We start from the raw sequence: 54377 nt of genomic DNA, 5'->3' as shown, positions 1-54377 counted from the left end.
CGTCGTTCCAAGCGCGATGACCATTTCTGTACTGCGGAAGTGGCGGCATTGTGTCTGGAACTGGCAGGAGATGAACACGTCAGCCAGGCACTGGATGCCTATCTCGACGTATTCAGCACCCACTACCTGTCGGCGAAGTTCCAGCGGGCGATCGATCCGGATGACGAGATCCACGCCCGGCTCAAGCCTTTTGTGTAGCGCCGGCCAGGGGTTTGTGTGGCCACAGCTGGGCCACCAGCATGCCGCTGAGCATCAGGGCGCAACCGAAGTAGCCGCGGGTCTGCAACGACTCATCCAGCAACCAGGCTCCGGCAATGGCTGCAAACACCGCCTCCAGTGACAGGATGATGGCCGCGTGGGATGCGATGGCATCCTTCTGGGCGATCACTTGCAGGGTGTAGCCGATACCGACGGCAATCACGCCGCCGTAGAGAATGGCCGGGCCGGCGGCGAGGATGGCAGGCCAGTGGACCGGTTCCAGGCACAGGGCGAGAACCAGGCTCACCACCGAGCAGGTGGCAAATTGCAGGAAGGCCAGGCGGATCGGGTCATGCCTGCTGGCGAACAGGCCGACCAGGATCACGTGCCCACCCCAGACGAAGGCGCCGATCAATTGCAACCAGTCGCCTGCGGCGACCTGGAAATTGTCGCCGACGCTCAGGAGGAACATGCCCACTACAGCGAGCCCTGCGCCAAGCCAGGTGCCCAGCCCGGTCTTGTGGCCGATCAGCAAACCCACCAGTGGCACTACAATTACATACAGGCCGGTAATGAATCCGGCGTTGGTGACGCTGGTGAACATCAGCCCGACCTGTTGCAGGTTGATTCCCAGTGCCAGGGCCAGGCCCATGAGCATGCCGCCCTGCAGCAGGCCACGAGTGAGCAAGGGTTCATGCGGGCAGCGTGAGGTCGAACGGCGCAGTACCAGTGGCAGCAGGCACAGCGATCCCATGGCGAAACGCAGACCTGAATAGAGAAAGGGGCCGATATGGCTCATGCCAGAGGTTTGTGCGACAAAGGCCGAGCCCCAGATCACTGCGGTGATCAGCATCAGGACATCGGCACGCAAGGCTTGGCTTCGCATGATGGCCCTCTTGTCAGTTAGCTGGCCAAGATGCCGTAATGCTCCGAACTTGACCACCCCGGCTTCGCTGGGCATGCTTGGCGCCGGTTAGGGCGCCAGCGCTGTTTGAACCGCCGTTTAACTCAGGTTTTTCGCGGCGTTCGTGCTCGTTGGGTAACGCATTCTGGCGATTACCCGAATAGCTTTGATGAGGACTGAATGCATCAGTCCTGCCATGAAAACAGGATCATCTGAAAAATGGCCACATACGAAATCCTGATTGCCGATGACCACCCGCTTTTTCGCAGTGCACTGCACCAGGCCGTTACGCTGGGCCTGGGTTCGAATGTGCGCCTGGTGGAAGTGGCGAGCATCGCCGAACTGGAAACCCGCCTGACCGAGAAAGCCGATTGGGACCTGGTCCTGCTGGACCTGAACATGCCCGGTGCCTACGGTTTTTCCGGGCTGGTGCTGTTGCGCGGCCAATATCCGCAGATTCCGGTGGTGATGGTCTCGGCTCAGGAAGAAGCGTCCGTCATGGTGCGTTCCCGCGAGTTCGGCGCCAGCGGCTTCATCCCCAAGTCCAGCTCCCTGGAAGTCATCCAGCAGGCCGTGCGCAGTGTGCTCGACGGCGATGTCTGGTGGCCCCCGCAGGCCTTCGAACAGGTCAGCGTCTCGGAGGAAGCCAAAGCGGCCAGCGAAGGTCTGGCGAGCCTGACGCCTCAGCAGTTCCGGGTGTTGACCATGGTGTGCGAAGGGTTGCTGAACAAGCAGATCGCCTATGAACTGAGCGTGTCCGAGGCGACGATCAAGGCCCACGTGACCGCGATCTTCCGCAAGCTGGGGGTCCGGACCCGAACCCAGGCGGCGTTGCTCTTGCAACAACTTGAGTCAATTTCCAGCCACTGACCGGCTGTCCGTTCACGCTTTTTTGACTTTGGTTGAACTAGCTTCCCCACACCTTCTTCTGCAGTTGCCCAGCTTATGTCGCCTTTCAAAGGTCAAACCGGTCTCAAACGTATCCTTAACGCCGCCGGCTATTCGTTCGATGGTTTGCGCGCGGCGTTCACTGGCGAGGCGGCATTCCGTCAGTTGGTGCTGCTCAATGTGATCCTGATTCCCCTGAGCTTCCTGCTCAATGTCAGCAGGGTCGAGCGCGCGCTGTTGATCGCCGTGTGCCTGCTGGCACTGATCGTCGAGCTGCTCAACTCGGCGGTGGAGGCCGCCATCGACCGGATTTCCCTGGATCGTCACCCATTGTCGAAAAACGCCAAGGATATGGGCAGTGCGGCGCAGTTTGTCGCCCTGAGCATGATCACCATCGTCTGGGCAGTGATCCTGATCTGATTCAAGGGATGCTCGGCAGGACGATTTCGTCGCTGCGTTGTACCCCGGCGGTAAACGAACGGCACAGTTCGAGGAATTCGCGCATGGCCGAAGTCTGGTACTTCTGCTTGTGCCAGATGAAATAGAACTGCCGGGCCAGATCCAGGCCCGGTGTTTCCACCGGCACCAGGCTGCCGCGGCGAAACGCATCACGCAGTGCCAACCTTGAGATGCAGCCAATTCCCAGTCCGGATTCCACTGCGCGCTTGATGGCTTCGGTGTGCTCCAGCTCCAGGCGAATGTTCAAGGTGCTACGGTGGTGACGCATGGCCTGGTCGAAGGTCAGTCGCGTTCCAGACCCCTGTTCACGCAGAATCCAGGCTTCATGGGTGAGCTCTTCCATGGTGGCGTGACCGCGCTTGGCCAATGGGTGCTGCGGCGCGCAGAACACCACCAGCTCATCCTCGACCCAACTTTGCACTTCGATGTCCGGGTGGTTGCAGTCGCCCTCGATTAGACCCAGATCAATTTCGTAGTGGGCCACTTGTTGCACGATATGCGCAGTGTTCTGCACATGGAGCTTGACCTGGCTCTCCGGGTGCACCTGCATGAAACTGCCGATCAGCAGGGTTGCCAGGTAATTGCCGATGGTCAGGGTCGCACCGACCGCGAGTGAGCCGAAGCCCGACTTGCCGTTGAGCAGGTCTTCGATCTCCTTGGCCTGGTCGAGCAGCGCCACTGCCTGGGGCAGGAGCTGTTTGCCCAGGGCATTGAGACTCAGGCGCTTGCCGGCCCGATCGAAAAGCTGGCAGCTGGATTGGCGCTCAAGTTCGGTGATGGAGGTACTGGCCGCAGATTGCGACAGGGCCAGCAGACCCGCAGCCCGAGAAACGCTCTCTTGCTGGGCGACGGCAACGAAGACTTGCAGTTGACGGAGAGTAAATCGCATATCGATATAACCGATAACCCTTATCTTAATAATCCAGTTAACAGATATTGTCGCCGCCATTAGAATGCTGTGCAATTGCGCTCATGGTCAGCGCAGGCAATTTCTAGGAGCCCCCGTACATGAGCAACATGAACCACGAGCGTGTCCTCAGTGTTCATCACTGGAACGACACCCTGTTCAGCTTCAAGTGCACCCGCGACCCGGGTCTGCGCTTCGAGAACGGTCAGTTCGTGATGATCGGCCTGCAACAGCCCAATGGCCGACCGCTTATGCGTGCTTACTCCATTGCCAGTCCGAACTGGGAAGAGCATCTCGAGTTCTTCAGCATCAAGGTTCCTGATGGCCCGCTGACTTCCCAGTTGCAGCACCTGAAGGAAGGCGACGAGATCATCATCAGCAAGAAACCAACCGGTACCCTGGTGCTCGATGACCTGAAGCCTGGCAAGCACCTCTACCTGCTCAGCACCGGCACTGGCCTGGCGCCGTTCATGAGCGTGATCCAGGATCCGGAAACCTACGAGCGTTTCGAGAAAGTGATCCTGTGCCACGGCGTACGCTACGTCAATGAAGTCGCTTACCGCGAGTTCATCACCGAGCACCTGCCGCAGAACGAGTTTTTCGGCGAAGCCCTGCGCGAGAAGCTGATCTACTACCCCACCGTGACTCGCGAGCCGTTCGAGAACGAAGGCCGTCTGACCGACCTGATGCGCAGCGGCAAGCTGTTCCGCGACATCGGCCTGCCGCCGATCAACCCGCAGGACGACCGCGCAATGCTGTGCGGCAGCCCGAGCATGCTGGATGAAACCAGTGAAGTGCTCAACAGCTTCGGCCTGAGCGTCTCGCCACGCATGCGCGAGCCGGGCGACTACCTGATCGAGCGTGCCTTCGTCGAGAAGTAAGCGCCCGTCATCAAGCAAAAAGCCCGCGTTGCCTGTGAAGGCAACGCGGGCTTTTTTGTTTGCGCAGGATTACTCGGCTGGTACGACTTCCATGACCCGAATCAACCCGGGTTCGGGGTAGTGCCAGCGTACGTCCAGGTCCCAGAACTGGGCGCCGTACTCCCGTTCAGGGCCTGGTACCTGGTAGGCCGGGCGCGGGTCCTGGGCCAGGCACTGTTCGATCAGCTCCACCAGCGGCTCCTGGAGGCGCTGGGCGTGCGTCCGTGCCTGCTCCAGGGCCAGAGCCTGCCAATGCACCGGAACCAGTAGCGGAGCGGCGCTGGCGATCTCGTTGGTGGCTTCGGCCACACTATCGGCATAGGGCACATAGGGCTTGATATCCAGGATCGGCGTGCCGTCCAGCAGATCGATCCCGGAGAGCCACAGGCGATCCGCCTCGACCCTGTCCAGCCTGACCACCGACTGGCCGATGCCGTTGGGCCGGTGGGTGGCCCGCGTGGCGAAGACCCCCATGGACTTGTTGCCACCCAGGCGCGGCGGACGCACCTTGAGCCGCGGCTTGTCCTCCAGGGCCTGGTGGAACAGGAACAACAGCCAGACATGGCTGACCTGCTCCAGCCCCTGGACCGCATCGCCCTGGTTGAACGGGGCCACCAGCTCCAGCACGCCGCGAGCGGCCGGTGCCAGTTGCGGCTGGCGCGGGATGGCGAACTTCTCCTTGAAGCAGGAGCGCACGAAACCGATGGGGGAAACGCTGTAGGTCATGGTCAGGATCGAGGTCCGGGTGCCTCAGCCGCGTACGCGCTGGGTCAGGCCCTTGAGGAAGTTGCGCAGCAACTGGTCGCCGCAGGGGCGATAGTTGTTGTGGCCGAACTTGCGGAACAGGGCGCTCAGCTCGGGTTTGGACACCGGGAAATCGGCGGCCTTGAGCACAGCGTGCATGTCGTCTTCCTTCAGTTCGAAGGCCACCCGTAGTTTTTTCAGGATGATGTTGTTGGTCACCGGCAGTTCGATCGGCAGCGCGGGACGGCTATCGTCCTTGCCCCGCTTGAAGATCACCAGGCCATCGAGGAAATGCGCCATGGTCTTGTCGGGGCAGCGTACGAAACCCTCTTCCTCGTCTTTCTTCAGGTAGCTGACGATATCTTCCAGGTTGGCGCTGAAACCGGTGAGCTGGATGATGTCGACGACCTTCTGGTCGCTGATGTCGAGCATGTAGCGCACGCTGCGCAGTACATCGTTGTGGATCATGTTGAGGTCCTGGTCTATGCGCCTGGCACAAGGGCACGGGCTGGGGGATGTCAGAATTTCTCTTTGGCCGACAGGTAGCGCCATTGGCCCTGTGGCACCTTGCCGATCGATACACCGCCGACGCGGATGCGGCGAATGGCGATGACCTTCAGGCCGACGGCCTGGCAAAACAGGGCGATCACCCCGGGCTGGGGGTTCTTCAAGGCGAAGCGCAGGCGGTTTTCGTTCTGCCAGCTGGCCTTCACGGCTGGCAGTTCGCGGCCCTTGTAGGTCACGCCGTGGCTCAGGCGATTGAGGCCGTGGTCGATCATCTCGCCTTCAACCTCGACCACGTATTCCTGCTCGATCTTGGCTGCATCGGCAGTCAGCTTGCGCTGCACCCGCCAATCCTGGGTGAACACCAGCAGGCCGCTGGCATTGGGCTGCAGGTCATCGCAGGCGGTCAGGCGCAGGAAGTGCCCGCGCAACGGGCGTTTGCCGTAGCGGTGCTCCTCGGACAGGCTGTCGGCGCCGATGGACTGCATGGCGCTGTCCAGGTCCTGGCCAGCGGGCACGTTGAGCAGAATGGTCACAGGCTCCGGAGCGGTGGCCTTGGCCTCGGGGTCGAGAGCGACCTTTTGTGTGCCTACCTTGAACTGAGGTTCGTCGATGACCTCGCCATCCACGGTGACCCAACCGCCTTCGATGAACAGCTCGGCCTCCCGGCGGGAGCAGCCGACCAGTTCGATGAGGCGTTTGGAAAGTCGAATCGGGTCAGTCATGACAGGGGCCGTAACAAAAGAGGGCAGCTATTGTACCTGCCTGGCGCTGGTTATTCGCGGGTCCATTTGGCGGTTGTGGCTATTAGCCGCGTCGGGCCTGCAGTTCCGGTTGTTTCAGGCGCATGTGCAGCAAAGGGTAGGGTTGGCCCAGGCCGTCCTGTTCCGAGCGTCCGACGATTTCGAAACCCTGCTTGAAGTAGAACCCCAGGGCCTGGGGATTCTGCTCGTTGACATCCAGTTGCTGGGCATTCAGATGTTCCACGGCGTACTGCAGCAGTTGCCGGCCCAGGCCGTGGCCGCGATGGGCCGGATGGATGAACAGCATCTCGACCTTGCCCGCCGCGACACCGGCGAACCCGCTGATGCGTTGCCGCTGATCACGGGTGCAGATCAACATCACCGCATCCAGATAGCGGGTCAGCACCAGGTTCTTCAGTCGTTCGATGTAGTTGTCCGGGAGAAAGTCATGGGTGGCGCGCACCGAGGCTTCCCAAACGCGGGCCAGTTCCGGGTAGTCGCTGAGTTTCGGGGTATGGATGACTGAGTGTTGGCGCATGCCGCCTGCTCCTTGGGCCGAGGTTGAAGCACCGTCCAGAGCAAACGATAGACCTAAAAAAGCCCCGCATCTCGTCGCGAGAGCGGGGCTTGGCAGTTTTTTACGTCTTACAGGACTTCGGCCCAGAGGTCGTACTCATCGGCGTCGGTCACCCGGCACCAGACCTTGTCGCCCGGCTTGAGGTCGCCGGCACCGTCGATGAACACGTTGCCGTCGATTTCCGGAGCATCGAAGAAGCAGCGGCCCACCGCACCGTTCTCATCGACTTCGTCGATCAGCACTTCGATTTCCTTGCCGATGCGCTGTTGCAGGCGCGCCGAGCTGATGGCCTGCTGGTGCGCCATGAAGCGCTCCCAACGGTCCTGCTTGACGTCATCCGGCACCACCTCCAGGTCCAGGTCGTTGGCCGGTGCACCTTCCACGGGCGAGTACTGGAAGCAGCCGACGCGGTCCAGCTGGGCTTCGGTGAGCCAGTTGAGCAGGTACTGGAAGTCTTCCTCGGTTTCACCGGGGAAACCGACGATGAAGGTCGAGCGGATGATCAGCTCGGGGCAGATCTGGCGCCAGTTCTTGATCCGGGCCAGGGTCTTGTCTTCGAAGGCCGGGCGCTTCATGGCCTTGAGCACTTTCGGGCTGGCGTGCTGGAACGGGATATCCAGGTACGGCAGGATCTTGCCGGCGGCCATCAGCGGAATCAGCTCGTCCACGTGCGGGTATGGATAGACATAGTGCAGGCGGACCCAGACTCCGAGGGTGCTCAGGGCCTCGCAGAGCTCGGTCATGCGGGTCTTGACCGGTGCGCCGTTCCAGAAGCCGGTGCGGTACTTGACGTCGACGCCATAGGCGCTGGTGTCCTGGGAGATCACCAGCAGCTCCTTGACCCCGGACTTGACCAGGCGCTGGGCCTCGTCGAGCACATCACCCACCGGGCGGCTGACCAGCTTGCCGCGCATCGACGGGATGATGCAGAAGCTGCAGCTGTGGTTGCAGCCTTCGGAAATCTTCAGGTAGGCGTAGTGCCGCGGAGTCAGCTTGATGCCTTGTGGCGGTACCAGGTCGATCAGCGGGTTGTGGTCCAGCTTAGGAGGTACCACTTCGTGCACCGCGCTGACCACCTGTTCGTACTGCTGCGGGCCGGTGACTGCCAGCACGCTAGGGTGTACGTCACGGATATTGCCTTCTTCCACGCCCATGCAGCCGGTGACGATGACCTTGCCGTTTTCCTTGATCGCCTCGCCGATCACTTCCAGCGATTCGGCCTTGGCCGAATCGATGAAGCCGCAAGTATTGACCACCACGACGTCGGCGTCCTGGTAGGTGGACACCACGTCATAGCCTTCCATGCGCAGTTGGGTGAGGATGCGCTCGGAGTCGACCAGAGCCTTCGGGCAACCCAGGGAAACGAAGCCGACCTTGGGGTTGGCTGGCGCGGTAGGGGTGGACATGTCTAACCTCGGTGTAGGTGTCTGGCCGCTTGGCGATTTGGATGAAAGCGCTGGCGGTGAACGGGCGCTTTGTGCGCCTCTGATCAAAAAGTGCGCAATTCTAGCGATGAGCAGCGCACTTGACCAGCTTTATGCAGGGAAATACGACGAGTGCTGCGCTATGCTTCGCGCCGTTGCACATAGGCGAATTCTTGTAGTCAATCGAACGTGTGTAACAACAAGTAAAGCCGCACATGCTGCAATACCAAAGCATAGCGTTTCATTCTAAGAAGCCGGGTCTGGAATCAGGAGTATTGGATGGGTCAGGCAAGTAGTCAGGCGGCGGACACCGAGCATTCGGCCGCACGGCCGTTGAGCATGCTGGTCGCCGCGGTCGGGGTGGTTTATGGCGACATCGGCACCAGCCCGCTCTATACCCTCAAAGAGGTGTTTTCCGGAGGTTACGGCGTTCCTGTCAACCACGATGGCGTGCTGGGGATCCTGTCCCTGATCTTCTGGTCGTTGATCTGGGTGGTATCGATCAAATACATGATGTTCGTGCTGCGGGCCGACAACCAGGGCGAAGGCGGGATCATGGCGCTCACGGCCCTGGCTCGCCGAGCGGCGGCGGGACATGCGCGACTGCGTACGCTGCTGGTGGTCTGCGGATTGATCGGCGCGGCGCTGTTCTATGGCGACAGCATGATCACCCCGGCGATTTCCGTACTGTCGGCCATCGAAGGGCTGGGTCTGGCCTTCGAGGGTATCGATCATTGGGTCGTGCCGCTGTCGCTGCTGGTGCTGGTGGGGTTGTTCCTGATCCAGCGTCACGGTACGGCGCGGATCGGTATCCTCTTCGGGCCGATCATGGTGACCTGGTTCCTGGTGCTCGGCGCGCTGGGTGTCCATGGCATCAGCCAGCACCCGGAGGTCCTGCAAGCCATGAATCCGATGTGGGCAGTGCGCTTCTTCGTGGTTCATCCCGGCATGGGTGTGGCCATCCTGGGCGCGGTAGTGCTGGCCCTGACCGGTGCCGAAGCGTTGTACGCCGACATGGGGCACTTCGGTCGCAAGCCGATTGCCCGGGCCTGGTTCATCCTGGTCCTGCCGGCCCTGGTGCTCAATTACTTCGGTCAGGGTGCTCTGTTGCTCGAGAACCCCGAGGCCGCGCGCAACCCGTTCTACCTCTTGGCGCCAGGCTGGGCGCTGATTCCTTTGGTGGGCCTGTCGACGCTGGCCACGGTAATCGCTTCCCAGGCGGTGATTTCGGGGGCGTTCTCGCTGACCCGGCAGGCCATCCAGCTCGGCTACATCCCGCGCATGTATATCCAGCACACCTCCAGTGACGAACAAGGACAGATCTATATCGGCGCCGTGAACTGGTCGTTGATGATCGGCGTGGTGCTACTGGTCCTGGGCTTCGAGTCTTCCGGGGCACTGGCTTCTGCCTATGGCGTGGCAGTGACCGGGACGATGCTGATGACCACCATCCTGGTATCGGCGGTGATGCTGCTGTTGTGGAAATGGCCGCCGGTGCTTGCCGTGCCGGTGCTGCTGGGCTTTCTGCTGGTGGACGGCCTGTATTTTGCGGCCAACGTGCCGAAGATCATCCAGGGGGGCGCCTTTCCGGTGATTGCCGGTATTGCCTTGTTCGTCTTGATGACCACCTGGAAGCGCGGCAAGCAGTTGCTGGTGGACCGTCTGGATGAAAGCGCTCTGCCATTGCCGATCTTCATTGGCAGCATCCGCGTGCAGCCTCCGCATCGGGTGCAAGGGACCGCGGTGTTCCTCACCGCCCGTCCGGACGCCGTGCCCCACGCCTTGCTGCACAACCTGCTGCACAACCAGGTGCTGCATGAGCAAGTGGTGTTGTTGACGGTGGTCTACGAGGATATTCCACGGGTGCCGGCCCAGCGCCGGTTCGAGGTGGACTCCTATGGCGAAGGTTTCTTCCGGGTGATCCTGCATTTTGGCTTCACCGACGAGCCGGACGTACCCGAGGCCCTGAAGCTGTGCCACCTGGACGAGCTGGATTTCAGCCCGATGCGCACCACCTACTTCCTCAGTCGCGAGACGGTGATCGCCTCCAAGCTGGTGGGCATGGCCCGCTGGCGCGAAGTGCTGTTCGCCTTCATGTTGAAGAACGCCAACGGCAACCTGCGCTTCTTCAAGCTGCCGGTGAACCGGGTGATCGAGCTGGGGACCCAGGTCGAGATTTGAAGATAGGCGGCGACACAAATGCCTGCACTGGTCGGCTGATGTCGATCAGTTAAGGAAAGGGTAGGAGAGAGGGGTGTCCGCGATGGACTTCAGGGCGCTGCGTTTATCCAGTGAATGCGCGCTAGCGTTGACGACCATCGCGAGCAAGCTTCGCTCCTACTTAACTGAATGGCATTACCGTTGTGTGCCGCAGGCAGAAAGAAGCCCTCGCAGGGAGGGCTTCGATCTTCGACGGGCGCCAGCAGAATGATGGTGGCCCGTCACCGACGTTTCTTCAGTCGTTGGCGCTGTCCTTGGCTTGGCGCTTCTCGATGATGCCCACCAGGCGCTTGGCCAGGGCGGGATAGTTCTCGTCGAAGTGATGGCCGCCTGGCAACTTCATTGCTTCGCCCACCGCAGTCTTGTCGGTGCAGCCGCTCTCGTTGACTTCTTCTTCGCCGTAGATGCACACCACCTTGGAGGCTGGCAGCTTGGCCATTTCCGGGCCGGTGGCGGCTTCCTTGCCGGCGTTACCCAGCCAGCCCTCGACTTCGATCTCGAAGCTGCCGGTACGGGCGAAGGCCAGCAGGACAATGGCGTCGACCCGTTGCTGCTCGGCTTCGGGCAGGCGGTTGTAGATGGCCGGCAGGACATCGGCACCGAAGGAGTAGCCGGTCAGCACGAAGCGTTTGGTGCCCCATTTCTGCCGGTAGTGCTGCATCAGTTCGGTGAGGTCGGTGGCACTTTGTTCCGGGCTCTTGTGCTGCCAGTAGTAGCGCAGGGTGTCGATGCCCACCACCGGATAGCCAAGCTTGGCCATTTCCCCGGCCACATCGCGGTCCAGGTCGCGCCAGCCGCCATCCCCCGAGAGGAACAGGGTCACGGTGTCCTTGGCCTGGCCAGCCGGCACTTCCACCACGGGAATGTTCAGGCCGCCGTTGTCCGAGCCTACCAGCAGCTTGCGCAGCTCGTTGTTCAGTACCTGGGGCAGGTGGATGTCGTAGTCGCTGATGCTGGTGGTGGCGTTGGGGGTGTCGCGCACGAAACCGGCGCTTTCGTCATCCGGGTTGTCGTTCCAGGCCACCAGCCAGTGGCCATGACTCAGGGTCTTGGGCAGCGGATCGGTGCAACCCGGCGCCGGGTTGATGGTGAAACCCACCGATACTGCCTGGGCCTTGTCGTCGTTCTGCGTGGCGATCCAGCGCCAGGCCAGGGCCGCGCCCGGGCCGATGCCGCTGACCAGGGTAGCGGGACCGGCAAGCTGGGGCAGGGCGTTTTGCAGGGCCTGCTCCTGCAGCTTGCAATCGTCCTTGGGCAGGATCACCTGGACGATCTGCGCAGCACCACTGCGGCTCAGGGTCAGCAATTGCTTGTCGCTCAGGGGGGCGTCCGGCAGCACGGCGATCACTACGCGGGCCTTGGCCTTGGTGCCTGGGGTGACGCGAGTCAGGGTCGAACCATCGGCCTGGGGCAGTTGCTCCAGGGTGGGTTCAGGTGCGGGGCGATTCCACCACCAGTAGCCGCCACCTGCAATCAGTGCCAGAACCACCAGGGTGGCCAGCAGGTACCGCCAAGAACGTTGAATCATCAGCGTTTCACCAATCCAGTCAGGCCGCCCGCGATCAGGGCGGCGGTGTCGGCCAGTGCGACCAGCGGGTCCAGCCCTGCGGGCACGGCCATGTAACGGGGTTCCCAGTCAGGCTGGAACTTGTCTTTGAAGCGGCGCAGGCCCTGGAAGTTGTACAGCTGCTCTCCACGGCGGAACACCATCGAGCCCAGACGCTGGGTCAGCGGTGCTCCACGGCGCGGTTGCAGGCCGGAAAGGGGCACCATCCCCAGGCTGAAGCGGGCATATCCATGATTTTTATAATGCTGGATCAGGCCGACCATCATGAATTCCATGGTCAGCTTCGGAGCATCCGGGTGCGCGCGCATCAGGTCGAGGCTGGCCAGGTCGTGGCTGTAGGTCTCGAGCAGGTTGGCGAAGGCCACCGGGCGTCCTTCAAAGCGAATGATCGCGATGCGAAAGTACTTGAGGTAGTCGTTGCTGAAGCGACCCAGGGAGAAGCCTTTCTCCCGGACATTCTTGCCGGTCAGCCAGGCATCGGAGATTACCTTCAGCTCGTCCATCGGCGCTTGGCCGGGCTCGTGGATCTCCAGCGACAGGCCGTCGCGGGAGCCGCGGTTCCAGGTGTAGCGCAGGTCCTTCATCTCCTTGCCCTTGGCCTCGAGGTCAAAGCGCTTGAGATCGACCCGCGCTTCTTCGCCGAGCTTGATGGCGGTCAGGCCGATGTCCATGTAGTAGGGCAGGTTTTCCGCCCGTACCTGGTAGAACACCGGACGCGCGTGGTGCACGTCGCACAGGTCGCGGAACTGCCAGATCATCTCGGCGCGTTGCTGGGTCGGTCCGATGGGGTCGTAGAGTGCCACCAGGCTGCGACCACGACGGGCATACATCAGGAAGGCATCGTCGTTGGGGTGAAACAACAGGGCCTTGTCGCCCGTCAGCGCCAGGCCGCCATCGGGCTGGGACGAGGCCATGAGGATCCTAGCCGCCTTGTCCAGTTCTTCAGCGGCGGGCAGATGGATCACCGGGCGTGCGGTGCGCAGCAGCCAGGTCAGGGACACCACCAGCAGCAGGACCGCGGCCCCCAGCAATGAGCGCAGGCCGCGCGGGGCATCGGCATCCAGGGTGAACTGCCACCACAGCTGATGGCTGTAGGGAACATCCTGGTAGGCGAACAGCAGCAGCCAGGTGGAGGCCCCCAGTACGCAGACGCTGGCCACCAGGTACAGCGGCGAGAACGGCAGTTCGGTCAGGCGGCTGGGGCGATAGAACGAGCGCCGGAAGACCGCCAGCAGGCTGGCGGTCAGGGTCATCAGGCAGGCTTCCTCCCAGTCGAAACCCTTGAGCAGCGAGAGCACCGCTCCCACCAGCAGCAGGATGGTGGTGAGCATCCATGCCGCTGACAGGCGCCGGCGCAGGCCCTGGGCCAACAGCAGGCAGAGCACGCCGATCAGGCTGGCGCCGAAGTGCGAAGCGTCTACCAGGCGATGGGGAATCAGGAAACCGATGTGCTGCAGGCGGGTATCGATTTCCGGAGTGGCGCCGGAGAACAGCAGTACCACACCGGACAGGAACACCAGGACCGCCAGGACCGGAGCGGCCATGCCGGATGCGGCACGCAGCGATTGTTGAGTCTGGAACAGGCGCTGGGCTTCGTTGATCAGCAGCAGCACGCAGGCCACCAGCATCGGCAGCACGACATAGATCAGGCGATACAACAGCAATGCTGCAGCCAGTGGCGCGGCCCCAAGCTTGTCGGCGAAGGCGGCGAGCAGGATCGCCTCGAACACCCCGACACCGCCGGGCACGTGACTGAGTACCCCGGCGGCCAGGGCGAGCAGGTAGACCAGCAGGAACGCGCCGAAGGGCGGAGCCTCGGGCAGTAGCAGGTACAGCACGGTGGCAGCTGCTGCGACATCCAGGGCGGTGATGAGCAGTTGCAGGAAGGTCAGGCGGCGTCCGGGCAAGCGCAGGGTACGGCGGCCGATGCGTACCAGCAGGTTGTCGCGCAGGGGCTGTTCGGGCAGGCGCCGGCGATACAGTCCAGTGGCCAGCACTGCGCCGAGCAGCAGCACGGCAAGGGCGATGCCGGCCAGCAGGCCCTCTGGCGCGCGCAGGGCGGCGGAGGCGGCAGGCAGGTTGCTCAGGGTCGCCAAGGCAGCGAGTGGGGGCAGGGCGCAGCCCAGGGACAGGCTGGCGAACAGGGTCATGTGGGCAACGTCGGAAGCCCCCAGGCCGTGGCGTGCATACAATCGGTAACGTACCGAGCCGCCGGATAGCAGCGACAGGCCGATGGCGTTGCCAATGGCGAAGGCCGTGAAGCCGCCCAGGGCCAGGGTACGCCCTGTCAGGTTGACCCCGGCGTAACGGCTGGCGGACCACTCGTAGCCCAGCAGGATGATGAAGCCTGCGATGGTCGCTCCCAGTGCGCCGAGCAGGGCCGGCTTGGGCACTTCCATGATCGAGTCGCGCAGGGCATAGAAGTCCAGTTCGCTGAGCAGGTGGCGGCAAGCGATCAGGGCGATGGCGAATAGTAGAAGGGTCACGACCAGGCCGAGCGGCTGGCGATATTTGCTCAGCAGGTCCAGCCAGCGCAAACGAGTGGCTGTAATGGGTTGTGTAGCGGTATCGGTGTCTTGTGAATCAGACGTGTTGGCGCGCATCAATCACCTCGTGGATTGTGCGCGACAGGATGGAGGTATCCGGCCAAGTTACCAATCCCTGTGGAAAAATAATTTCAAATATTAACGTGTCTCGGCGTGGCCCGGCGACCTCGCACAGTGGGCGCAAGGTGGGTGCCCGAGACAGAGCATAGCTCGCATACTGAAGAGTCGAAGCATCGCCAAGGGTTCGCAATGCTTTTCCAGGTCATTGTTGCGAAAGGGCTTTTTCAACAGATACAAAAAAGGCCACTCTTTCGAGCAGCCTTTTTTGATATGTGGTTGCGGGAGCCGGATTTGAACCGACGACCTTCGGGTTATGAGCCCGACGAGCTACCAGACTGCTCCATCCCGCGTCTGTGGGGCGGCATTCTACAGGCGAATGGCCGGGTGTCAACTGTTAATGCTCATTAGGGTCAAATAAGTGTCGAACCCCAAGCTCGGCTCTTAACCCCCGGCCAGCTAAAGGATTTTTTGGGGATGGGAGAGAAGGGCTCCCCGGAAAAGGAAAAAATCAACGCAAAAAAAAGGCCACTTCAAAGAAGTGGCCTTTTCTGTATCTGGTTGCGGGAGCCGGATTTGAACCGACGACCTTCGGGTTATGAGCCCGACGAGCTACCAGACTGCTCCATCCCGCGTCTGATGTGCTGAATTCTACAGGGGGCTGCGATTGTGTCAATCATTAATTTTAAAAAAGTGCTTCCGGTTCAACTGGTTAGCGGTCTGCGTGAGGCTTTTTAGGCAGCTTGGGGCCCGCAGGGGCGGGGGTTTGAGCTCTATTGACGGCTCACGGTTCATTGAGCGGATAAATCTATCGCAGCGTCGCCGGGCTCCAGCAGGATGATGCAAGGCACTGGTGCTATATACAGGTGTCGTTAGATACTGGGCGCCTGTCCACTCCGGCGGTTTTCCATGATCCCTGCCTTTCTATGATGCAGCGCAAAATCATTCACATCGATTGCGACTGTTTCTACGCTGCCATCGAGATGCGCGACGACCCGCAATTGGCCCGCAAGCCCCTCGCGGTCGGCGGCTCTGCGGAGCGGCGGGGGGTGATCGCGACTTGCAATTACGAAGCGCGGGCCTATGGAGTGCGCTCGGCCATGTCGTCCCGGCATGCGCTGGCGCTGTGTCCGGATCTGGTGATCGTCAAGCCGCGCATGGAGGCCTACCGGGAGGCCTCCAGGGAGATCCACACGATCTTTCGTGACTACACCGACTTGATCGAGCCCCTGTCACTGGATGAAGCCTACCTGGATGTTTCCGACAGCCCGAGTTTCTCCGGCAGTGCCACGCGCATTGCCCAGGATATTCGCCGACGGGTATCCAACCAGTTGCACATCACGGTCTCGGCTGGCGTTGCGCCGAACAAGTTCCTGGCCAAGATTGCCAGTGACTGGAAGAAGCCCAATGGCTTGTTCGTGATCACGCCCGATCAGGTCGAGGCGTTCGTCTCCGAATTGCCGGTGAGCAAGCTGCATGGGGTAGGCAAGGTCACTGCCGACAAGCTGAGCCGGCAGGGCATCGCCAGCTGCCTGCAGTTGCGTGACTGGAGCAAGTTGGCGCTGGTGCGTGAATTCGGCAGTTTTGGCGAGCGTTTGTGGAGCCTGGCCCGGGGGATCGACGATCGGCCGGTACAGAATGACAGCCGTCGGCAATCCATCAGTGTGGAGAACACCTACGATACCGACCTGCCGGATCTCGATAGTTGCCTGCAGAAGTTGCCCGAGCTGATGGAGACCCTGGCCGGGCGCATTGCGCGCATCGACAGCAGTTACCGGCCAGGCAAGCCCTTCGTCAAGGTGAAGTTCCACGACTTCACCCAGACCACCCTTGAGCAAGCTGGGGCGGGACGCGACCTGGAGAGTTATCGGCAGTTGCTGAGCCAGGCCTTCAAGCGTGGTGGCAAGCCGGTACGGTTGCTGGGGATTGGGGTTCGGTTACACGACCTGCGTGGCGGTCATGAACAGCTGGAGCTGTTCAAGGAGCTGTAGGGCGGGAAGGGGGAGGGGCGAGCCGAGCGCCAGGGAATCCCCCTGGCGCCGGTCCATGTCAATTGCTGCCAGGATCCGCCACCAGGCGGCCGGCATTTTTGGTCAGTGCCTTGAGAAACTCTTTCTGCAGTTCCGGATCGTTGCGGGTCAGCTCGATCAGGCTCTGCTCCAGCTCGCTGGCTTCTTCCTCCAGCCCCAACTGCGACAGGCGCTTGACCCGGTGTACCCATTCGCTGACCTCGTCGTCCTCGAGGTCGTCGTAGATCAGCGCGTGAGCTTCCACCAACTTGCTGCGCAGGCCGTTGCTGATGCTCAGGGACGAGTCGGAGTGCACTTCATCCTGTGCATCCTCGACACTGATCTGCAGCTTGCCAATGTGCTTGAGGTCCTGCTCGGAAAACGGATCGTTCAGGAGGTTCAGGCTCAGCACGCCGTTGCGATCGGTACTCAGCTCGTAGCTCTGCTTGCCAGCCTTGACCTGTACCGGGCGCTCGCTCCACGGCAAGCTCGAATATTCCACTCGCTTGTCGCGCTGGACTTCGTCGATTGCCGCAAGGTTCTGCTGGGCACGGCCATGGGAGGGCATGTTCATGAACGGGTTGACCCCGGAGATGCCGTAGCTGAGCCAATCCTTGGTGACGCTGTCCGGCAGGTTGCCCAGGGCAAATACATTGACCACGTTGGCGCCGACACCCGCTACCAGGGCGACCGCTCCCAGCGGGATCTCGTAGATTTCCCGCCAGGGTTGGTAGGGCGTGTAGCGATCGTAGTGGCGCGTGACCTCGAACTCGGTGACTTCGAAGGACTTCTGCTCATGGATGCGTACCCGCCGTTGCGGCAGCTCAAGCACCTTAGGCTCACCGACATCGATCTGCAGGCTGTGGTCGAGCAGCTTGCGCTCGACTCGCTCCTCGTGCTCGCTGCGTTGCGACATCTGGTTGGCGCAGCCGCTGACCAGCAGGGCGCCGCACAAGGCGGCGCCACCGAGGCTTAAGGTGTTTCGCTTGAACATGACTTCTCTATCTGGTTTCAGCGACGGATACGGGCTTGGAGGAAGGACAGCACATCGGCCACTGGCAGCGCTTGCGCCTCGGCTTCGGTACGGCTCTTGTATTCCAGGTTGCCATCGGCCAGGCCGCGGTCGCTGACCACGATCCGGTGTGGAATGCCGATCAGTTCCATGTCTGCGAACTTGATACCGGGGCTGGTTTTCTTGTCGCGATCGTCCAGTAGCACTTCAAAACCGGCAGCGGTGAGCTGCTGGTAAAGCGTGTCGGTGGCTTCGCGAACCAGTTCGGTTTCATAACGCAGTGGTACCAGGGCGATCTGGAACGGAGCCAGGGTATCGCTCCAGATGATCCCGTTGGCATCGTAGTTCTGCTCGATGGCGGCGGCCACCACGCGGGAGACGCCGATGCCGTAGCAGCCCATTTCGAGGGTGACCGGCTTGCCGTTCTCGCCCAGCACTTCGCACTTCATCGCCTTGCTGTACTTGTTGCCCAGCTGGAAGATGTGCCCCACTTCGATGCCGCGCTTGATCTCCAGCACGCCCTTGCCATCCGGGCTAGGGTCGCCGGCCACTACGTTGCGCAGGTCGGCCACGGCCGGTACCGGCAGGTCGCGCTCCCAGTTCACGCCAAAGTAGTGCTTGTCGTCGATGTTGGCGCCCACGCCGAAATCGCTCATCAGCTCCACGGAGCGGTCGATGATGATGGGCAACGGCAGGTTGACGGGACCCAGGGAGCCGGCACCGGCACCGATGGCGGCGCGCAGCTCGGCCTCGGAGGCCATCACCAGCGGATCGGCGACGCCAGGTTGCTTGGCAGCCTTGATCTCGTTGAGCTCGTGATCGCCACGGATGATCAGGGCGATCAGTTTGCCTGGTTCCTCGGCATGCACCACCAGGGTCTTGACGGTCTTCTCGATCGGCAGGTTGTAGCCTTCCACCAGCTGGGCGATGGTCTTCGCGTCAGGGGTGTCCACCAGGCGCATGGCTTCGGTGGGGGCTGGGCGCGAGGTTTCACGGGGCAGGGCCTCGGCTTTCTCGATGTTCGCCGCGTAGTCGGAGCCGTTGCTGAAGATGATGTCGTCTTCGCCAGAGTCGGCCAGTACGTGGAACTCATGGGAGCCGGCACCGCCGATGGAGCCGTTGTCCGCTTCCACCGGACGGAACTTCAAGCCCAAGCGGGTGAAGATGTTGCAGTAGGCCTGGTGCATGCGGTCATAGGTGACCTGCAGCGACGCCTGGTCGGCGTGGAACGAATAGGCGTCCTTCATGATGAATTCGCGACCGCGCATCAGGCCGAAGCGTGGGCGGATCTCATCACGGAACTTGGTCTGGATCTGGTACAGGTTCAGCGGCAGCTGTTTGTAGCTGCTCAGCTCGTTGCGGACCAGGTCGGTAATCACTTCTTCGTGGGTCGGGCCCGCGCAGAAGTCGCGGTTATGGCGATCCTTCAGGCGCAGCAACTCCGGGCCGTACTCTTCCCAGCGGCCGGACTCCTGCCACAGCTCGGCCGGCTGGATGCCCGGCATCAACACTTCAAGCGCGCCAGCGGCGTTCATTTCTTCGCGAACGATAGCCTCGACCTTGCGCATCACCCGCAGGCCCATCGGCAGCCAGGTGTACAGGCCGGAGGCCAGTTTGCGGATCATGCCGGCGCGCAGCATCAGCTGGTGGCTGATCACGACCGCGTCGGAAGGCGTTTCTTTTTGTGTGGCGAGCAAATATTGACTGGTGCGCATGGTAGGCCGTTGTCGGTTGCTTAAGACTGGAAGTGACGGAGCATTGTACGGGCGAGTTCCGCTGGCGTACAGGATTGCGCTCGACAGGGGCGGGGGTGGCACTGAAACGCCCGCAACCCCCGGGATTTTCTAGGATTCTTCGCCGATTGCGGTGCTGTTGGAGGTCGCTTCCGGGTCGGGTTTTTGCCCAGCGCGGCGGCTCTCCTGGAACCAGTGAATGGCGATCAGGATCAGGGTCGGGACCCCGAGTATCGCGGTGATGAGAAAGAAGTCGTGATAACCGAACTTTTCCACCATGACCCCGGAATAGCCGCCAATCAGGCGCGGTAGCAGGAGCATGATGGAGCTGAGCAGCGCATATTGGGTGGCCGAGAACTTGAGGTTGGTCAGGCTTGACAGATAGGCGACGAAGGCCGAGGTGGCCATGCCCGAGCTGAAGTTGTCCAGGGAAATGGTGACGATGAGCATCTGCAGGTTCGGCCCCATGTCGGACAGCATGAGGAACAGCAGGTTGGTGCCGGCGGAGGCGGCACCGCCAATGAACAGGATTGGCAGGATGCCGAAGCGCACGATCAGCAGGCCGCCCATGCCGGCGCCGATGAGCGTCATGATCAGGCCGAAGATCTTGCTGACTCCGGCGATCTGGTCCTTGGTGAAGCCCTGGTCGATGTAGAACACGTTGGCCATCACCCCCATCACCGTGTCCGACATCCGGTAGGTAGCGATCAGCCCCAGAAGCAGGAAGGCTTGCCAGCGGTAGCGCAGGATGAAGTCGTTGACCGGTGTCAGCACTGGCGCCAGGCCTCGTCGGCCCATGGCGGACAGGCACAGGGCGGAGAGGGTGATATAGAGGATGGCGCGCAGGAAGGCCCGGTCTTCCAGCAGCAGGTCCAGCAGGCTCACGCCTTCGAAGATCACGCTGGCGAAGTCGGTGTTGTACAGCTGGGTGAACGTGGCGGGCACCGACACCAGCAGCACGATCAGCACGAATACCGAGATCAATTGGTGGGCGAAACTGTAGCGGCCTGCCGATAGCTGGGTACGCAGTGGCACCGCAGGCTCGCGCATCAGCAGCGTGGTGATCAGGGCGGGGATCATCAGGACCCCGAACAGCACATAGGTGCCGGTCCAGGCCGAGTGCTTGTAGCTGAAACCGGTGGAGCCGAAACCCTCGGCGAAGAACAGCGCGCCGGCCGTGGCGAGCAGCACCGCGACTCGATAACCGGACATGTAGCTGGCGGCCAGGGCAGCCTGGCGGCTGTCATCGGCGATCTCCAGACGGTAGGCGTCGATGGCGATGTCCTGGGTCGCGGAGGCGAAGGCCACGACCACGGCAATGGCGATCAGCCAGGACAGGTGCTTCTGTGGATCGCAGAAGCCCATGCCGATCAGGCCGAGGACCACCAGCGCTTGTGCCAGGACCAGCCAGGACCGACGCCTGCCCAGCTTGCCCAGCAAGGGCAGGCGCCACTGGTCGAGCAGCGGCGACCAGACCCATTTGAAGGCATAGGCCAGGCCGATCAGGCTGGCATAACCGATGGTTTCGCGAGCCACTCCAGCTTCGCGCAACCACACCGAAAGCGTCGAGAACACCAGCATGTAAGGCATGCCGGCAGCGAAACCAAGCAGCAACAGCACGAGCGTCGAGGGGCTGGCATAGGCGGCAAGTGCGGCGCGCCAGGTTTTACGGGGCATGGGCTGAAGTCTGCCTCAAGGATTACGGAAACAAAGCGCGCACTCTAACCGCTGTGCTCTACCGGACGCCAGCCATGGCGCTGAATATCCACCCGATTGTTCAGGACACTGACGCCTTCGTCGCGCAGCCTGGCACGCTGCTCATCTCCGGAGGGGCTGCCCGCGGGCAGGCTGATGCGACCACCGGCGCCCAGCACCCGGTGCCATGGCAGGCGGGTGTCGGCGGGGAGCTGGCTGAGGGTGCGCCCGACCCAGCGGGCGGCCCGTCCCAGGCCGGCCATGTCGGCCAGTTGGCCATAGCTGACCACCTTGCCCTCGGGCACTTGGGCCAGGGTCAGGTATAGCGCCGTGCGTCGGATTTGCGCGGGCGTTTGTGAGTCTTCGCTGTGTTCGGTCACATTCGCGGTTCCAGATAGGAGCGGTGGTAGGCGATGGCGCAGGTGGATGATTAAAGACCGATGAGAATTGAACTCGTTCGCCATCGCCGGGTCAGTCGTGTTTAGGGCGTGTTCACCTGGAATAATGCCGTTTTTTTCGCAAGATCGAGTTCTGTATTTAGCTATGTTGCCTAGAATTTTCCTGAGTTTTGCAGTGCTTGGTGCCTCCATGCCGGTGCTGGCGGATGTCGTGTGGTTGAAGAACGGTGACCGCGTCAGCGGCAAGATCAAGGTCTTCGACGGCGGCAAGCTGTTGATCCAGACCGACTATGGCGGGGGGATTTCCATCGACTGGGCCCAGGTCAAGACCCTGGAGAGTGATCAGGAACTGCTGGTCAAGCAGGATGCCTATTCGGGAGAGAAGGCCAAGTCATTGCGACCGGCGCAGGAGGGCAAGGTCATCCTGGCCAACGGCGAGGCTCCCAGGACGGTGGAGCTGGCGAGTATCCAGCAGATCATGAAACCCAAGCCTCTGGTCGAGGACATGGTGTGGAAGGGCAATGTCGACCTGGCCATGGATTACAAGCGGGCGGAAAAGGACACCGACGACTACGACATCGACTTCAAGACATCGGCGCGCCATGGCGCCTGGCGGCATAACGCCGAAGGCGAGTACAACCGCGAGTTCCAGAACAAGGTCGTGACCACTGACAACTGGCGTGCCGAATACGCCCTGGACCGCTTCATTACCCAGCAATGGTTCTGGCAGGGTCGGTTGACCTACAAGCGCGACAAGGTCGAGGAACTCGAGCGGCAACGGGTAGTGGGTACCGGTCCCGGTTATCAGTTCTGGGACGATGAGTTGGGAGCCTTCTCCTTGGGCTCGCTGCTCAACCGGACGGATTATGAGTATGCCGATGGCGGCAAGGACAATTTCTACTCCCTGGCCATGAAGTGGGACTACAACCGTTACCTGATAGGCAAGCGGGTCGAGTTCTTCACCAATGGCGAAGTGAGCAGGCCGCTTTCGGGTGTCGCCGACTACGCCCTGGATGCCGAGATGGGCCTGCGCTACAAGGTCACCGACTGGGCCTCGTTGAACCTCAAGGCAGAAAAGGACCTCATCCGTGGTACCGACAGCAGCGACCTGGACAAGACGCGTTACACCGTGGGTTTTGGCGTGACCTGGTAGACCGGGGCGCACCATGCCCGCAGGTTGCAGAGCAAGCCTGCGGGCATAAAAAAACCCCGCTGTTGAGGGCGGGGTTTTTTACTGGATCAGTGCAAGTTAGATAACTTGTACTTCTTCAGCTTGCATGCCTTTCTGACCGCGAGTAGCGACGAAAGAAACCTGTTGGCCTTCTTTCAGGGTCTTGAAACCGTCAGCCTGGATGGCTTTGAAGTGTACGAACAGGTCGTCACCGGATTGTGGGGTGATGAAGCCGAAGCCTTTTTCATCGTTGAACCACTTAACGGTACCGGTTTGGCGATTAGACATGGTGAAACTCCTTGGACAAAGTTAACTGCGACTCGAGAAAAGCTCGCGCCGAGACTGAGTGCAAAGAGCAGGAAAAATTCTTGGAGATGGTTGGATCGAAATTCAACATCGTGTAGAGATTCTCAGTGACACAAGCAGCACAGTGGCGCCACCTTAAACCTTTTTCCCGAACGTGCCAATGGCCAGTGCGAAGGTTTCTCGGTTTTCGTGATCGGTGACCGGCCGTCTGTCTTGTAGCCCTTGAAAATAGGGGCATGGGGCGAGAAAAACAGCCTGGACTTTGAACCCAGCCTCGCGCCCCGGTAAGATGCCGCACAGATTTTTTTACCTCGCTATTTCAGGACTCCCGCCATGAGCATCAAATCGGACAAGTGGATTCGCCGCATGGCGCAAGAGCACGGCATGATCGAACCGTTCGTCGAACGCCAAGTGCGCGGCGAACACGACAGCCGGGTCATTTCCTTCGGCGTTTCCAGCTATGGCTACGACGTGCGCTGCGCCGACGAGTTCAAGGTGTTCACCAACATCAATTCGGCCACCGTCGACCCGAAGAACTTCGACGCCGGCAGCTTCGTCGACGTCAAGAGCGATGTCTGCATCATTCCGCCGAACTCGTTCGCCCTGGCCCGTACTGTCGAGTACTTCCGCATTCCGCGTAACGTTCTGACCATCTGCCTGGGCAAGAGCACCTATGCCCGCTGCGGCATCATCGTCAACGTGACGCCGCTGGAACCCGAGTGGGAAGGCCACGTGACCCTGGAGTTCTCCAACACCACCACATTGCCGGCCAAGATCTACGCCAACGAGGGTGTGGCGCAGATGCTGTTCCTGGAATCTGACGAAGAATGTGAAGTGTCCTACAAGGACCGCGGTGGCAAATACCAGGGCCAGCGTGGCGTGACCCTGCCACGTACCTGAGTCCGTCCGTCTGACGAACAGCGGGAATTCCTGAGCAGGCAGACACTCTATTGGAGTGTCTGCCGGTACGCGCAAAGCGTGCCGGGTACAGCCCAGGAGTACCCCATGAAAATAGATCCGCGAATAAGTGCCACGCTGGCAAGGCTGGAACCCAACCAGGTTGGAGTGCTGGCCTGGACCCTGCTGGCCCACCCGCCTGTCAGCATGGCGGGCGGTATTCCCGGTCAGCCTGACCCTGATTCCCCACAACCTCTGGAGCCCCGCGAGCCCGGTGAGCCGACCCTGCCGGACGAGCCGCCACCTGCTCCTGTGGCCTGACCCGCAGGCGGCGCCGGTCGTCCGTTGCCGCCAGGAGGGCGACGCGGGCGATCGGCCTACTTCAGGTTGCCGCTGAGAAACTGCTTCAAGCGCTCGCTCGTGGGATTGCCCAGCACTTGTTCGGGCGCTCCTTCTTCTTCTACCAGGCCCTTGTGCAGGAACAGCACCTGGCTTGAGACCTTGCGCGCAAAACTCATCTCGTGGGTCACCATGATCATGGTCCGGCCTTCCTCGGCCAGCCCCTGGATCACCTTGAGCACTTCGCCCACCAGTTCCGGGTCCAGGGCCGAGGTGGGCTCGTCGAACAGCATCACCTCAGGCTCCATGGCCAGGGCCCGGGCGATGGCCACGCGCTGCTGCTGCCCGCCCGAGAGAAAGGCCGGGTACTGGGTGGCGACCCTGGCCGGCAGGCCTACCTTGTCCAGGTAGCGCCGGGCCCGCTCCTCGGCCTCCCGGGTACTGACCCCCAGCACCCGGCGCGGGGCCATGGTGATGTTCTCCAGCACGGTCATGTGGCTCCACAGGTTGAAATGCTGGAACACCATCGCCAGTCGGGTACGCAGCCGCTGCAGTTCCTCGGGATCGGCCACGTGCATGCCGTGGCGGTCCTTGACCATGCGGATCTGTTGGTCATCCAGGCTCATGGCCCCATCGTCCGGGGTCTCGAGAAAGTTGATGCAGCGCAGGAAGGTGCTCTTGCCCGACCCGCTGGCGCCGATCAGGCTGATCACGTCACCGGTCCTGGCCTTGAGGGAAACACCTTTGAGCACTTCATTGTCGCCGTAGCATTTATGCAGGCCTTCAACGGTCAGTTTGTACATGGGGCATGCATCCTCAAGGCGAAAGTAGATAACCGCTGCGATAGGCCTCGCGGCCGGCGACATGGGCGATCACCATGCCGGCGGTGGCCATGCGCCGCAGCGAACGGGCATACATGAGCCCGGCATGGGTGCAGTGGACGGGAGTGACCCGGTCGTTGATCGGGTCGATGATTTCAGCCACCAACTGCCCGGCCTGCAGGTATTCCCCCGGCAGTGCGGTAAACACCAGCAGCCCGCCCACCGGCGTCGCTACCGGTTCGACCCCGGCCAGGGGCGTGGCCGCAAAGGGCAGCTCGGGCAAGGGCGGCGCCTGGCCATCGATGGCGCCAAACCGGGTCAGGTAATCCACCAGGGCCTGGCAGTCCAGGCTGGCCAGGCCATGATTGACGTCGCCCTGGCCCCGCAGTTCGACGGTCACGGCAAAGCTTCCCGAGGGAATGGCGAAACGCTCCCCGAAGCGTTGCTGCAGCTGCCACCACAGCAGGGTGAAGCACTCGTCGAACGACTGGCCGCCAGAGTCGGTTGCCAGCAGGCAGGCTTCGGCGCCGAGGTAGCGAGCCAGTGGCTCCACCCGGGACCAGGCTTCGGGCGTGGTATAGAGATGCGCCACGGCTTCGAAGTCGCAATGCAGGTCCAGCACCATGTCGGCGTCACAGGCCAGCCGTTGCAGGGTCAGGCGCAGGGATTGCAGTTGCGTGGCTGGTTGCTGGCGGCCCAGGGCGGCGGCCAGGTGATGGCGGATCAGGTCAAGGTTGTGTTGCGGATCGTCATTGAGCTGGTCTTCGATGAGGTTGCCGACTGTCTCGCCGAGGTCGACGAACCAGCGGTTGAAGTTCTGCCCGCTCTCCAGCTCGTAGCGCCCCAGGGGCACATCCATCAATACCTGTTCCAGGCCTGCCGGATTGGCCACGGGCACCAGTACGATTTCGTGACGCAGGCGGCCAGCGGCTTCCAGCTCTGCCAGGCGTTGCTTGAGGTGCCAGGCCACCAGCATGCCGGGCAGCTCATCGGCGTGCAGGGAGGACTGGATGTAGACCTTGCCCTGGGCCTGGGCGGGGCCGAAGTGAAAACTGTGGACCTGCCGCGCGGTGCCCGGCAGCGGTGCGAGCAGGTCGTGGATCTGATGGCGCATTGAATGGGTTCCTGCTGCAAGTCCTAGTGGGTGGGGCCGAGGAAGGCCAGCCAACGGCGTTCGGCCAGACGGAACAGGCCCACCAGGGCGAACGTCACGCACAGGTAGATGAGCGCGGCGATGCCGAATGATTGAAAGGTCAGGAAGGTCGCCGAGTTGGCATCACGGGCGATCTTCAGGACATCGGGAACGGTCGCGGTGAAGGCCACCGTGGTCGAGTGCAGCATCAGGATCACTTCGTTGCTGTAGTACGGCAGCGAACGGCGCAGGGCCGAGGGCATGATCACGTAGGCATACAGCTTCCAGCCGCTGAGACCGTAGGCCTTGGCCGCCTCCACCTCGCCATGGGCCATGCTGCGGATCGCCCCGGCAAAGATCTCCGTGGTGTAGGCGCAGGTGTTCAGGGCGAAGGCGAGGATGGTGCAGTTCATCGCATCACGAAAGAACGCATCCAGCACCGGCTGGGCCCGGATCGCGGCGATGCTGTAGATGCCGGTGTAGCAGATCAGCAGCTGGATATAGAGCGGTGTACCGCGAAACAGGTAGGTGTAGAACTGCACTGGCCAGCGCACCAGGCGCCTGGACGAGACTCGGGCGATGGACAGTGGGATCGATACCAGAAAGCCGATGGCGATCGACGCGCTGAGCAGCCACATGGTCATGGCCAGGCCGGTGATGTGGTAGCCGTCGCTATAAAGGAAGGGACGCCAGTACTCCTGCAGAAGCTCGATCATCGCGTGGCCTCCCGGGCGCCTGCCGCATAGCGCCGCTCGAGCCGGCGCAGGACGAAGTTGGAGGCGCTGGTGATCAGCAAGTAGATCAGCGCCGCCAAAACCAGGAAATAGAACAGCTGGTAGGTGCTCTTGCCGGCATCCTGGGCCGCCTTGACCAGGTCAGCCAGGCCGATGATCGACACCAGGGCCGTGGCCTTGAGCATCACCATCCAGTTGTTGCCGATGCCCGGCAGGGCGAAACGCATCATCTGCGGGAAGACCACGAAGCGAAAGCGCTGGCCGCGCTTGAGGCCATACGCGGTGGCGGCCTCCACCTGGCCCCGGGGGACGGAGAGGATCGCGCCGCGAAAGGTCTCGGTGAAATAGGCGCCATAGATGAAGCCCAGGGTGATTACCCCGGCGCTGAAGGGGTTGATCTCGATGTATTCCCACTCCATGAAGTCGGTGAAGGAGGTCAGCCAGGTCTGCAGGCTGTAGAAAATCAGCAGCATCAGCACCAGGTCGGGCACGCCGCGGATCAGGGTGGTGTAGAGCTGGGCTGGGATGCGCAGCAAGGTCAGGCTGGACAGTTTGGCGCTGGCGCCGAGCAGGCCCAGCAGGACGCTGACCAGCAGCGATAGCACCGACAACTTGACGGTCATCCAGGTGCCTTCCAGGAGCAGGGGGCCGAAACCCTTCAAGCTGAATGCGGAAAGCCCCAGGTTTGCTAGGAGTTGTTCAAGCATTGATCAGTGACCCATGACGATAAAAAAAGCGCCCATCAAGGATGGGCGCCGGCAGGTTATTTACCGCTGTAGAGGTTCAGGTCACCGAAGTGTTTTTTCTGGATGGTGGCGTAGGTGCCATCATCGTGTAACGCTTTGATACCTTTATCCAGAAGCGCTTTCAGCTCTTTGTTACCTTTCGAGATACCCACCGCGGTCTTGGCCGGCAGCAGGGGGTCGTCAACCGGCTTGCTCACTTCATAGTCAGCCCCCTGTGGCGACTTGAGGAAGCCCAGTTCGGCCTGCAGCATGTCCTGGATCGATGCATCGAGGCGGCCGGAAATCAGATCGGCGTAGACCTGGTCCTGGTTCTGGTAGGCCTGGGTCTTGATCCCGGCCTTGTCCAGCACGGCCTTGGCGTAGGCTTCCTGGATGGTGCCCTGCTCGTAGCCGATGGTCTTGCCCTTGAGCGCCGCGGTGTCTTCGCTCAGCCCCGAGCCCTTCTTGAACACGAAGGCGGTGGGGCCGGAGAACAGCTCGCTGGAAAAGTCGATGACCTTTTCCCGAGCCGGGGTCACGGTCATGGACGAGATCACGCCATCGAACTTGTTGGCCTTGAGGCCCGGGATCATGCCGTCGAAATCACTCTCGACCCACTTGCACTTGACCTTCAGCTCGGCACAGATGGCATTGCCCAGGTCGATGTCGAAGCCTACCAGGCTGCCGTCGGCGGCCTTGGACTCGAACGGGGCGTAGGAGGGGTCGACGCCGAAGCGCAGTTCCTTGTATTCCTTGGCCAGCGCGGAGCCGGCGGCCATGCACAGGGCCAGTGCAGAAAGGGTCAGCAATGCTTTTTTCATTATTCAATCCCTAAGAGCCGATATGAGCGCTTGTGGCGCATGAGTGCTGTTACTGGAACGCAGATGACTTAATGAAAGTAGCAATTTCCGAACCAGAGTCCCGAACAGCTGTTTAAAAGCCTGGACGCAGTTGTCGCGAAGGCAGGCTCGCGCCGAAACGCAGAAGGGGGCTGGTAGAGGCAGGAGGGGGCAGGATTGCCCCTGACGGGCGGCACCAGCAACAGTGGCAGGGAGCCAATGCTCGTTATGGGAGCAGGCCCCGCTTGCACAGGGTGCACAAGCGGGGCGCGGGAAGGATGCTACTTGCCTGGGACCAGGGTCAGCCGGGTCTTGCCGTAGCTGCGTTCGAAGTTCTGCGGTTGCATCGGGAAGCTCAGGTACTGGGCCTTGAGCCAGCCATCGATGCCGTTGGCATAGTTCGGGCTTGCCGGGTTGCCCGACTGGCCGCTGCTGTTGAGTCCCATCAGGGGTTCGCTCAGCCCGAAGTCGACGATCAGGCGCAAGGCTGGGGAGCTGCCGACGGCAAAGTCCTGGCCCCATGGGTAGGGCGCGGCGTTGACGGTGTTCTGGTCACCACCGGCCTGCAACGGCCCACGGATGAGCTGGCCGCCGCTGCCGGTCCAGCGGTAGCTGTGCAGCTTGCCCCATTGCCAGGCCTTGCGATCGCCACCCAGCAGTTGCTCGCCGGACTGGATCGCGCCGGCCAGGCTGCGGGCCAGGATCGCCGGCTTGTCCTCTTTTTGCGGGGTGCGTGAATCGTCCCAGAACGGGCTGTCTTCCTGGCTCAGCAGGTGATCGGCCTGGGCGGAGTAGGACAGGTTGCCGTTGGCGACGAACGCCTGCCAGGCGGAGCCGGATTCCGGTCCCAGCTTGTCGAGGAAGACCTGCCGGGCACTTTCCTGCAGGAACAGCTCATACAGCGCTGCATCCGCCGAGCCGGTGCTGACCTTGCCATCGAACGCCATCAGGCGGCTGTAGGCCTCGCGAGCCCTGGCCCGGTCGGCGTCGGGGAGTGCTTCGATGGCCTTTTTCAATGGCTGGGCCATGCCAGGGGCCTCGAACATCTTTTTCAGCTTGGTGGCGAACAGGCTGGTCTGGTCGTATTGCAGGGCGATCAGGCTGCGGTTGTCCTGTTTGCCGCTGGAGGCCAGCTGGGCCAGGCGTTCGGCGCGCTCCGGGGCGTCCCAGGAGTTGGACAGCTGCATGCCGTAGCCGCGGGCGATCACGCGTTGGTTGGCGATGGCGAGCCAGCCCTGGGCCGGGTCCTGGTCGTAGGGGTGGAGCATCGGGTCGGCATAACCATCCCAGTCATACCGGCCATCCCAGCCTGGTGAGGGCAGCAGGCCTTCACCTTCGCGGCGGTTGGGGAAGCGCCCGGTGACCTGCCAGCCGATATGGCTGGCATCGGCGAACACCAGGTTCAGGGCGATGGCGCGGATTTCCCGGCTGGCGTCCGACGCCTTCTCGGCATTCTGTGCACGGGACAGGTCGAAGAACGCGTCCAGGCTACGGTCATCCTTGAAGTCGGGCGTCTGCAACGCCAGGCCCAGGCCATTGGCCAGTGCATTGCCCTGGGCGCTGTTGAGCAGCGGGCCGTGGCGGGTTTCGTATACCGCTTCGCGAATTGGTCGTTGCCCCTTGACGAAGTAGGTCTCGTTACGCACCGCCACCGGCTGCCATTTCCCGTTGTTCTGGTAGTAAAGGGCATTGCCCTGGCGCTTGAGCTTTTCCAGGAACAGGTCCTGGTTGTCGCCCTCCACCGAACTCAGGCTCCAGGCCACCTTGCCGTTGAACCCCTGGAGGATGACGGGCAGGCCGGGAATCGAAGCGCCTGCGGCCTGGTATTTTGGTGCACGCACTTGTACGAGGTGCCAGGCGCCTGACTGGCTGTCACTGGCCAGCAGGCTGCGGCCGTTGCGGCTGCGCTGGGGAGCGATGGCCAGATTGCTGGCGCCGCTGACGCCCAGGGCGTTGAGCTGGGCCAACTGGTTGGCGGCACGGCTGATGTCGCTCAGGCCGGGGACAGTGAGGTTCAGGCCCTTGAGCTTGTCGGCCTCGGCCAGGGGCAAGGGTTCGTCGGGATAGCTGGGTGTCAGCCAAGGCAGCTTGTCGCTGCCCACTTTCTGTGCCAGCACCAGGGCATTGATTTCTTCGAGCAGGTTGGCGGACTGGCCGAAGCTCAACAGGCAGAAGATCAGCGCCGAGTCTTCGGGTTTCCAGTATTCGGGGGTATAGCCGTGGGCTGCCAGGTCCGGCGGCAGCTTGTCGCGATAACGGAACAGATAGGCGTTGACGCCGCGTGCGTAGACTTCGAAGAAACGCTTGATCCGAGGCGAAGAAGCCTTGTACAGCTCATCGGCGCTCTTTTTCAGGTTCACCGCGCGCATCAGGCGATCGACGTCCAGGACGTCGGCTCCGGACATTTCAGCCAGCCGGCCCTGGGCCAGCAGGCGCAGGGTCACCATCTGGCCGATCCGGTCGCTGGCGTGCACGTAGCCCAGGGTGAACAGCGCATCGTGGAAGCTGTTGCTCTCGATCAGCGGCACACCCACGGCGTTGCGACGTACCGACACGTTCTGTGCCAGGCCCTTGAGCGGTTGCACGCCAGAAGTGGGAGGCAGGCTGTTCTGGGCGTTCCAGGACTGGCAACCGGCCAGGCTCAGGACGCCGGCTACTGCCGCGGCAACGCCGAATCGGGGAAGAAAATGTGAGAAGGCTGGCGAGGCCATGGCAAAGCTCCTGCGGGGGGTAGCGTCGATAAAGGCGCTACGTTAGTGAGCAGGCGTGTGCTGCGCAAGCAGGGCGGCAGGTATTTGTCGCCGGCCGGCCCGGCGGCCTTCGGCGGCGGGCCGGTGAAGCGTTGCAGGCCCCGAGGATCAGGTCGGATTGACCTGCTCCACCAGGGCATAGGCACGTTCGGTGGCAGGGCGCGCCTTGATGCCATTGAACCAGCGATGCAGGTGGGGGAAATCCTCGAGCCTCTGGCTCTGCTTCTTGAAGGACGCGATCCATGGATAGATCGCCATGTCGGCGATGCTGTAGCCGTGCCCGGCGACGAACGGCCGGTCTGCCAGGCGTCGGTCAAGCACGCCATACAGGCGTGCGGTCTCATCCACGTAGCGCTTGATGGCGTAGGGGATCCGTTCCGGGGCGGCGTGGGCGAAATGGTGATTCTGCCCGGCCATCGGTCCCAGGCCGCCCATCTGCCAGAACAGCCATTGCAGGGTTTCCTGGCGACCGCGCAGGTCCTGGGGCAGGAACAGGCCGGTCTTCTCGGCGAGGTACAGAAGGATTGCGCCGGACTCGAACAGCGACAGGGGCTGGCTGCCGTCGGCTGGCTGATGGTCGACGATGGCGGGGATACGGTTGTTGGGCGCGATCTTGAGGAACTCGGCCTTGAATTGCTCGCCCAGGCCGATGTTGACCGGATACAGGTTGTAGGGCAGCCCGGCTTCTTCGAGGAACAGCGAGATCTTGTGGCCGTTGGGGGTGGTCCAGTAGTACAGGTCGATCATGCAGCGCTCCAGGTGGATGTGACTTGTCTAGGGACAACGAACCCCGGCATTGGATCGCTCCGCCGGTGTTCGAGAACTTGCCCGGGATTGTGGGGTAGTGTTGAAGTGGCAACCTTCGAACGAATGTCCCAAGGACGAGCCTCCATGCCCCTTACCGCTGATACGGCGCTGATCATCATCGACCAGCAACAAGGCATCCTGCACCCCCGATTGGGGCCGCGCAACAATCCCCAGGCCGAGGCGCGCATGCTGCAGTTGCTGGCTCACTGGCGTGAGCGGAGCTGGCCGGTGGTCCATGTGCAGCATCTGTCACGTTCGCCAGACTCGGTGTTCTGGCCTGGGCAATCCGGGGTGGAGTTCCAGCCGCGATTTCGTCCCCAGGGGCAGGAGAAGCTGGTCCAGAAGCAGGTGCCGGATGCGTTTTGTGGCAATTCCCTGGAGGCGGACCTGAGGGCCGGAGGGATCGGGCAATTGGTCATCGTCGGCGTGGCGACCCACAACTCGGTGGAGTCCACGGCGCGCACGGCCGGTAACCTGGGATTTGCCACCTGGGTGGTGGCCGATGCCTGCTACACCTTCGACAAGCCGGACTTTGCCGGACGACACCGGACGGCCGAGGAGGTGCATGCGATGTCGCTGGCCAACCTGCATGGCGAGTACGCCACGGTGGTGGATCTGGCGCAGCTGCTGTAGGCGCTGCAGCCTGCCGGCAAGGCTGCCGGCAGGTGTCGTTTCACGGGCGGATCAGGCGCCGTGGCACTTCTTGTACTTCTTGTCGCTGCCGCACGGGCAAGGATCGTTGCGGCCGACGTCTTTCAGTGCGTTGCGCACCGGCTCCTGGTGGCCATGGTTGCAATGCGGGCCGTGGACATGGCCATGGTCGTGATGGTCATGATCGTGGTTGCAGTCAGGGCCATGGACATGAGGTTGCTGGGTCATTACGGGTCACTCCGGGATAAAATCGCCGGGAATTATCACGCCATTGCGCTTCAGGTGCACGTCTTTGCCGATGAATAATCCCACTTCCAGCTCGCCCTCAAGGCGATAGGGAATGGGCCGGTCGGGCTTGTGCAGCAGTTTCACCAGGTCACGGATCTGTGGCCACAGGTTGGTGCGTACCGGTACCTTGAAATAGCGACTGCTGTGGGGCGTGACGGTGAACCAGTGCTCATGCTCGCCGTCGCTGAGCAGGAACGGCCCGAGGTACACCCGGTAGGCCAGGCGGCGTACGGTCAGGTCGTCATCGTTGTGGTTGTCCACCCGCAGATGCAGGGTGAAGCGCTGTTCCAGCAGGTTGGCCTTGACCACCTCGACCTTCACCAGATGCACCTCGGGATCGACGTCCTCGTCGACGAACCAGGACGTACATCCGCACAGGCCCAGTATCCCGAGCAGGCAGAGGATTCGCAGCAGGCGCAGCTCACCGATCATTGCAAGGCTCCCTTTGGACCCCCTGTAGCCGTCCTGGACCGGGGGCGATCGTGGCGGGCGAAGGTTCAGCGGGTGAAGTAGCTGGCGCAGCACTTCTTGAATTTCTGTCCGCTGCCACAGGGGCAGGCATCGTTGCGCGAAGCCTTGAGCGGCACCGTGGGGTCGATGAAGTACCAGCGCCCCTGGTTCTGAACGAAGGACGAGCATTCGCGATGGCTATGCTCGCCCTGGCTGTCATGCCAGCGGGCGGTGAAGGTGACGAAGGCATGCTCGGGCTGGCCGCCGAACACTTCCGAACCTTCCACCTGGAGCCCCAGCCACGTGCTCTGCGCGCTCCAGTCGCTGATGGACTGGCGATCCAGCCCCGCCTGCTGCGCCGGCAGGGTGGTCGCTATCAGGTAGTCCACCTGGCCCAGCACATAGGCGCTGTAGCGCGAGCGCATCAGGGCTTCGGCGCAGGGCGCGGGATGGCCGGCATGGTAATGGCCGCAGCAGGTATCCAGCAGGTTGCCGCTGCCGCAGGGACAGATCGAAGCGCTCATCGTGTTACCACCAGTACTTTCCAAAATTTTCCGGGTTCGCCCAGAACCGTGAATTGAGCCAGTCAGGCACTTGTTTGTATTCAAGCAGATCGTAGGTAAACAGGGTCAGCATCTGTTGTTCGCGCTCAAAGCGCTCGCTGGCTTGCAGGGCCAGCGAGAAAAAGTCGGTCTCCTGCCAGCCGCAGGCGGACAGGTCGGCCAGCACGGCGATGCGGCTGGCATTGAGGTTGCGAATGCCGCCGAGCAGGTTGAGGCCCTCGCGCTTGGGCAGGTGTTCCAGGCAATCCACCACCAGCGCCAGGTCGAAACGCTGCGCGGCCAGTTCGGTGGGCAGGGGCCCCGGGATGGCCTGGGCCACTTCGGTTGCCGGGTGGGCGGCCTTGAAGGCGGCCAGGGCGGGAAAGTCGCTGGTGCCAACCAGCAACAGCCGTTGCGGCGCATAACGGTCCAGCAGGGCGGCCAGCGCCTGCTGCGGGGTACGGGTAGAAATACCGACGCTCATCATCGTTCCTCGATCAGAGCGTCCAAGACTAGCTTGCTGTCACCTTCGGGCCTAGAGAGGTTTGCCATTTTATCGACGATGCCTGGGTGTTCAAGGCGAGAGACGGGAGGCAGGCGTTTGCCAGCGTCGCCCTTGGGCCGGGTCCTGGTCGGTGACAGGCAGCAAGCCCCCGGGGGATGGGCCATGGAGCGTCGTCCAGACCAAGCGTTGAAAAGAGGAGCGCGTGTGGTTCGACGGTGTCGCGCGGGGCTGGTCGTCTACGCTGTCGAGTCCAGGGATCGGGTGTGGCGATCCTCGTCGATCCGGCGGCTAAAGCACCGCTGCTGGAAGAATTTTCATCCTGCTCTGGCTTATGCCGGTCATAAGTCGTTACTGTGCGCGCAAAGAATAATTCACAAGGGGAGCGTATGAAGGTCTTATGGGGGCTGGGGAAGTTTCTGACCCTGGTGTTTTGGCTGGTGGTGCTGATCAACCTGGCCAGGCCATTGATCAATCCGCTGCATCTGCTGGTCAACCTGGCGGGTTGCCTGTTGCTGCTGACCCATCTGCTGGAACTGGTGCTGTTCAATGGCAGCCTCAAGGGCCGTGCACATCCCTGGCGTGATCGCCTGCAAATCCTGCTGGTGGGCATCTTTCACCTGCAGACACTTCCCGTTCCTGTCGTCGTCGAGGCCGACCATGCGTAAGCTCTGCCTGCTGGCCCTGTTCTGCAGCCCCCTGGCCCTGGCCCAGGAGGTCAGGGTCGAAGCCAATTCCTTCATGCGCCTGCCCAATACCGCCAGCACCCTGAAGCTGGAGCGACTGGACGTGGCCGACTTTGGCACCTTGCTGGTGCCGGCCAATGTCACCGAACTCAGGGTCGACAGCCTGCACCTGGGGCGCGAAGCGCGTATTGCCATCGTGCCTACCGAATCGAGCCTGCAACTGGTGGTTCGGCGTGCGCAGTTGGAGGAGGGCAGCCAGCTAACCTCACGTGGGGCGCCGGGCAATTATGAAAAGGCTGCCAAGCCTGGACGCAACCTGAACCTGCGCATCGAGTCGTTGAGTGCCGAGCAGTTGTCGGTGGATGCCCGGGGCGGTGCCGGGGCGCCGGGGTATGTCGGCCTGGACGGTGCCAATGGCGAGGAACCGGGTTGCACCTGGGGCCAGGCCGGGCGTGGTGCCGACGGAGACAACGGCGGCAATGGCCACCCGGGTGCCCAGGGGGGGCAGGTGCGCCTGGAGCTGCCCCGGGACTTTCCGGACGAACAGATCAAGGTCTGGGTCGACGGTGGTGCCGGCGGTCTGGCGGGGGCCGGTGGCAAGCCCGGTTCTGGCGGCAAGTCCAAGGGGTGCGTGGTCTATCGCGCTGATGGCGCCAAGAGTGGTCGTCCTGGTGCCCAGGGGGAGCCTGGACCCCAGGGCGCGGCAGGCTCGCTGACGGTGCAGCGCTTGTAACCTGCTCCACCCGCCACGAACCTCGATCGCCCGCCACCCACGCGGGCGATCGCGTTTCAGAAGGTTGGCCGGGCCGCCGCCAGAGCTACCAGTAGCAGGCCGATGATCAAGTTGAGTCCTACCAGGCGGCGGATCCTGCCCAGCACCGTGGCACCGCTCGGCCAGTCCTGTGCGGCCACCGCCTGGCGCAGCTCCGGCAGTTGCAGCGACTGGATGCGGATGAACAGGGCGGTCATCACCAGGTACAGCCCCATCATGATCTGCACATACTTCGGTGCGGTTTCGAAGCCGCTGAAGCGCAGGTGCAGCAGGCCCATGCCGCTGATCGGCAAAAGCACCACCGCCGCCCAGACCCAGGCGAAGAAACGCGGGAACACCTGGGCCCACAGCTGCAGCCGCTGCGGGCCTTCCAGTGCCACCACGGCTGCGGGGCGCAGGACCATCCAGGCGAAGAACATGCCGCCGACCCAGACCAGGGCGGCCAGTACGTGCAAGCTGTAGGCGAGGGCGAAAGCGGTCATTCGGGTACTCCGTTCTGCGCAGGATGAATTAGCGGGGTATGATAGCGGCCGATTCGAACCACTGAAAATTTATCCAGCGTTTTGCGCGCCTGAAGAACCATGATCAGCAACGAACTCAAAACCACGATCCAGGGCGCCTACTCGCGTTTTCTCGAAGCCAAGAGCCTCAAGCCGCGTTATGGGCAGCGCCTGATGATCGCCGAAGTGGCCAAGGTCCTGGGGGATATCGACACCGACGACGAGGGCCGGCGCAGTGGCGACCCGGCGGTGGTCGCGGTGGAAGCCGGCACCGGTACCGGCAAGACCGTGGCCTACAGCCTGGCGGCGATCCCCACGGCCAAGGCCGCCGGCAAGCGCCTGGTGATCGCCACCGCCACCGTCGCCCTGCAGGAGCAGATCGTCTACAAGGACCTGCCCGACCTGATGCGCAACAGCGGCTTGAATTTCAGCTTCGCCCTGGCCAAGGGGCGCGGGCGCTACATGTGCCTGTCCAAGCTCGACATGCTGTTGCAGGAAGGCCACGCCCAGACCGCCACTGCCCAGCTGTTCGAGGAAGAAGGCTTCAAGATCGAAGTGGACGAGGCCAGCCAGAAGCTGTTCACCAGCATGATCGAGAAACTGGCCGGCAATAAGTGGGACGGTGACCGTGACAGCTGGCCCAACGCCCTGGAAGACGCCGACTGGGCGCGCCTGACCACCGACCATAGCCAGTGCACCAACCGCCATTGCCCCAACTTCGGCCAGTGCGCCTTCTACAAGGCCCGGGAAGGCATGGGCAAGGTCGACGTGATCGTCACCAACCACGACATGGTCCTGGCCGACCTGGCCCTGGGCGGCGGTGCCGTGCTGCCTGACCCGCGCGACACCCTTTATGTGTTCGACGAAGGCCACCACCTGCCGGACAAGGCCATCGGCCATTTCGCCCACTACACCCGGCTGCGTTCCACCGCCGACTGGCTGGAGCAAACCGCCAAGAACCTCACCAAGCTGCTGGCCCAGCATCCTCTGCCGGGGGACCTGGGGCGCCTGATCGAACAGGTGCCGGAGCTGGCGCGGGAGATCAAGACCCAGCAGCAGTTCATGTTCACCGCCTGCGAGCAGATTGCCGACTTCAAGACCGGTGAAGACATGGAGGGCCGTGAGCGGCCACGTCATCGTTTCGTCGGCGGGTTGATTCCCGAGCACATGCGGGAGATGGGCATCGAGCTGAAAAAGGGCTTTTCGCGTCTCACCGATCTGTTTACCCGGCTCACCGAACTGCTCAAGGAAGGCATGGATGGCGAGGTCAACATCGGCATCGCCAGCAACCAGGCCGAGGAATGGTACCCGTTGTTCGGCAGCCTGCTCGCCCGGGCTTCGGGCAATTGGGAACTGTGGACTGCGTTCACCGTCGAGGACCCGGAGGACAACCCCCCCATGGCCCGCTGGCTGACCCTGGCCGAAAGCGGTTCGCTGTTCGATATCGAGGTCAACGCCAGCCCGATCCTGGCCGCGGAGATGCTGCGCCGCAATTTGTGGAACGTGGCCTATGGGGCCCTGGTGACCTCGGCGACCCTGACCGCCCTGGGTACCTTCGACCGCTTCCGCATGCGTGCCGGCCTGCCGAAAAAGGCCGTCACGGCCGTGGTGCCCAGCCCGTTCCACCATGCCGATGCCGGGGTGCTGCGAGTGCCCGACCTGCGGGCCGATCCACGCGATGCACCGGCCCATACCGCGGCGATCATCCGTGACCTGCCGGAGCTGGTGGAAGGCTCGCGGGGCACCCTGGTGCTGTTCTCCTCGCGCAAGCAGATGCAGGACGTGTTCGACGGCCTGGACCGCGACTGGCGCAAGCAGGTGTTCATCCAGGGCAACCTGTCCAAGCAGGAGACCCTCAACAAGCACAAGGCCCGGGTCGATGGCGGCGATTCCAGCGTGCTGTTCGGCCTGGCGAGCTTTGCCGAGGGCGTGGACCTGCCTGGCGCCTATTGTGAGCACGTGGTGATCGCCAAGATCCCGTTCTCGGTACCGGATGATCCGGTGGAGGCGGCGCTGGCCGAGTGGATCGAGGCCAGGGGCGGTAATCCGTTCATGGAGATCTCGGTGCCGGACGCATCCCTCAAGCTGGTCCAGGCCTGTGGCCGACTGCTGCGCACCGAGCAGGACCGCGGCACCATCACCCTGCTGGATCGCCGTCTGGTCACCCAGCGCTACGGCAAGGCCATCCTCAATGCCCTGCCACCTTTCCGCCGGGAAATTGCCTAGGGGCTGGTGCGGGCTTGTCGCGTCGCCAGCCGATCGCGACATCCACCCCTGCCTCGGCCCCTTCATCGGATGAGCGGGCAGGGCACGCCCCTTCGCGTGCCCTGCCGGCTATTTAACGTCAACGCTTGTGCACCGGCCGTCCAGCGGCCCTACAAGGAGAACCACGTTCACATGATTCGCCGCTCGTTGCCTGCCGTACTTGCCCTGTTGTTTGCCGCGCCCGTACTGGCGGCCCCTGCCGGACAGCAGACGCTGTTCAACTTTGTCCGCCCTGCCTCCGTGGTGCAGGTAGTGACTCAGGATGCCAGCCTGCCGCAGTTCAACGCGGAGCAAACGGCCGAGGGCGAGGTGCTGCGACGGGTCACGTTCAACCCGACCATCCGTCCCAGCTTGCGCCTGAGCCCCCAGGTCGGCGCCTGGGACTGGTCGCAGTCCGGGTTGATGAGCCTGCGGGTCCAGAGTGCGATGAACTGGGCCCTGACCTTGTACGTGACCCTCCAGAGCAACGATGGCAAGACCCTGGTCAGCCGGGTCGACTTGCCGGCCGGTCCAGCGCAGACCCTGCTGGTGCCACTGGTGGCCAGTAGCGCCCTGGGCCAGGGGATGAAGGCTGCACCGCCGATGCCCATGACGGTGAACGGCCAGCGCATCCTGCTGGCCAGCAGCGCAGGGCAACTGGACCGCAGCCAGGTGGTGTCGGTGACCTTGTCCCTGGATAACCCCAAGGCTTCGCAGAGCATCCTCGTCGAGCGTTTCGGTGTGCAGGACGACGATGGCGTGGTCCGGGCCGTCTACGGTGCCTTGGTGGACGCCTATGGCCAGTCGACCCGGGACCGCTGGCCCGAGAAGATCGGCAGCGACGAGCAGCTCAGGGCCGCCGATGCCAGGGAGCAGCAACAGCTCAAGGGCTGGCTTGGCGAACGGGAAAAGGCCGCCCTGGATCGTTTCGGTGGCTTGAGCCAGGGACCGGCCTTCAAGGCCAGCGGCTTCTTCCGTACCGAGAAGCGCGATGGGCGCTGGTTCCTGGTGACTCCCGAAGGGCATCCGTTCTATTCCCTGGGGGTCAATACCCTGGCGTCGGACAACAGCCGTACCTATGTCACCGGGCGCGAGTGGATGTTCAACGCTTTGCCCCAGCAAGGCGAGCCCCTGGCAGCCTATTACGGCGAAGGCGACAACCGTGGAGGCAACGGTGCCGACCAGGGCCGTGGCTACAGCGCCGGACATTGGTACGATTTCTATCGGGCCAACCTGCAGCGCACCCATGGCGCGCCATGTGCCGCTCCTGAGTCGGCGGCGGCCGCGACGGAGTCGGGCCAGACGGCGGCCCCTTGCGTCGCTACAGGGTTCGATGAAAAACGCTGGCTCGGCCACACCCTGGATCGGTTGCAGGCCTGGGGTTTCAACACCATCGGCAACTGGAGCGCGCCAGCCCTCGGGCTAGCCGACCGGGTGCCCTATACCCTGCCGCTGTCGATCGTGGGCGACTATGCCAGTATCAGCACCGGCAGCGACTGGTGGGGCGGCATGCCCGACCCCTTCGATCCGCGCTTCGCCATGGCCACCGAGCGGGCCGTGGCCATTGCCGCCCGCGATCATCGCGATGATCCCTGGTTGATCGGCTATTTTGCCGACAACGAACTGGCCTGGGCCGGCCCGGGGGACGATCCGAAGGCGCGTTATGCCCTGGCCTACGGCACCCTGCGCTTGACCACCGACGTTCCGGCCAAGCGGGCCTTCCTCAAGCAGCTGCGCGACAAGTATCGCAACCAGCAAGGCTTGTCCAAGGCCTGGGGCATCGACCTGCCGGCTTGGGAACTGATGGAGGACCCGGGCTTCGAGGCACCGCTGCCCAGCCCGGAACACCCGGAAATCGAAGCCGATTATCGCTATTTCCAAAGGGTCTTCGCCGATACCTACTTCAAGACCATTGCCGATTCGTTGAAGTGGCATGCCCCCAACCATCTGCTGCTGGGTGGCCGTTTTGCCGTCAGCACGCCCGAGGCCGTGGCCTCCTGTGCCCAGTATTGCGATGTACTGAGCTTCAACATGTACACGCTCAAGCCCCAGGATGGCCAGGACTTCGCTCACTTGCGCAGCCTCGACAAACCGGTGCTGGTCACCGAGTTCAGTTTCGGTTCCAGGGATCGTGGTCCGCTCTGGGGCGGGCCCATCGAACTGGCTCGCGAGGAGGAACGGGGGCCGGCCTATGCCAGCTTCCTCACGCAGGCGTTGAGCGAACCGTCCATCGTCGGCGTGCACTGGTTCCAGTACCTGGACCAGCCGGTGACCGGCCGCCTGCTGGACGGTGAAAATGGCCACTTCGGCCTGGTGGGTATCACCGATGTGCCGTTCCAGGGGTTCGTCGACAGCGTGCGCAAGAGCAACCTGTTGGCGCTGGAGCAGTTGGGCAAGGCTGCACAGCGCGCGCGAGCCTTGGCCGAGAAGGCCGCTGCCAGCGCGCCTGCGGTAGAAAACCGGGGCGTGGCGCGCAAGGCGGGCGAGGTGGAGCCTGCCGCTGGTCACTCCGGCAATGGCCTCTGAGGGGGGGCGGGGTCGGGTTCGCTGAGCGGGCCCCGGTTGTTCCCAAATGCCCCCGGGGCTGAAACAATGCGCGCCACGTTGCCGAGTAGTGTTGCAGGGGGAGTCAAGGGTGCAGATTCAAGGTCATTACGAGCTTAAGTTCGAGGCGGTCCGCGAGGCTTTCGCGGCGCTTTTCGAGGATACCCAGGAGCGTGGTGCCGCACTGTGCATCCAGGTCGGTGGAGAAACCGTGGTCGATCTCTGGGCCGGTACCGCCGACAAGGACGGTGCCGAGGCCTGGCACAGCGACACCATCGCCAACCTGTTTTCCTGCACCAAGACCTTTACTGCCGTGGCCGCCTTGCAACTGGTGGCCGAGGGCAAGCTCAAGCTGGATGCGCCAGTGGCCGACTACTGGCCGGAATTCGCGGCTGCGGGCAAGGCGCGCATTACCCTGCGCCAACTCTTGTGCCACCAGGCCGGCTTGCCGGCCTTGCGGCAGCTGATGCCGGCAGAGGCCTTGTACGAATGGCAGACCATGGTCGACGCCCTGGCAGCCGAGCAACCGTGGTGGACACCGGGGGAGGGGCACGGCTATGCCGCCATTACCTATGGCTGGCTGGTGGGCGAGATGATCCGCCGGGCCGATGGCCGTGGCCCTGGCGAGTCGATAGTGGCACGGGTGGCCAAGCCCCTCGGGCTGGATTTCCATATCGGCCTGGCTGACGAAGAATTCCATCGCGTGGCGCATATCGCCCGGGGCAAGGGCAATGTCGGCGATGCTGCGGCCCAGCGCCTGCTGCAAGTGACCCTGCGCGAGCCCGAGGCCATGACGACCCGGGCATTTACCAATCCACCGTCTATCATGACCAGCACCAACAAACCTGAATGGCGGCGCATGCAGCAGCCGGCGGCCAATGGTCACGGCAATGCCCGCAGCCTCGCCGGGTTCTACAGCGGCCTGCTTGATGGCCGCTTGCTGGAGGCCGACATGCTCGAAGAATTGACCCGGGAGCACAGCCTGGGCATGGACAAGACCCTGCTGACCCAGACCCGTTTCGGCCTGGGTTGCATGCTCGACCAGCCCGAGGTGGCCAATGCCACTTTTGGATTGGGTCCGCGGGCATTCGGTCATCCGGGGGCAGGGGGTTCCATCGGGTTCGCCGATCCGGAGCACGACGTGGCGTTCGGTTTCGTGACAAATACCCTGGGTCCCTATGTATTGATGGATCCCCGAGCGCAGAAGCTGGTGCGAATTCTGTCGGATTGTCTGTAAAAAGGTTGCTGTTAAGAACTTTTTTGCTTAAACATGCTTGAAAAGCCCCAGGACGGAACCCTGTGGCTTTTATAATTTCCAAGCGTCTGTTTGTAGCGGTTATTTAGACCGAACTTTTTATCTCATTTTGTGGATATCCCATGTCGTCGAACAAGTCTCTAGCCTTGGCCATCTGCCTGACCGTCACAGGTTGTGCACAAACCCCACAAAATGAAGCGGACGGCGGCCATTGGTGGTCGTTCGGAGGCGACAAGGCCGCCAGTAAGGAATCGGCTCCTGCTCCTGCCCCGGAAAAACCAGCCACGGCCGAAGCTGCCCCAACAGCTCCTGCGGCCAAGCCGGCTGTTGCAGCCAAGGGCGCTCCCGCAGCCGCCGCAGGCAAGGCCACGGCTTCGACCAAGCAGGCCGCACCAGCAGCCAAGGCCCCAGCAACCAAGCCGGCTGTTGCAGCCAGCCCGGTTGCCGAACCCGCTCCGGCTCCCGTCGCAGCGGCCCCGGCAGCAGCGACAGAGACCGTTTCTGCCAAGGCCGACGGCGGCAACTGGTGGTGGCCGTTCTCCTCTTCCAAGGAATCCGACAAGCCGGTAGCCGAGGCCAAGAAGGCCGAGCCTGCTCCAGCCGTGGCCAAGGCTGCCGACTCCGATACCAACTGGTGGTGGCCTTTCGGCAAGAGCCAGCCCAAGCCCCTGAGCAAGGTCAATGTGGCAGATATCCCGATGCCTGACCCAAAAATCACCCAGGCCTGGCTGGACGATTACGAGCCGCGCCTGCGCGAAGCCGTGAAGGACAGCAAGCTGCAAGTGGAGCGTCGTGAGAACGTGCTGGTGGTCACCGCACTGGTCGATGCCTCCTTCAACCCGGATCGTCCAGCCATGCTGCTGCCGGTGACCCTGGGCCCGTTCACTCGCGTGGCCAAGGCCGTGGAAGGAGATCCGAAGACTGCCGTACTGATCCTCGGCCATGCCGACGCCACTGGCCCGACCCTGGCCAACCAGAAACTGAGCCGTGACCGTGCCCAGTCCATTGCCGCGATCTTCAGCCTCAGCGGCCTGAAGCAGGACCGCCTGATGCTGCGTGGCATGGGCGCCGTGATGCCTCGCGCCGCCAACGATAGCCCGCAGGGCCGCTCGCTGAACCGTCGGGTGGAAATCATGCTGACCCAGCGCAGCACCATGCTCGGCCTGCTGAGCAAGTACAACCAGCCGACGCCGTCCGAAACCGAGATGGTCGCGGTGCAGGATGCCAAGCCGCCGGTTCCGGCTCCGGCCAGCAAGAAGGCAGCGGCCAAGAAACCCGCAGCGAAGAAGCCGGTAGCGAAGAAGGCAGCGGCCAAGAAAACCGTGGCCTCCGCCAAGAACCCGACGGCTGCTGCCCAGGCCAAGAACTGATCTTCAAGGATAAGGAAAAGCAGGCATGACCCAGTCTCTGGCTGATATGCGTCGCGACTACACCCGTGACGGCTTGTCCGAGGCCCAGGCTCCGACCGAACCCTTTGCGCTGTTCCATCAGTGGTTCGCAGAGGCGGTGAAGACCGAGCAAGCCCCTGTGGAGGCCAACGCCATGACCCTGGCGACCGTCGATGCCGACGGTCGTCCCCACTGTCGTATCCTGCTGCTCAAGGGGTTGGATGAACAGGGTTTCACCTTCTTCTCCAACTACGAGAGCGCCAAGGGGCAGCAACTGGCCGCACGGCCTTTTGCCGCCATGACGTTCTTCTGGCCGACCCTGGAGCGCCAGGTGCGTATCGAGGGGCGGGTGGTCAAGGTCTCTGCCGAGGAGTCCGATGCCTACTATCAGGTACGGCCCCTGGGCAGCCGTTTGGGGGCCTGGGCATCACCGCAGAGTCGGGTCATTGCTGATCGCGCCGAGTTGCAGGCGCTGCTCAAGGCCACCGAGGCGCGTTTCAGCGACAGCCAGCCCGACTGTCCTGAGCACTGGGGCGGTTATCGCCTGCTGCCCGAGCGTATCGAGTTCTGGCAAGGGCGCTCGAGCCGCCTGCATGACCGCCTGAACTATCGTCTGCAAGCCCAGGAGTGGGTTCGCGAACGCCTGGCCCCCTGAATCCTCCAGATCACTCGCCGGGGTAACCGGCCGCAGCGGCTTCCAGCCATTGCGGCAGGTCCCGGCGTTTTATTTTCTGGCGCTGGGCATCGGCCAGTTGCTGCAGCATGTATTGCTTCTTCTGCGCATCGGTGCCGGCCATCGACAGCGCCAGGTCCCGGTCCGTCCAGCGCTTGATGCGCACATACAGCCACCAGTGGAAATACAGTCCGGCCACGGTGACCGCGAAGATGATGAAGTAATCCATGGAAAATCCCTTGTTCGGTGGCGTTATGCTGGAGCCAGGGGCTAACGTGGTGATAGGCCTGGTGCCCACGCAGCCTGTACTTTGGCTGAATGAAAGCAATTTTATCCGGGCGGCGCCGTGACAGGTGTCAAGCTGCGGAGTCTAATGATTTATTGTCCCTTGGAGTTGATCCTATGCGTAAGTCTGTTTTGCTGGTTGCGTCCTTCACTGCGATGGCCATGTTGCTGGGCGGTTGCGCCTCCAACCTGACCGGTGATTCCTACTCCCGTGATGAAGCGCGTCGTGTGCAAAACGTGCGTCTGGGCACTATCGAATCCCTGCGTCCAGTGAAGATCGAAGGCACCAAGACCCCAATCGGCGGCGCTGCAGGTGCAGTGATCGGCGGTGTAGGCGGCAGTGCCATCGGCGGTGGCCGTGGCAGCATCGTCACCGCGGTCATCGGGGCCGTGGCTGGCGGCCTGCTCGGCTCGGCTACCGAGGAAGGCCTGACCCGTACCCAGGGCGTGGAAATCACCGTACGCGAAGACGACGGCAGCATGCGTGCCTATGTGCAACAGGTTCAGGAGAACGAAGTGTTCCGTGTTGGCGACCGCGTGCGCATCATGACCGTCAACGGCACCAGCCGCGTGACTCGCTGATTTTTCATCAGCCAAACAAAACCCCGGCCAGGCAACTGGTCGGGGTTTTGTGTTTTCAGGCCGCGCGATCGGGTGCGATCAGGTTGCCAGGGACGTGCGCTTGCGGCTTGCAGCAGCGGTGACGGCATAACCGATCAGGGCCGCGAACAGCGAACCGGTGAGAATTCCCATGCGGTCCATGCCGGCGTATTCGCTGCTGCCCGGTACAAAGGCCAGGGAGCCGACGAACAGGCTCATGGTGAAGCCGATCCCGCAGAGAATCGCCACGCCGAACACCTGGCCCCAGTTGGCGCCGGACGGTAGCGCCGCAAGGCCAGTCTTGACGGCCAGCCAGGTCAAGCCGAAGACCCCGACCGTCTTGCCCAGCAACAGGCCGATGGCGATGCCCATTGGCACGGCGTGGGTGAAGCTCTCGACGGTCACGCCGCTCAGCGACAGACCTGCGTTGGCAAAGGCGAACAGCGGCAGGATGCCGAACGACACCCACGGATGCAGCGCGTGCTCCAGCGTCTGCAGCGGCGAAGGCTCGGCGTTGCGGGTACGCAGGGGGATGCAGAAGGCAAGCGTCACGCCCGCCAGGGTTGCATGAACCCCACTCTTGAGCACGCAGACCCACAGGATCAGTCCAATGATCATGTAGGGCCCGAGCTTGACCACCCCCAGGCGGTTCATCGCCACGAGCGCCGCGATGCAGGCCGCTGCCAGCATCAGGGACAGGGTCGACAGGGTGCCGGAATAGAAGATCGCGATGATCACGATCGCCCCCAGGTCGTCGATGATTGCCAGGGTCATCAGGAACAGCTTCAGCGACGTGGGTACCCGCTTGCCCTGCAGCGCCAGCACTCCCAGGGCGAAGGCGATGTCGGTGGCGGTGGGAATCGCCCAGCCGTTGAGGGCTGGTGGATTGTCGCGGTTGAGGAACCAGTAGAACAGCGCCGGCACCAGCATGCCGCCAATGGCTGCCGCACCCGGCAGGACCACCTGCGAAGGCTTGGACAGCTGGCCGTCCAGGACTTCACGCTTGACCTCCAGGCCGATCAGCAGGAAGAACAAGGCCATCAGGCCGTCGTTGATCCACAGCAGCAGCGGCTTGGCAATCTTCAGGGCGCCGACCTGGGCCACCACCGGGGTTTCCAGCAAGCCGTTGTACAGCCAGGACAGGGGCGAGTTGTTGATGACCAGTGCGAGGATGGCGGCAGCGATTAGCAACAGGCCGCTGGCCGCCTCCATGGCAAAGAAACGGGTAAAAGTACTACGCAGAGGCAAGGGGCGCTCTCCATCTAAAAGCAAACAAGGTGGCACACCCTAACCCGTACAGTTGGTTGTTAAAACAAAAGTTATATTCTTTTTTGTTATATGTAGAGGGCAAGCGGCCTGCTGAAAAATGCTGTGTGCAGTTGTGTTTCCAATTGCTTCGCAGCTGTACCTGTCGGGGCTGCAAGTTATTTCCTAACATGACTGTCGACAGCGGCCGCGAGCGCTTTTCCATTCGATGGAAAGTGCCTGCCGTGTTGGACCAGGATCACCTATGCAGGGTGCATTTCATCTTCTTGCGCCGGTATGGCGTTCGATCCGAAGAGAATAGAACATGAGCGACAACCGCCAGTGGGCCCGCGAGGCCATCCGCATCATCGAAGCCGACTTTCAGCGCAGCGCCGATACCCACCTGATCCCCTTGCCCCTCGCCGGTTATCCGGGCATCGAGTTGTATTTCAAGGATGAGTCCAGCCACCCGACCGGCAGTCTCAAGCACCGCCTGGCCCGTTCGCTGTTCCTGTATGCGCTGTGCAATGGCTGGCTCAAGCCGGGGGCGCCGGTGATCGAGGCATCCAGCGGTTCCACGGCCATTTCCGAGGCCTATTTCGCCCGCCTCCTGGGATTGCCGTTCATCGCGGTCATGCCGGCCACCACGTCCCAAGAAAAAATCGCCCAGATCGCCTTCTATGGTGGCAAGAGCCACCTGGTGCAGGATCCGACGCAGATCTATGCCGAGTCCGAGCGACTGGCTCGCGAGAGCGGCGGGCACTTCATGGACCAGTTCACCTATGCCGAACGGGCCACCGACTGGCGTGCCAACAACAACATTGCCGAGTCGATCTACCAGCAACTGCGCTTCGAACGGTATCCGGAGCCCGCCTGGCTGATCTCCAGCCCCGGTACGGGTGGCACCACTGCGACCCTGGGGCGTTATGTGCGTTATCGCCAGCACGGCACCCGGGTGCTATGCGCCGACGCCGAGCGCTCGGTGTTCTTCGACTACTACAACAGCGGTGACGCCAGCCTGCGGTTGGACTGTGGCTCGCGGATCGAGGGCATTGGCCGGCCGCGGGTCGAGGCCTCGTTCCTGCCCAAGGTGATCGATGCGATGGTCAAGGTGCCGGACGCCCTGTCCCTGGCGGCCATGCACTATCTGGCCCGGCGCCTCGGACGGCGGGTCGGCGGCTCCAGTGGCACCAACCTGGTCGGTGCACTGATGGCTGCCCAGCAGATGGTCGCCGCTGGCGAAGCGGGTTCGATCGTGGCGATTCTCTGTGACGGTGGCGAGCGCTATGCAACCACCTATTACGATGAGCAGTGGCTGGCGGAGCAGGGATACGCACTGGTTGACTTGATCGAGGCGGTGGCTGCGAGCGTCGAGCGGGGTGTCGCCTTGCCTACCAGCGTGTTGCGCGCCGGCATCTGAAGCAATGGGGGAGCCGTCACAGCGGCTCCCCCATCCTTGCCTCAGGCCTGGAGGCCGAGGATGTCGCGGGCCACGGCTTCAGCGATGCGAATACCGTCGACACCGGCGGACAGGATGCCTCCGGCGTAACCGGCGCCTTCGCCTGCGGGGAACAGGCCCTTGAGGTTCAGGCTCTGCATCGAGGCGTCGCGGGTGATGCGCAGTGGCGACGAAGTGCGGGTCTCGATCCCGGTCAGCACGGCGTCGTGCAGGGAGTAGCCCTTGATCTGCCGATCGAAGGCCGGCAGGGCTTCGCGGATCGCCTCGATGGCGAAATCCGGGAGCGCGAGCGCCAGGTCGCCCAGGTTCACCCCGGGTTTATAGGATGGCTCGACACTGCCGATGGCAGTGCTGGGCTTGCCGGCGATGAAGTCGCCCACCAACTGCGCCGGAGCCTGGTAATTGCTGCCGCCGAGGATGAACGCGTGGGACTCCAGGCGTTCCTGCAGCTCGATGCCGGCCAGCGGGCCGCCCGGGTAATCCACTTCCGGGGTGATGCCCACCACGATGCCGGAGTTGGCATTGCGCTCGTTGCGCGAGTACTGGCTCATGCCGTTGGTCACCACCCGGTTCGGCTCGGAGGTGGCTGCCACTACCGTGCCGCCTGGGCACATGCAGAAGCTGTAGACCGAACGACCGTTCTTGGCGTGATGCACCAGCTTGTAGTCGGCGGCGCCGAGTTTCGGATGGCCGGCGTACTTGCCCAGGCGTGCGCTGTCGATCAGCGACTGCGGGTGTTCGATGCGAAAACCCACCGAGAACGGCTTGGCTTCCATGAATACGCCCTTGGCGTGGAGCATGCGGAAGGTGTCGCGGGCGCTGTGGCCCAGGGCCAGGACCACATGGCGCGATTCCAGCTGCTCGCCGCTTTCCAAGGCTACGCCAGTCAGTTGCTCGCCCTCGGTGAGCAGGTCGGTGACTTTTTGCTCGAAGCGCACCTCGCCGCCCAGGGCGATGATTTCCTCGCGCATCTTCTCGACCATGCTGGTCAGGCGGAAGGTGCCGATGTGCGGTTTGTTGATGTAGAGGATCTCGTCCGGCGCACCGGCCTTGACGAACTCTTCCAGGACCTTGCGGCCGTGGTGCTGCGGGTCCTTGATCTGGCTGTACAGCTTGCCGTCGGAGAAAGTCCCGGCACCGCCTTCGCCGAATTGCACATTGGACTCGGGGTTGAGCACGCTCTTGCGCCACAGGCCCCAGGTGTCCTTGGTGCGCTGGCGCACTTCCTTGCCGCGCTCGAGCACGATCGGCTTGAAGCCCATCTGCGCCAGCAGCAGGCCGGCGAAGATCCCGCAGGGGCCGAAGCCGACCACGATCGGCCGCTCCTGTTGCCCCGCCGGGGCCTGGCCGACGTACTTGTAACTGACATCCGGTGCCGGGTTGATGTTGCGGTCGTCGGCGAATTTCTGCAGCAGGCTCGCCTCGTCGCGCACGTTGAGGTCGATGGTGTAGATGAACAACAGTTCCGAGGACTTCTTGCGCGCGTCGTAGCTGCGCTTGAACAGGGTGAAGTCCAGCAGGTCGTCGCTGGCGATCCCCAGGCGCTGCACGATGGCGGTGCGCAGGTCTTCATCGGGGTGGTCGAGCGGCAACTTGAGTTCGGTGATTCGTAACATGACGGGGTCCGGGTAGGCGGTGCGCGACAGTGCGCCGGCTTGCTTTGCACAAACCGGCGATTATAAGCCGCAATCCATCCGAGCCGTGAGGCTAAAACGGTTGCTCGTCGAATCAGTCGCTGCGCGAGCCGCCGAAATAACCGCAACCGCGTTGCACCTGGCCGTCCACTCGCAGCTCGGCACTCAGGTGCTGGACGCTGCCGGTCACGCTGTCCACGCAACGTTGTGGGGCGACCCACAATTCGACGCGCCGGTTGTTGGCTTCGCTGGTGAGGTTGAAGCGACCTTCGCCCAGTTGTTCCTCCAGGTAGGGCAGGGCCAGGGGGGGCTGGCCATCACGCTCGATCTTCATGCCCTTGGTATTGACGTCGACCTTCCATGCCGGGCCGTTGCCGCTGGCCCGCAGGATCAGGCGCTGGAAGTTGGGATCGCCACAGGCGTTGGAGCGCTCGACCCGATACAGCTGGCGCAGGTCCAGCTGGCCGTCGCCGCTACCGCTGGCAGACAGCTTGCCGCGCAGGTCGGCGAACAGCTTGCCCGGCTTTTCCGCCAGGGTTGCCGCTTCCTGCAACACGCTGGTGCCGCCGCCGTCGTTGACCACGTAGCGACGGTCCTCGGTGCAGGGCTTGAACAGCAACTTGCCCTCCGCCACGCTCAGCTCACCCTGTACCCGGGCCAACCCGGCCATGGACGGAGCCTGGGGCTGGTCATTGAACAACGGCAGCATCTGGCAGCCGGCGAACAGCGGCAGCAGGGCGAAACAAAGCAGGGAACGGGCGGTGCGCATCATGGGGCCTCCAGGCGGAAGCCGACACGTTACGCAGCCCGACCGTTGATCACAACCCCGGATTCTTCCGTCAGCCGACGTGGTAGGTCTGGCCGGTCTGCAGGCCTTCCACACTCTTGGCGTAGGCCAGTGCCACGTCTGCTGCCGGAACCGGCTTGTAGCCGCGGAAGTACGGGGCGTAGCTGCCCATGGCCTCTACCAGCACGTTGGGGCTGATGGAGTTGACCCGCAGGCCCCGAGGCAGCTCGATGGCGGCGGCCCGCACGAAGCTGTCGATGGCGCCGTTGACCAGGGCCGCCGAGGCGCCGCTGCGGATCGGGTCGTGGCTCAGCACGCCGGTGGTGAAGGTGAAGGAGCCGCCGTCGTTGGCGTATTCGCGGCCGATCAGCAACAGGTTGACCTGGCCCATCAGTTTGTCTTGCAGGCCCAGTTCGAAGTGCTGGGCGGTCATTTCCGCCAGGGGGGCGAAGGTGACGTTGCCGGCGGCGCAGACCAGGGCATCGAAGCGTCCGGTCTTTTCGAACAGGGCGCGGATCGACTGGCTGTCGCTGATATCCACTTGGTAGTCGCCGCTGGTGCGACCGATGCGAATGACTTCATGGCGTTGCGCCAGTTCTCGGTCGACCGCCGAGCCAATGGTGCCGTTGGCACCGATCAGGAGAATCTTCATGGATGGTTCCTCGTGAGAAGGGGACGAGGTTGCAGTCTAGAGTGGTTTTTTTTATGGATTAACGCGCTAATAGGCAACCTTTGGTTTTCTGGTGGAAACAATCCATGAGCGAAATGGACGACCTGGCAGCCTTCGCCGTGCTGGTGGAAGCCGGCAGTTTCACCCTGGCGGCCCAGCGCTTGGGTTGCAGCAAGGGCCAGTTGTCCAAGCGCATCAGTGCCCTGGAGGCCCGTTTTGCGGTGGTGCTGTTGCAGCGCACCACTCGTCGCCTGGACCTGACCGCCGCCGGTGCCGCGCTGCTGCCCCAGGCCCAGGCGCTGGTCGCCCAGGTGGAGCGTGCGCATCAGGCCCTGGCCCGGCTCAAGGACGATGTGGCCGGCCCGGTACGCTTGACGGTGCCGGTGTCCCTGGGGGAAACCTTCTTCGACGGTTTGTTGCTGGAGTTCTCCCGGCACTATCCCCAGGTCCAGATCGAGCTGGACCTGAGCAACGGTTATCGCGACCTGGCCCGGGAAGGTTTCGACCTGGCGGTGCGTTCCGAGGTGGCCAGCGATCAGCGCCTGGTGGCCCGGCCACTGCTGGCCTGGCATGAGATGACCTGTGCCAGCCCGGCGTACCTGGAGCAGTACGGTGAGCCGCAGACCCCCATGGAGCTGGCCAGCCATCGTTGCCTGCTCAACAGTCACTACAGCGGGCGCGAGGAATGGCTGTACCACCAACGCCACGAGTTGCTGCGGGTGCGAGTGTCCGGGACGTTCGCCAGCAATCATTACAACCTGCTGAAAAAGGCGGCCCTGGTGGGGGCGGGCATTGCCCGGTTGCCGTCCTACGTGTTGCACGCTGAACTGGCCGACGCTCGCCTGCGCTGGCTGTTGCGCGACTACCAAACCCGAAGCATGCCGATGTATCTGGTTCACCCTTACCAGGGCGGCTTGCCCAGGCGCACTCAGGTCCTGGCCGATTACCTGATCGACTGGTTTCGCCGCAGCGGCGAGGCCCTGGACCGCTTGTAACGGCGGCCACGACCACTCGAAACGAGTTGGCGTACGGCCTGTAGCCGCTGTCGAGCGTAGCGAGGCTGCGAAAAGGTCCGCAGGACCTTCCGGTGCTCGACCGACCAGGCTGATTCTCCGGACGATCTGCGGCCGCTACGCGTCCGTGCGCAGCCTGCGGCATCGCTACACGAAGCGAGCTGGGTCCGCAGGACCTTCCAGGGCTTCAGCGCAGCCTGCGGCAAAGCAGGTGGTCGATGGAGAATGCGCCCGGCCCACGGGCCAGCAACAGCAGGAAGATGGCGATCCAGGTGCCGTGGGTCGGGTAGGCATCCGGGTAGACGAACAACTGGATCACCAGGGTCATGCCCAGCAAGGCCAGGGCGCTGAAACGAGTGGCCAGTCCGAACAGGATCAGCAACGGGAAACCGTGCTCGGCAAGGGCTGCCAGGTGCGCCGCCAGCTCCGGGGGCAGCAGCGGCAAGCGGTATTCGCTCTGGAACAGCGGGATGGTCGAGTCCGCCAGGCGTGGCCAGCCGAGCTCGAAGGTCCCGGAAACCAGGTCGATGGCCAGGCCCTCGATCTTGGTCTGCCCGGACTTCCAGAACACTGCGGCGATGCTGAAGCGCGCGATAAAGGCCACCAGGCTGTAGGGGATGCGCTCGAAACTCTGGTTCAGACGCGACAGCCGGGTGATGACGGGGTTTTGGGTAGGCATGATCAGCTCTTTTTCTGAAGTGGCAAGTCAATGAGGGCGCCGTGGCCGAGCAACAGACCCAGGCAGCGGCCCAGGTCGAAGTCGGCCTGGACGTCCAGTGCGTGGGCAGCGGCGATTGCCAGCGGCTGCTGGCTGCGCAGGCTGTCGATGAACACCAGGCAGCCGGCATCCACCGTCAGCACCTGCACCTCAAGGCCGTTGCGCAGAATCAGCGCATGCTGTTCCCGATGCAGGTAGAACGACGGCCAATGCCGGCCGTCCTGGTGTGCGGCCCACAGGCTCACCACGGCGTAGTTCGAGCGCAGGCTGCGCAGCGATGGGTGCAGATGCAGTTGCAACTGGCCGAGGTGCTCAGGCTGGTTCATGGCCGCCAGCAGCCAGGATGGTTCCAGGGGCTGGGCGTCGGCAGCGTGATAGGCCTCGACTCGCAACCGCTCCAGCCGGGCGACGGCGCCCAGGTAGGGCAGGGAACCGGCGGGCGCGAAGCCCTGGATGAAGTCGGCGAAGTCCTGGCCATAGTCGTTGAGCAAGGGGCTGCGAGGGGGATGGGCACTGATGTAGACATGGCCCATGGCCTCGAAGAATTCCTCGCCCACCAGTTGTGCGACCACCGGGTAGCTGTCTGCCAGGGCGTTGAGCAGCGAGCCCCGGACGTTGTTGCGATAAACCGCGAAGCGTCGCGCCGGGTCGCTGCCCGTGCTGCTGCACAGGCCCGGGGGGCACTGGGGGGAAGAGGCCAGCAGGGCATCGGCGAAGTCTTTCTGGCTGCTCATGTTGGCCACCGGACGCCGAGCAACAAGGCTTCGGCCCTGTCGGCCTCGGCCTGGAGGATGGCCAGGGGCGGGATGCGGTTGTCCCGTTCGATCAGGGTGGGCATCGGGCCGATGCACTCCAGCACCTGCCGATAGAGGGCCCAGACCGCGGCATCGACGGGCGCGCCGTGGTCGTCGATCAGCAACCGATCACCGCTATCGTCACGGTCCTCGGCAAAGCCTGCGAGGTGGATTTCCCCCACGGCATGCAGCGGCAGCGCCTGCAGGTAAGCCAGGGGATCGCGCTGATGATTGATGCAGGAAACGTAGAGATTGTTGACGTCCAGCAGCAGGCCGCAGCCACTGCGCTGGATCACCTCGCGGATGAAGTCCGTTTCATCCAGGGTCGAATGCTGGAACTGCAGATAGGTCGCCGGATTCTCCAGCAACATCTGCCGGCCCAGGCGGCTCTGCACCTGGTCGATGTGCGCGCAGACCCGTGCCAGGGTCGGCCCGTCGTAGGCCAGGGGCAGCAGATCATTGAGGAAGGCCGGGCCATGGCTGGACCAGGCCAGGTGTTCGGAAAAGCACTGGGGCTGATAGCGCTCGACCAATATCGCCAGGCGCTCCAGGTGGAGGCTGTCCAGGGGGCCTTCACCACCGATGGACAGGCCGACACCGTGCAGCGACAACGGGTAGTGCTCGCGGATCAGGCCCAGGTAATGATGGAAT

Annotated in this window: 54 protein-coding genes and 2 tRNA genes (2 of these 56 only partly in view); 20 read left to right on the top strand and 36 right to left on the bottom strand. The window is 62.9% G+C overall.

All coding sequences use genetic code 11. The features are described from left to right. Positions 1-198, top strand: partial view of a tRNA-uridine aminocarboxypropyltransferase gene (locus tag LGQ10_RS12660; RefSeq protein ID WP_226525731.1) — the 3' portion only. The gene continues 513 nt to the left of window position 1, outside the view; the window shows 198 of its 711 coding nt (coding positions 514-711); its start codon lies off the left edge, out of view; the stop codon is at positions 196-198. Here LGQ10_RS12660 and LGQ10_RS12655 read toward each other — a convergent pair. Then, positions 182-1084, bottom strand: a complete 903-nt coding sequence (locus LGQ10_RS12655) for a DMT family transporter (RefSeq protein ID WP_226525730.1) — start codon at positions 1082-1084, stop codon at positions 182-184. The genes LGQ10_RS12660 and LGQ10_RS12655 overlap by 17 nt on opposite strands. Positions 1085-1321: 237 nt before the next feature. On the opposite strand from LGQ10_RS12655, the gene erdR reads away from it, so the two are divergent. After that, positions 1322-1972 (top strand): response regulator transcription factor ErdR, encoded by a 651-nt coding sequence (erdR, locus tag LGQ10_RS12650; RefSeq protein ID WP_058436996.1) that lies wholly within the window; start codon positions 1322-1324, stop codon positions 1970-1972. A 75-nt stretch (positions 1973-2047) separates the two neighbouring features. Then, a complete protein-coding gene (locus tag LGQ10_RS12645; protein ID WP_011059587.1) occupies positions 2048-2410 on the top strand; it encodes a diacylglycerol kinase in 363 nt (120 codons plus the stop codon). A gap of 1 nt (position 2411) precedes the next feature. Here LGQ10_RS12645 and LGQ10_RS12640 read toward each other — a convergent pair whose 3' ends face one another. Beyond that, positions 2412-3338: a LysR family transcriptional regulator gene (locus LGQ10_RS12640; RefSeq protein ID WP_058436995.1), complete on the bottom strand. Its 927-nt coding sequence runs from the start codon at positions 3336-3338 to the stop codon at positions 2412-2414. A 119-nt stretch (positions 3339-3457) separates the two neighbouring features. Here LGQ10_RS12640 and fpr point away from each other — a divergent pair, with 119 nt between their 5' ends. Continuing rightward, a complete protein-coding gene (gene fpr / locus LGQ10_RS12635; protein WP_226525729.1) occupies positions 3458-4237 on the top strand; it encodes a ferredoxin-NADP reductase in 780 nt (259 codons plus the stop codon). A gap of 69 nt (positions 4238-4306) precedes the next feature. Here the strand turns inward: fpr and tsaA are convergent, their stop codons facing one another. From tsaA to rimO, 5 genes are all read right to left on the bottom strand, one after another. After that, positions 4307-5002, bottom strand: a complete 696-nt coding sequence (gene tsaA / locus LGQ10_RS12630) for a tRNA (N6-threonylcarbamoyladenosine(37)-N6)-methyltransferase TrmO (protein ID WP_058436994.1) — start codon at positions 5000-5002, stop codon at positions 4307-4309. 24 nt (positions 5003-5026) lie between these two features. Further along, a complete protein-coding gene (locus tag LGQ10_RS12625) occupies positions 5027-5488 on the bottom strand; it encodes a DUF1456 family protein (RefSeq protein ID WP_226525728.1) in 462 nt (153 codons plus the stop codon). A 50-nt stretch (positions 5489-5538) separates the two neighbouring features. Beyond that, a complete protein-coding gene (locus LGQ10_RS12620) occupies positions 5539-6249 on the bottom strand; it encodes an rRNA pseudouridine synthase (RefSeq protein ID WP_058436992.1) in 711 nt (236 codons plus the stop codon). An 82-nt stretch (positions 6250-6331) separates the two neighbouring features. Next, positions 6332-6805, bottom strand: coding sequence for a GNAT family N-acetyltransferase (locus tag LGQ10_RS12615; RefSeq protein ID WP_226525727.1), 474 nt, complete (start codon positions 6803-6805; stop codon positions 6332-6334). Between the two features lie 107 nt (positions 6806-6912). Further along, a complete protein-coding gene (gene rimO / locus LGQ10_RS12610) occupies positions 6913-8250 on the bottom strand; it encodes a 30S ribosomal protein S12 methylthiotransferase RimO (RefSeq protein WP_226525726.1) in 1338 nt (445 codons plus the stop codon). 357 nt (positions 8251-8607) lie between these two features. On the opposite strand from rimO, the gene LGQ10_RS12605 reads away from it, so the two are divergent. Further along, on the top strand, positions 8608-10449 hold the full coding sequence (locus tag LGQ10_RS12605) for a potassium transporter Kup (RefSeq protein ID WP_413247621.1): 1842 nt from the start codon (positions 8608-8610) through the stop codon (positions 10447-10449). 274 nt (positions 10450-10723) lie between these two features. Here LGQ10_RS12605 and LGQ10_RS12600 read toward each other — a convergent pair whose 3' ends face one another. The 4 genes from LGQ10_RS12600 to LGQ10_RS12585 form a co-directional block, all read right to left on the bottom strand. Next, entirely contained in the window at positions 10724-12016 is a 1293-nt protein-coding gene (locus LGQ10_RS12600) for a virulence factor family protein (RefSeq protein WP_226525724.1), read from the bottom strand. Further along, positions 12016-14658, bottom strand: a complete 2643-nt coding sequence (gene mprF / locus LGQ10_RS12595; RefSeq protein WP_226525723.1) for a bifunctional lysylphosphatidylglycerol flippase/synthetase MprF — start codon at positions 14656-14658, stop codon at positions 12016-12018. Before mprF ends, LGQ10_RS12600 begins: the two co-directional genes overlap by 1 nt. A gap of 276 nt (positions 14659-14934) precedes the next feature. Beyond that, positions 14935-15011 (bottom strand) — tRNA-Met (locus LGQ10_RS12590). Positions 15012-15216: 205 nt separating this feature from the next. Beyond that, positions 15217-15293: transfer RNA gene (locus LGQ10_RS12585), tRNA-Met, on the bottom strand. Positions 15294-15584: 291 nt separating this feature from the next. Here LGQ10_RS12585 and dinB point away from each other — a divergent pair. Further along, a complete protein-coding gene (gene dinB / locus LGQ10_RS12580; protein WP_058436381.1) occupies positions 15585-16649 on the top strand; it encodes a DNA polymerase IV in 1065 nt (354 codons plus the stop codon). A gap of 58 nt (positions 16650-16707) precedes the next feature. On the opposite strand, the gene LGQ10_RS12575 is transcribed toward dinB, so the two are convergent. The 4 genes from LGQ10_RS12575 to LGQ10_RS12560 all read right to left on the bottom strand — a co-directional run bounded on the left by LGQ10_RS12575 (position 16708) and on the right by LGQ10_RS12560 (position 21487). Continuing rightward, the gene (locus tag LGQ10_RS12575) at positions 16708-17661 is read right to left on the bottom strand and encodes a hypothetical protein (RefSeq protein WP_226525722.1); all 954 of its coding nucleotides are present in this window, start codon (positions 17659-17661) and stop codon (positions 16708-16710) included. A 17-nt stretch (positions 17662-17678) separates the two neighbouring features. After that, the gene (locus tag LGQ10_RS12570; RefSeq protein WP_226525721.1) at positions 17679-19394 is read right to left on the bottom strand and encodes a proline--tRNA ligase; all 1716 of its coding nucleotides are present in this window, start codon (positions 19392-19394) and stop codon (positions 17679-17681) included. A gap of 129 nt (positions 19395-19523) precedes the next feature. Further along, the gene (locus LGQ10_RS12565) at positions 19524-21089 is read right to left on the bottom strand and encodes an AmpG family muropeptide MFS transporter (RefSeq protein ID WP_226525720.1); all 1566 of its coding nucleotides are present in this window, start codon (positions 21087-21089) and stop codon (positions 19524-19526) included. Positions 21090-21133: 44 nt separating this feature from the next. After that, complete coding sequence (locus tag LGQ10_RS12560) at positions 21134-21487, bottom strand: MGMT family protein (protein ID WP_058436921.1); 354 nt, start codon at positions 21485-21487, stop codon at positions 21134-21136. Between the two features lie 163 nt (positions 21488-21650). Between LGQ10_RS12560 and LGQ10_RS12555 the strand changes: the two genes are divergently transcribed. Continuing rightward, positions 21651-22658, top strand: a complete 1008-nt coding sequence (locus tag LGQ10_RS12555) for a DUF481 domain-containing protein (RefSeq protein ID WP_058436920.1) — start codon at positions 21651-21653, stop codon at positions 22656-22658. 96 nt (positions 22659-22754) lie between these two features. Here LGQ10_RS12555 and LGQ10_RS12550 read toward each other — a convergent pair whose 3' ends face one another. Next, positions 22755-22964 carry a cold-shock protein gene (locus tag LGQ10_RS12550; RefSeq protein ID WP_010445013.1) on the bottom strand — a complete coding sequence of 70 codons (210 nt, stop codon included), beginning with the start codon at positions 22962-22964 and terminating at the stop codon, positions 22755-22757. A 351-nt stretch (positions 22965-23315) separates the two neighbouring features. Here LGQ10_RS12550 and dcd point away from each other — a divergent pair, with 351 nt between their 5' ends. Together dcd and LGQ10_RS12540 are read left to right on the top strand one after the other, a co-directional pair. After that, entirely contained in the window at positions 23316-23882 is a 567-nt protein-coding gene (dcd, locus tag LGQ10_RS12545) for a dCTP deaminase (protein ID WP_012313046.1), read from the top strand. Between the two features lie 105 nt (positions 23883-23987). Next, complete coding sequence (locus LGQ10_RS12540) at positions 23988-24200, top strand: hypothetical protein (protein ID WP_226525719.1); 213 nt, start codon at positions 23988-23990, stop codon at positions 24198-24200. A gap of 56 nt (positions 24201-24256) precedes the next feature. Here LGQ10_RS12540 and LGQ10_RS12535 read toward each other — a convergent pair whose 3' ends face one another. The 7 genes from LGQ10_RS12535 to LGQ10_RS12505 form a co-directional block, all read right to left on the bottom strand. Beyond that, complete coding sequence (locus LGQ10_RS12535; protein WP_058437481.1) at positions 24257-25021, bottom strand: ABC transporter ATP-binding protein; 765 nt, start codon at positions 25019-25021, stop codon at positions 24257-24259. Positions 25022-25034: 13 nt separating this feature from the next. Further along, the gene (locus LGQ10_RS12530) at positions 25035-26153 is read right to left on the bottom strand and encodes a succinylglutamate desuccinylase/aspartoacylase family protein (RefSeq protein ID WP_058437482.1); all 1119 of its coding nucleotides are present in this window, start codon (positions 26151-26153) and stop codon (positions 25035-25037) included. Positions 26154-26176: 23 nt separating this feature from the next. After that, positions 26177-26887, bottom strand: coding sequence for an ABC transporter permease (locus LGQ10_RS12525; protein WP_226525718.1), 711 nt, complete (start codon positions 26885-26887; stop codon positions 26177-26179). Then, on the bottom strand, positions 26884-27612 hold the full coding sequence (locus tag LGQ10_RS12520; RefSeq protein ID WP_226525717.1) for an ABC transporter permease: 729 nt from the start codon (positions 27610-27612) through the stop codon (positions 26884-26886). The genes LGQ10_RS12525 and LGQ10_RS12520 overlap by 4 nt, the downstream gene beginning before the upstream one ends. A 56-nt stretch (positions 27613-27668) precedes the next feature. Continuing rightward, a complete protein-coding gene (locus tag LGQ10_RS12515) occupies positions 27669-28451 on the bottom strand; it encodes a transporter substrate-binding domain-containing protein (protein WP_226525716.1) in 783 nt (260 codons plus the stop codon). 299 nt (positions 28452-28750) lie between these two features. Next, positions 28751-31180, bottom strand: a complete 2430-nt coding sequence (locus LGQ10_RS12510; RefSeq protein WP_226525715.1) for a penicillin acylase family protein — start codon at positions 31178-31180, stop codon at positions 28751-28753. A 147-nt stretch (positions 31181-31327) separates the two neighbouring features. Continuing rightward, the gene (locus LGQ10_RS12505) at positions 31328-31966 is read right to left on the bottom strand and encodes a glutathione binding-like protein (protein WP_226525714.1); all 639 of its coding nucleotides are present in this window, start codon (positions 31964-31966) and stop codon (positions 31328-31330) included. Between the two features lie 144 nt (positions 31967-32110). Between LGQ10_RS12505 and LGQ10_RS12500 the strand changes: the two genes are divergently transcribed. After that, a complete protein-coding gene (locus LGQ10_RS12500) occupies positions 32111-32659 on the top strand; it encodes a cysteine hydrolase family protein (protein ID WP_226525713.1) in 549 nt (182 codons plus the stop codon). A gap of 51 nt (positions 32660-32710) precedes the next feature. Here the strand turns inward: LGQ10_RS12500 and LGQ10_RS12495 are convergent, their stop codons facing one another. The 4 genes from LGQ10_RS12495 to LGQ10_RS12480 form a co-directional block, all read right to left on the bottom strand. Next, the gene (locus tag LGQ10_RS12495; protein WP_058436061.1) at positions 32711-32905 is read right to left on the bottom strand and encodes an SEC-C metal-binding domain-containing protein; all 195 of its coding nucleotides are present in this window, start codon (positions 32903-32905) and stop codon (positions 32711-32713) included. A gap of 6 nt (positions 32906-32911) precedes the next feature. After that, positions 32912-33397 (bottom strand): LEA type 2 family protein, encoded by a 486-nt coding sequence (locus LGQ10_RS12490; RefSeq protein WP_226525712.1) that lies wholly within the window; start codon positions 33395-33397, stop codon positions 32912-32914. A gap of 65 nt (positions 33398-33462) precedes the next feature. Continuing rightward, the gene (locus LGQ10_RS12485) at positions 33463-33939 is read right to left on the bottom strand and encodes a YchJ family protein (protein WP_226525711.1); all 477 of its coding nucleotides are present in this window, start codon (positions 33937-33939) and stop codon (positions 33463-33465) included. 4 nt (positions 33940-33943) lie between these two features. After that, positions 33944-34441, bottom strand: a complete 498-nt coding sequence (locus tag LGQ10_RS12480; RefSeq protein WP_226525710.1) for a DUF6231 family protein — start codon at positions 34439-34441, stop codon at positions 33944-33946. A gap of 407 nt (positions 34442-34848) precedes the next feature. On the opposite strand from LGQ10_RS12480, the gene LGQ10_RS12475 reads away from it, so the two are divergent. Both LGQ10_RS12475 and LGQ10_RS12470 read left to right on the top strand, forming a co-directional pair. Then, positions 34849-35127 carry a DUF1145 domain-containing protein gene (locus LGQ10_RS12475; protein ID WP_058434163.1) on the top strand — a complete coding sequence of 93 codons (279 nt, stop codon included), beginning with the start codon at positions 34849-34851 and terminating at the stop codon, positions 35125-35127. Further along, positions 35120-35878 carry a collagen-like protein gene (locus LGQ10_RS12470; protein ID WP_226525709.1) on the top strand — a complete coding sequence of 253 codons (759 nt, stop codon included), beginning with the start codon at positions 35120-35122 and terminating at the stop codon, positions 35876-35878. Before LGQ10_RS12475 ends, LGQ10_RS12470 begins: the two co-directional genes overlap by 8 nt. A gap of 56 nt (positions 35879-35934) precedes the next feature. On the opposite strand, the gene LGQ10_RS12465 is transcribed toward LGQ10_RS12470, so the two are convergent. Further along, positions 35935-36399 (bottom strand): CopD family protein, encoded by a 465-nt coding sequence (locus LGQ10_RS12465; RefSeq protein WP_058434161.1) that lies wholly within the window; start codon positions 36397-36399, stop codon positions 35935-35937. 99 nt (positions 36400-36498) lie between these two features. Between LGQ10_RS12465 and dinG the strand changes: the two genes are divergently transcribed. From dinG to pdxH, 5 genes are all read left to right on the top strand, one after another. Further along, positions 36499-38643, top strand: coding sequence for an ATP-dependent DNA helicase DinG (gene dinG, locus LGQ10_RS12460; RefSeq protein ID WP_058434160.1), 2145 nt, complete (start codon positions 36499-36501; stop codon positions 38641-38643). 171 nt (positions 38644-38814) lie between these two features. Next, entirely contained in the window at positions 38815-41187 is a 2373-nt protein-coding gene (locus LGQ10_RS12455; RefSeq protein ID WP_226525708.1) for a beta-galactosidase, read from the top strand. Between the two features lie 109 nt (positions 41188-41296). Further along, positions 41297-42442 carry a serine hydrolase domain-containing protein gene (locus LGQ10_RS12450; protein WP_058434158.1) on the top strand — a complete coding sequence of 382 codons (1146 nt, stop codon included), beginning with the start codon at positions 41297-41299 and terminating at the stop codon, positions 42440-42442. 140 nt (positions 42443-42582) lie between these two features. After that, a complete protein-coding gene (locus LGQ10_RS12445) occupies positions 42583-43830 on the top strand; it encodes an OmpA family protein (RefSeq protein WP_226525707.1) in 1248 nt (415 codons plus the stop codon). Positions 43831-43855: 25 nt separating this feature from the next. Further along, on the top strand, positions 43856-44503 hold the full coding sequence (gene pdxH, locus LGQ10_RS12440; RefSeq protein ID WP_226525706.1) for a pyridoxamine 5'-phosphate oxidase: 648 nt from the start codon (positions 43856-43858) through the stop codon (positions 44501-44503). A 10-nt stretch (positions 44504-44513) separates the two neighbouring features. Here pdxH and LGQ10_RS12435 read toward each other — a convergent pair whose 3' ends face one another. Continuing rightward, on the bottom strand, positions 44514-44750 hold the full coding sequence (locus LGQ10_RS12435; protein ID WP_058436175.1) for a hypothetical protein: 237 nt from the start codon (positions 44748-44750) through the stop codon (positions 44514-44516). A 173-nt stretch (positions 44751-44923) separates the two neighbouring features. On the opposite strand from LGQ10_RS12435, the gene LGQ10_RS12430 reads away from it, so the two are divergent. Beyond that, on the top strand, positions 44924-45388 hold the full coding sequence (locus LGQ10_RS12430; RefSeq protein ID WP_058436176.1) for a glycine zipper 2TM domain-containing protein: 465 nt from the start codon (positions 44924-44926) through the stop codon (positions 45386-45388). 78 nt (positions 45389-45466) lie between these two features. On the opposite strand, the gene nhaA is transcribed toward LGQ10_RS12430, so the two are convergent. Next, a complete protein-coding gene (gene nhaA / locus LGQ10_RS12425) occupies positions 45467-46654 on the bottom strand; it encodes a Na+/H+ antiporter NhaA (protein WP_226525705.1) in 1188 nt (395 codons plus the stop codon). A gap of 322 nt (positions 46655-46976) precedes the next feature. Between nhaA and LGQ10_RS12420 the strand changes: the two genes are divergently transcribed. Continuing rightward, positions 46977-48071 (top strand): PLP-dependent cysteine synthase family protein, encoded by a 1095-nt coding sequence (locus LGQ10_RS12420; protein ID WP_226525704.1) that lies wholly within the window; start codon positions 46977-46979, stop codon positions 48069-48071. Positions 48072-48112: 41 nt separating this feature from the next. Here the strand turns inward: LGQ10_RS12420 and LGQ10_RS12415 are convergent, their stop codons facing one another. The 3 genes from LGQ10_RS12415 to LGQ10_RS12405 all read right to left on the bottom strand — a co-directional run bounded on the left by LGQ10_RS12415 (position 48113) and on the right by LGQ10_RS12405 (position 51183). Further along, positions 48113-49726 (bottom strand): NAD(P)/FAD-dependent oxidoreductase, encoded by a 1614-nt coding sequence (locus LGQ10_RS12415; RefSeq protein ID WP_226525703.1) that lies wholly within the window; start codon positions 49724-49726, stop codon positions 48113-48115. 112 nt (positions 49727-49838) lie between these two features. Further along, a complete protein-coding gene (locus LGQ10_RS12410; protein WP_058433626.1) occupies positions 49839-50513 on the bottom strand; it encodes a COG3650 family protein in 675 nt (224 codons plus the stop codon). Positions 50514-50583: 70 nt separating this feature from the next. Then, positions 50584-51183 (bottom strand): short chain dehydrogenase, encoded by a 600-nt coding sequence (locus LGQ10_RS12405; RefSeq protein WP_058433625.1) that lies wholly within the window; start codon positions 51181-51183, stop codon positions 50584-50586. Positions 51184-51287: 104 nt separating this feature from the next. Between LGQ10_RS12405 and LGQ10_RS12400 the strand changes: the two genes are divergently transcribed. Further along, complete coding sequence (locus LGQ10_RS12400; protein ID WP_226525702.1) at positions 51288-52196, top strand: LysR family transcriptional regulator; 909 nt, start codon at positions 51288-51290, stop codon at positions 52194-52196. A gap of 205 nt (positions 52197-52401) precedes the next feature. Here LGQ10_RS12400 and LGQ10_RS12395 read toward each other — a convergent pair whose 3' ends face one another. The 3 genes in view from LGQ10_RS12395 to LGQ10_RS12385 are tightly spaced (at most 2 nt apart) and all read right to left on the bottom strand, a layout consistent with a single transcriptional unit that may run on beyond the window. Continuing rightward, a complete protein-coding gene (locus tag LGQ10_RS12395; RefSeq protein ID WP_226525701.1) occupies positions 52402-52893 on the bottom strand; it encodes a DoxX family protein in 492 nt (163 codons plus the stop codon). A 2-nt stretch (positions 52894-52895) separates the two neighbouring features. Next, complete coding sequence (locus LGQ10_RS12390) at positions 52896-53666, bottom strand: DUF2063 domain-containing protein (protein WP_226525700.1); 771 nt, start codon at positions 53664-53666, stop codon at positions 52896-52898. Continuing rightward, on the bottom strand, positions 53663-54377 hold the 3' portion of the coding sequence (locus LGQ10_RS12385; protein WP_226525699.1) for a DUF692 domain-containing protein. It continues 173 nt past the right edge of the window; the window shows 715 of its 888 coding nt (coding positions 174-888); its start codon lies off the right edge, out of view — the gene reads right to left on this strand; its stop codon occupies positions 53663-53665. The genes LGQ10_RS12390 and LGQ10_RS12385 overlap by 4 nt, the downstream gene beginning before the upstream one ends.

The organism is Pseudomonas sp. L5B5, assembly GCF_020520285.1.
Classification (GTDB): Bacteria; Pseudomonadota; Gammaproteobacteria; order Pseudomonadales; family Pseudomonadaceae; genus Aquipseudomonas.
This window is presented reverse-complemented; position numbering and strand designations above follow the sequence as displayed.

Coding starts and splice junctions, on each gene's coding strand:
- LGQ10_RS12655 (WP_226525730.1), bottom strand. CDS start 1,084: ATGCGAAGCCAAGCCTTGCGTGCCGATGTCCTGATGCTGATCACCGCA.
- erdR (WP_058436996.1), top strand. CDS start 1,322: ATGGCCACATACGAAATCCTGATTGCCGATGACCACCCGCTTTTTCGC.
- LGQ10_RS12645 (WP_011059587.1), top strand. CDS start 2,048: ATGTCGCCTTTCAAAGGTCAAACCGGTCTCAAACGTATCCTTAACGCC.
- LGQ10_RS12640 (WP_058436995.1), bottom strand. CDS start 3,338: ATGCGATTTACTCTCCGTCAACTGCAAGTCTTCGTTGCCGTCGCCCAG.
- fpr (WP_226525729.1), top strand. CDS start 3,458: ATGAGCAACATGAACCACGAGCGTGTCCTCAGTGTTCATCACTGGAAC.
- tsaA (WP_058436994.1), bottom strand. CDS start 5,002: ATGACCTACAGCGTTTCCCCCATCGGTTTCGTGCGCTCCTGCTTCAAG.
- LGQ10_RS12625 (WP_226525728.1), bottom strand. CDS start 5,488: ATGATCCACAACGATGTACTGCGCAGCGTGCGCTACATGCTCGACATC.
- LGQ10_RS12620 (WP_058436992.1), bottom strand. CDS start 6,249: ATGACTGACCCGATTCGACTTTCCAAACGCCTCATCGAACTGGTCGGC.
- LGQ10_RS12615 (WP_226525727.1), bottom strand. CDS start 6,805: ATGCGCCAACACTCAGTCATCCATACCCCGAAACTCAGCGACTACCCG.
- rimO (WP_226525726.1), bottom strand. CDS start 8,250: ATGTCCACCCCTACCGCGCCAGCCAACCCCAAGGTCGGCTTCGTTTCC.
- LGQ10_RS12605 (WP_413247621.1), top strand. CDS start 8,608: ATGCTGGTCGCCGCGGTCGGGGTGGTTTATGGCGACATCGGCACCAGC.
- LGQ10_RS12600 (WP_226525724.1), bottom strand. CDS start 12,016: ATGATTCAACGTTCTTGGCGGTACCTGCTGGCCACCCTGGTGGTTCTG.
- mprF (WP_226525723.1), bottom strand. CDS start 14,658: ATGCGCGCCAACACGTCTGATTCACAAGACACCGATACCGCTACACAA.
- dinB (WP_058436381.1), top strand. CDS start 15,585: ATGATGCAGCGCAAAATCATTCACATCGATTGCGACTGTTTCTACGCT.
- LGQ10_RS12575 (WP_226525722.1), bottom strand. CDS start 17,661: ATGTTCAAGCGAAACACCTTAAGCCTCGGTGGCGCCGCCTTGTGCGGC.
- LGQ10_RS12570 (WP_226525721.1), bottom strand. CDS start 19,394: ATGCGCACCAGTCAATATTTGCTCGCCACACAAAAAGAAACGCCTTCC.
- LGQ10_RS12565 (WP_226525720.1), bottom strand. CDS start 21,089: ATGCCCCGTAAAACCTGGCGCGCCGCACTTGCCGCCTATGCCAGCCCC.
- LGQ10_RS12555 (WP_058436920.1), top strand. CDS start 21,651: ATGTTGCCTAGAATTTTCCTGAGTTTTGCAGTGCTTGGTGCCTCCATG.
- LGQ10_RS12550 (WP_010445013.1), bottom strand. CDS start 22,964: ATGTCTAATCGCCAAACCGGTACCGTTAAGTGGTTCAACGATGAAAAA.
- dcd (WP_012313046.1), top strand. CDS start 23,316: ATGAGCATCAAATCGGACAAGTGGATTCGCCGCATGGCGCAAGAGCAC.
- LGQ10_RS12540 (WP_226525719.1), top strand. CDS start 23,988: ATGAAAATAGATCCGCGAATAAGTGCCACGCTGGCAAGGCTGGAACCC.
- LGQ10_RS12535 (WP_058437481.1), bottom strand. CDS start 25,021: ATGTACAAACTGACCGTTGAAGGCCTGCATAAATGCTACGGCGACAAT.
- LGQ10_RS12530 (WP_058437482.1), bottom strand. CDS start 26,153: ATGCGCCATCAGATCCACGACCTGCTCGCACCGCTGCCGGGCACCGCG.
- LGQ10_RS12525 (WP_226525718.1), bottom strand. CDS start 26,887: ATGATCGAGCTTCTGCAGGAGTACTGGCGTCCCTTCCTTTATAGCGAC.
- LGQ10_RS12520 (WP_226525717.1), bottom strand. CDS start 27,612: ATGCTTGAACAACTCCTAGCAAACCTGGGGCTTTCCGCATTCAGCTTG.
- LGQ10_RS12515 (WP_226525716.1), bottom strand. CDS start 28,451: ATGAAAAAAGCATTGCTGACCCTTTCTGCACTGGCCCTGTGCATGGCC.
- LGQ10_RS12510 (WP_226525715.1), bottom strand. CDS start 31,180: ATGGCCTCGCCAGCCTTCTCACATTTTCTTCCCCGATTCGGCGTTGCC.
- LGQ10_RS12505 (WP_226525714.1), bottom strand. CDS start 31,966: ATGATCGACCTGTACTACTGGACCACCCCCAACGGCCACAAGATCTCG.
- LGQ10_RS12500 (WP_226525713.1), top strand. CDS start 32,111: ATGCCCCTTACCGCTGATACGGCGCTGATCATCATCGACCAGCAACAA.
- LGQ10_RS12495 (WP_058436061.1), bottom strand. CDS start 32,905: ATGACCCAGCAACCTCATGTCCATGGCCCTGACTGCAACCACGATCAT.
- LGQ10_RS12490 (WP_226525712.1), bottom strand. CDS start 33,397: ATGATCGGTGAGCTGCGCCTGCTGCGAATCCTCTGCCTGCTCGGGATA.
- LGQ10_RS12485 (WP_226525711.1), bottom strand. CDS start 33,939: ATGAGCGCTTCGATCTGTCCCTGCGGCAGCGGCAACCTGCTGGATACC.
- LGQ10_RS12480 (WP_226525710.1), bottom strand. CDS start 34,441: ATGAGCGTCGGTATTTCTACCCGTACCCCGCAGCAGGCGCTGGCCGCC.
- LGQ10_RS12475 (WP_058434163.1), top strand. CDS start 34,849: ATGAAGGTCTTATGGGGGCTGGGGAAGTTTCTGACCCTGGTGTTTTGG.
- LGQ10_RS12470 (WP_226525709.1), top strand. CDS start 35,120: ATGCGTAAGCTCTGCCTGCTGGCCCTGTTCTGCAGCCCCCTGGCCCTG.
- LGQ10_RS12465 (WP_058434161.1), bottom strand. CDS start 36,399: ATGACCGCTTTCGCCCTCGCCTACAGCTTGCACGTACTGGCCGCCCTG.
- dinG (WP_058434160.1), top strand. CDS start 36,499: ATGATCAGCAACGAACTCAAAACCACGATCCAGGGCGCCTACTCGCGT.
- LGQ10_RS12455 (WP_226525708.1), top strand. CDS start 38,815: ATGATTCGCCGCTCGTTGCCTGCCGTACTTGCCCTGTTGTTTGCCGCG.
- LGQ10_RS12445 (WP_226525707.1), top strand. CDS start 42,583: ATGTCGTCGAACAAGTCTCTAGCCTTGGCCATCTGCCTGACCGTCACA.
- pdxH (WP_226525706.1), top strand. CDS start 43,856: ATGACCCAGTCTCTGGCTGATATGCGTCGCGACTACACCCGTGACGGC.
- LGQ10_RS12435 (WP_058436175.1), bottom strand. CDS start 44,750: ATGGATTACTTCATCATCTTCGCGGTCACCGTGGCCGGACTGTATTTC.
- LGQ10_RS12430 (WP_058436176.1), top strand. CDS start 44,924: ATGCGTAAGTCTGTTTTGCTGGTTGCGTCCTTCACTGCGATGGCCATG.
- LGQ10_RS12420 (WP_226525704.1), top strand. CDS start 46,977: ATGAGCGACAACCGCCAGTGGGCCCGCGAGGCCATCCGCATCATCGAA.
- LGQ10_RS12415 (WP_226525703.1), bottom strand. CDS start 49,726: ATGTTACGAATCACCGAACTCAAGTTGCCGCTCGACCACCCCGATGAA.
- LGQ10_RS12410 (WP_058433626.1), bottom strand. CDS start 50,513: ATGCGCACCGCCCGTTCCCTGCTTTGTTTCGCCCTGCTGCCGCTGTTC.
- LGQ10_RS12405 (WP_058433625.1), bottom strand. CDS start 51,183: ATGAAGATTCTCCTGATCGGTGCCAACGGCACCATTGGCTCGGCGGTC.
- LGQ10_RS12400 (WP_226525702.1), top strand. CDS start 51,288: ATGAGCGAAATGGACGACCTGGCAGCCTTCGCCGTGCTGGTGGAAGCC.
- LGQ10_RS12395 (WP_226525701.1), bottom strand. CDS start 52,893: ATGCCTACCCAAAACCCCGTCATCACCCGGCTGTCGCGTCTGAACCAG.
- LGQ10_RS12390 (WP_226525700.1), bottom strand. CDS start 53,666: ATGAGCAGCCAGAAAGACTTCGCCGATGCCCTGCTGGCCTCTTCCCCC.